Source organism: Marimonas lutisalis (assembly GCF_005434965.1).
GTDB classification, from domain to species: Bacteria; Pseudomonadota; Alphaproteobacteria; order Rhodobacterales; family Rhodobacteraceae; genus Marimonas_A; species Marimonas_A lutisalis.
Genome location: NZ_SKCI01000001.1, coordinates 753471 through 808885 on the forward strand (window position 1 = coordinate 753471; position 55415 = coordinate 808885).

Consider the following 55415-nt stretch of genomic DNA (forward strand, 5'->3'; position numbering starts at 1 on the left):
TTCTGATGTCCGCGGCCGCGATGGCTGCGACGGGTCCCGCGTTTGCGGCGGGCGCTGCCGATGGTGGTGTTCATGTCGAACTGGGCGATGACGGGCTGCACAAGCAGCCGTGGTTCATGGACAGTTTCCTGGAACTGGGCGACGATCTGCAGGCGGCGGCCGGGAATGGGCGGGGACTGATGATCCTGTGGGAGCAAAATGGCTGTCCCTATTGCCGGGAGCTGCATTACGTCAATTTCCAACGTCAGGAGATCGTCGACTACATCACCGCGCATTTCGACGTGATCCAGCTGGACATGTTCGGATCGCGCGAGGTGCTGGATTTCGACGGCGAGGCGTTGGAGGAGCGCGCATTGGCAGCCAAGTGGTCGGTGAACTTCACGCCGACGACGATGCTGTTTCACGCCGAGAACGCCGGCGCGGGAACGCTGAAGGAGGCCGAGACGTTCCGGATGCCGGGATACCTGAAGCCGTTCCACTATCTGAGTTCGCTGGAATACGTGGTGACGCAGGATTACCGCAACCAGACGTTCCAGCGGTACCTTCAGGACAAATTCGAGAAACTACGCGAACAGGGGATCGATCCGGATGTATGGTAAGTTCTGGGGCGCGGCGGCGCTTGGTCTGGCTTTGGCGAGTGCAGGGTGGGCCGAGGAGCAGGCCGAATTGATCGGCGATGTGAACGCGGGCGCAGAGGTGTTCGAGTATTGCATGGGCTGCCACGAGGTGGGCCAGGGCGCCGAGAACGGGATCGGACCGCATCTGAACGGTATTTTCGGGCGCACGGCGGGCACGATCGAGGGTTTCAAGTATTCCAAGGGGCTGATCCGCGAGGGGCGGCTGGGCATGACCTGGCAGCTGGAGAACCTGGATGCCTACCTTGAGAATCCCAAGGCGCTTGTCAGCGACACGCGGATGAGTTTCGACGGGCTGGAGGAGCCCAAGGAGCGTGCCGACGTGCTGGCCTATCTGCGCCAGTTCTCGGACAATCCGCAGAACATTCCCGAGGCGGCGCCCACCGCCCGCAAGCACGAGGTCGAGCTGCCGCCCGAGATCTTGGCGATCGTCGGCGACCCGGAATACGGCGAATACCTGAGCACGGAATGCACCACCTGCCATCAGACGGACGGCGAGTATGACGGGATTCCCGCGATCATCGCCTGGGCCGAGGACGATTTCGTGGTGGCGATGCATGCCTACAAACGCAAGATCCGCCCGCACCCGGTGATGCAGATGATGGCCGGGCGGTTGTCGGACGAAGAGATCGCGGCGCTGGCCGCGTATTTTGGCGGGCTGGAATGATCCGGACCGCCAGCCGCGTTCGTGAGTGAACGTGTTACTTTGGGAGGAGACCATATGAAACTGAACAGACGTGCGTTTATCGGCACCGGGGCCGCGGCGGCGGCCGCGCTTTCGGCGCCGCATGTGCGGGCAGCGAGCCACGGCAAGCCCAGGGTCGTCGTGATCGGCGGCGGGGCGGGGGGCGCCACCGCGGCGCGCTATATCGCCAAGGACAGCAAGGGCGAGATCGACGTGACCCTCATTGAGCCCACGCGGATGTATTACACCTGCTTCTTCTCGAACCTTTATATCGGCGGCTTCCGCGAGCTTTCGAGCATCGGTCACAGCTATGGCAAACTGGCCAGCGACTATGGCATCAACGTGGTGCATGACTGGGCCACTGGTGTCGACCGCGATGCCAAGACCGTGACGCTGGCCGGCGGCGCGGTGCTGCCCTATGACCGGCTGATCCTGAGCCCGGGCATCGATTTCGTCGATGGCGCCGTGCCCGGCTGGGACGTGACCGCCCAGAACAAGATGCCGCATGCCTACAAGGCCGGCAGCCAGAGCGAGCTTCTGAAAGCGCAGCTGGAAGCGATGCCGGAAGGCGGCACCTTCGCGATGATCGCGCCGCCCAACCCCTATCGCTGCCCGCCGGGGCCCTATGAGCGGGTCAGCATGGTGGCGCATCTTCTGAAAGCAAAGAACCCGACGGCGAAGATCCTGATCGTCGATCCGAAGCCGAAATTCTCGAAACAGGGCCTGTTCGAAGATGGCTGGAACCGCCATTACGGTGGTATGATCGAGCGGATCGGCCCGGATTTCGGCGGCGACAAGGTATCGGTCGATCCCGATGCGATGACGGTGACGATCGACGGCGCGGTCGAGAAGGTGGATGTGTGCAACGTCATCCCGGCGATGAAGGCGGGGCGCATCTGCGAGATCGCCGGCATTAACGAGGGCAACTGGGCGCCGGTTTCAGGGCATACGATGCAGAGCCGCGTGGACGAGAACATCCACGTGCTGGGCGATGCCACGAACCAGGGCGACATGCCGAAATCAGGCTTCTCGGCCAACAGCCAGGCCAAGGTGGCGGCGATGGCGGTGCGCGGTGCGCTGACCGGCTCGAAAGTGTTCCCGGCCAAGTTCTCGAACACCTGCTGGAGCCTGATCGACACCGATGACGGCGTGAAGGTGGGCGCGACCTATGAAGCGACTGACGAGAAGATCGCCAAGGTTGACGGGTTCATCAGCCAGGTGGGCGAGGATGCCGAGCTGCGCCAGCGGACCTACGAGGAATCGGTGGGCTGGTACGCCGGCATCACCAGCGACATGTTCGGCTGATCCGGATCGGGCGCCGGGGGGCCAGCACCCCGGACCCCCCGGGATATTTGCAGCAAGATGAAGATGGGGGCGGGGCGCGAGCCGCGCCCTTTTCGCCTTCGTGATGAGGTGTTTTGCCCGGGCGCCCTTGCAGCCCCCGAAACGCATGACTAAGACTCCGTTAGGACGTTTTCTTTAGAGATCGAAACGACAACAGCAGGCAGGACCAGATGAAAGATCCGCTCGACGTATACATGAACACGCTTGTCCCCATGGTGGTGGAACAGACCAGCCGCGGGGAGCGGGCCTATGACATCTTCTCGCGCCTGTTGAAGGAGCGGATCATTTTCCTCAATGGTCCGGTGCATGACGGCATGTCGAGCCTGATCGTGGCGCAGCTGCTGCACCTTGAGGCGGAGAACCCTTCGAAGGAAATCAGCATGTATATCAACAGCCCCGGTGGCGTGGTCACCTCGGGCCTGTCGATCTACGACACGATGCAATACATCAAGCCGAAGGTCAGCACGCTGGTGATCGGCCAGGCGGCGAGCATGGGCAGCCTGCTGCTGACGGCAGGCGAGGCGGGAATGCGCTTTTCTCTGCCGAACAGCCGGATCATGGTGCACCAGCCCAGTGGCGGCTATCAGGGGCAGGCGACGGATATCATGATCCATGCCGAGGAAACGCTGAAACTGAAGAAGCGCCTGAACGAGATATACGTCAAGCACACGGGCCGGAAGCTCAAGGAAGTGGAGGCCGCGCTGGAGCGCGACAACTTCATGAGCCCGGAAGAGGCCAAGGACTGGGGCCTGATAGACGAGATCGTCGAGAGCCGGGTGAAGGCGGAGGACGAATGAGCCCGGCCGCTGCGGCGGAAAAAGGGTGAATTTGACATTGTGACCGGCTGGTCTCTGGCCTAAGCTTGGGACCAAATGGGGGCGGCGGTCGGAAAACCGGCCGGAAAGAATGCAAGACGGCCTGAAAGGACCATCATGTCGAACAACTCTGGCGGCGGCGACAGCAAGAACACGCTTTACTGCAGCTTCTGCGGCAAGAGCCAGCATGAGGTGCGCAAACTGATTGCGGGGCCGACCGTGTTCATCTGCGATGAGTGCGTCGAGCTTTGCATGGACATCATCCGCGAGGAGACCAAATCCTCGGGGCTGAAATCCAGTGAGGGCGTGCCAACGCCGCAGGAAATCTGCGATGTGCTGGACGATTACGTGATCGGCCAGATGATGGCCAAGCGCGTGCTGTCGGTGGCGGTGCACAACCACTACAAGCGGCTCAACCATTCGCAGAAGTCGAGCGATATCGAGCTGGCGAAATCCAACATCCTGCTGATCGGCCCGACCGGCTGCGGCAAGACGCTGCTGGCACAGACGCTGGCGCGGATCCTGGATGTGCCCTTTACCATGGCGGACGCGACCACGCTGACCGAGGCGGGATACGTGGGCGAGGATGTGGAGAACATCATCCTTAAGCTGCTGCAATCGAGCGAATACAACGTCGACCGGGCGCAGCGCGGCATCGTCTATATCGACGAGGTCGACAAGATCACCCGCAAGAGCGAGAATCCCTCGATCACCCGCGACGTGTCGGGCGAGGGGGTGCAGCAGGCGCTGTTGAAGCTGATGGAAGGCACCGTGGCCAGCGTGCCGCCGCAGGGCGGTCGCAAGCATCCGCAGCAGGAATTCCTGCAGGTGGACACGACCAACATCCTGTTCATCTGCGGCGGCGCCTTTGCCGGTCTGGACCGGATCATCGCGCAGCGCGGCAAGGGCAGCGCGATGGGCTTTGGCGCGGATGTGCGCGACAAGGACGAGCGCGGCGTGGGCGAGGTGTTCAAGGACCTGGAGCCCGAGGACCTGCTGAAATTCGGCCTGATCCCGGAATTCGTCGGCCGCCTGCCGGTGATCGCGACGCTGGAAGACCTGGACGAGGATGCGCTGGTGACCATCCTGACCGAGCCGAAAAACGCGCTGGTCAAGCAATACCAGCGCCTCTTTGAGCTGGAAGATGCCAAGCTGACCTTTACCGACGACGCGTTGAGCGCGATTGCGAAGCGGGCGATCGAACGCAAGACCGGCGCGCGTGGCCTGCGCTCGATCCTGGAGGATGTGCTGCTGGACACGATGTTCGAACTGCCGGGCCTGGAGAACGTCGAAGAGGTGGTGGTGAACGAGGAAGCGGTGATCCATGCCGAGGCCAAGCCGCTGATCATCTATGCCGAGACCGCGGCCCAGGAGGGCGCGAGCGCGGGCTGAGCCGGCGCGACATCGGGGAATTGGAAAAGGCGGGCCGAAATGCCCGCCTTTTTCGTCAGGCACTGGACGTTTCCGGCCATTTGGTACATAGAAACGAAGACGAAATGCGGAGGCATCCATGGGCATTGTGAACACCCTCTTGCGCGCTGTGACCTGGTGGAACGGGGCGACGCTGAACACCCAGCTTTACACGTGGCGCAAGGGCGTGAAGGTGGGCGAGGATGCGCAGGGCAACCGGTTCTACCGGTCGCGCGACGGCAAGCGGCGCTGGGTGATCTACAACGGCGAAGCCGAGGCCAGCCGGGTGGATGCGGACTGGCATGGCTGGCTGCATCACACGTTCGACACGCCGCCATCGGAACAGCCGCTGCCGCACAAGTCATGGGAAAAGCCGCACCAGGAAAACCTGACCGGCACGATGCTGGCCTATGCGCCGCCGGGATCGATCCGGGCGGCCGAGCCGAAAGAGCGGCGCGATTACGAGGCCTGGCAGCCCGAGTAAGGCATAAGAGATGTCGGAAAACACCACCGAGGTTCTGGTCGGCGGCGCGGTTCTGGCCGCGGCGATCGGCTTTGTCGTCTACGCAGGCCAGATGACCGGTTTTGCGCAAGCGTCGGGCGGTTATCCGCTGACCGCGTCGTTCCGCTCGGTCGAGGGGGTGACGGTGGGCACCGATGTTCGTCTGGCGGGCGTCAAGGTGGGCACGGTGACCGACGTGGTGCTGAACCCGGAGACCTATCGCGCGGACACGACGATCTCGGTCGCCAGGGGCGTCGAGATTCCCGATGACAGCGCGGTTGTGGTGTCCTCGGAAGGGTTGCTGGGCGGTAATTTCGTTGAAATCTATCCCGGGGGCTCGCCCTTCTATTACACCGAGGGCGATGAAATCCTGGACACGCAAGGCGCGGTCTCGCTGATTTCGCTGTTGCTGAAATATGTCGGCAGCGGGGGCGAGGACGAGGCAGCAGCGCAATGAGGCGCCTGAGCGCGCTGGCATTGGCGCTGGGCCTGATCTGTGCAACTGCCGCTGGTGCCGAGGAGGTGAGCCGCGGCACGGGTGCGGTTCTGCGCATGCTGGACAAGCTGAGCGGCGATGTACGCGATATCGACCTGGCGAATGGCCAAAGTTTCGACCAGGAGCGGATACGCGTTTCGCTGGGCGAATGCCGGTATCCCACTGGCAACCCGTCGGGCGATGCCTATGCCTTTGTCACGGTGATCGAGGAGGGACGGGATGCCCCGGTCTTCATCGGCTGGATGATCGCGTCGTCCCCGGCGCTGAGCGCGATGGATCACCCGCGCTACGATGTCTGGGTGTTGCGCTGCAGGACCGAGTAAGGGTCTGTTTCCAAAGGAGTTCCGATGAAATCGCCCTCGCGTGCGAGGGCCTTTTCGAGGCGACGGTGATAAGCCACGCGCGAGATTTCGATGGCGCCGAGGCTGGCCAGGTGCGGGGTGATGAACTGCGTGTCGAACAGCAGGAACCCCGCGCGGCGCAGGTGATCGACGAGATGGGCCAGCGCGAGTTTCGAGCCGTCGGTGCGCAACGACACCATGCTTTCCCCGAAAAACGCGGCGCCCAGCGTGACGCCGAAGACGGCCCCAATGAGCCCGGCATCATCGCGGATTTCAAAGGAGTGGGCGCGGCCCATCGCGTTGAGCTGCATGTAGAGATCGAAGAGCGGCGCGTTGATCCAGGTTTCGTCGCGGTCGGCGCAGGCGCGCAGGGTGCCGGCGAAGTCGGCGTCGATGGCCGGAACATATCCGCCGCGGCGCATGCGCCGGGCCAGCGAACGCGAGATGTGGAACCCATCGAGCGGCAGGATGCCGCGGCGGCGTGGATCGACCCAGAACAGATCGTCCGTGTCGCGGCCTTCGGCCATCGGGAAGATGCCGATGGAATAGCCGTGCAGCAAGAGCGCGGGCGTGATCGTCATGTCCTGCACCGATGCGGCGGTGTGCCTCTGCCTGTGGGCAGCGGGCGCATTCAGCCCTCGTTCAGGTTCGTCTCCAGCCAGCGTTCGAGCCAGTGGATGTTATATTCGCCCGAGAGGACGTCGGGTTCGGCCAGCAGCGCGCGGAAGAGCGGCACGGTGGTGTCGATGCCGTCGACGATCAGCTCGCCCAGGGCGCGGTCGAGCCGCGCGAGCGCCTCGCGCCGGTCGCGGCCATGCACTATGAGCTTGCCGATGAGCGAGTCGTAATAGGGCGGGATCGAGTAGCCGTCGTAAAGCGCCGAATCCATCCGCACGCCCAGGCCGCCGGGCGCGTGATACTGGGTGATCTTGCCGGGGCAAGGCGCGAAGTTGGGCAGTTTCTCGGCGTTGATGCGCACCTCGATCGCGGCGCCGTTGATCGTCAGATCGTCCTGGGTGAAGGACATCGGCAGGCCTTCGGCCACGCGGATCTGTTCACGCACGAGATCGACGCCGAAAATCGCCTCGGTCACCGGGTGTTCGACCTGCAGGCGTGTGTTCATCTCGATGAAGTAGAACTCCCCATCCTCATACAGGAATTCGATCGTGCCGGCGCCGATATAGTTGATCGCGGCCACGGCATCGGCGCAGATCTTGCCGATACGGTCGCGTTCCTCGGGGCTGATCGCGGGGCCGGGGGCCTCTTCGAAGACCTTCTGGTGACGGCGCTGGAGCGAGCAATCCCGTTCGCCCAGGTGGACGGCGTTGCCCTTGCCATCGCCGAAGACCTGGATCTCGATATGGCGCGGTTTTTGCAGGTATTTCTCGATATAGACTTCGTCATTGCCGAAGTTCGATTTGCCCTCGGCGCGGGCGGTGAGGAAGGCCTTTTCCATCTCGGCGGCGCTGGCGGCTACCTTCATGCCCTTGCCGCCGCCACCGGCCGTGGCCTTGATGATGACGGGATAGCCGATCTCGTCGCCGATCCGTTTCGCGGTCTCCAGGTCGGGCACGCCACCCTCGGAGCCAGGCACGCAGGGCACGCCCAGGTTCTGCATGGTTTCCTTGGCGGTGATCTTGTCGCCCATGATGCGGATATGTTCGGCGGTCGGGCCGATGAAGGTGAGGCCGTGATCTTCGACCACCTGCACGAAATTGGCGTTTTCCGACAGGAAGCCATAGCCCGGGTGGATGGCCTGGGCGCCGGTGACTTCGCAGGCGGCGATGATCGCGGGGATCGAGAGATAGCTTTGCGGGCTGGGCGCGGGGCCAATGCAGACGGTTTCATCGGCCATGCGCACATGCATGGCATCGGCATCGGCGGTGGAATGCACCGCGACCGACTGGATACCCATTTCGCGCGCGGCACGGATCACCCGAAGCGCGATTTCCCCACGGTTGGCGACGAGGATTTTCTCGATCATTATCAGTGCCTTACTCGATGATCATCAGGAGCGAGCCGTACTCGACCGCATCGCCGTCATCGACAAGAATGCGTTTAACCGTACCGGAGTTCGGCGCGGGGATGTGGTTCATTGTTTTCATCGCCTCGACGATCAGGAGCGTGTCACCCTCGGCCACCTGTGAGCCAACGGAGACAAAGCTGGGCGCGCCGGGTTCGGCCTGAAGGTAGACGGTGCCGACCATGGGCGAGGTAACGGCGCCGGGATGGCTGGCCAGGTCTTCGCCTTCGGACGGGGCGGCGGCCGGGGCAGCCGCGGGGGCTGCGGCAGGCGCAGCGGCAACCGGGGCCGGCGCGGGCGCCGCGGCGACATGGGTCACCGTTTCGGTGCGGCGGCTGACGCGGACATTCAGGCTGTCGTTCTCGCCGTATTCGCGTTTCACGCTCAGTTCGGTCAGGTCGTTTTCATTGAGAAGTTCTGCAAGGGCCTGGATGAATGCCACGTCTGCTTCGTTGGAGTTGGGTTTCTTCGTCATTCGTTTCCTCGACCGGTTCGGGCCCACAGGGGGCGCGCATGGGTGCATCTATCGCCTTATAGGGCAAGCCTGCGGACGTGAAAAGCCGCCATCACGCGGCGTCTGTTTCCTGTTATCTGGGAAGATGCGGGGCGGATTACGAGGGGAAAAACGCGCTCAGAGCGGCATGCCCGAGAGTTTCGCCACCAGTTCGGCAAGTTTGCGCGCGCCGAATTTTTCCAGGAGCCGGGCGCGGTGGACCTCGATCGTGCGATAGCTGAGCCCGAGCTCGCGGCCGATTTCCTTGGATGTCAGGCCACGGCAGGTGAGGATCGCGACATCGCGTTCGCGCGGGGAAAGTGCCACGACCGGGCGTTCGTCGGACAGGTCGGCGAAGGACCAGATGCCACGGGCAAAGGGATCATCCGGGGTGAGCGAGCGCCCGCGCACCCGGCTCCAGAAAAGCGTGCCATCAAGCCGCCGCATGATGCGTTCGTCGGAATAGCGCCCGGTGTCGCGCATCGCGGCAAGGCCACGTGCGCCGATGGATTCGAATTCATCGCGCGAGGGGTAGAAATCGGCCATCGGGCGACCGGAGTGGTCGCCGGGGGCGCCGCCGAACATCTCGCCAAACATCAGGTTGCAGCGCCGGATAACGCGATTTTCCAACAGGGCGAGGCCGACGGGGGCGTGATCGAAAGCGATTTCGGCGTCGTTCATAGGAGTGTTTTGCCCGTGCCGCTGCGGCTTGCCAAGCCTGCGGCGCGTATTTCTACGCAATTGCAGACGCGCGCCCGTGGTGGTTTCATCCTGCGGGCATATGGGAGGCAGAGATGAACATAGCGCTTTATCTGCATCGGATCGCACAGGTGCGCGGGCAGGACCCGGCGCTGTTTCTCGGGCGCGAGATGGTGGCGGATTATGCCGGGTTCCGGGCACGGGCCGGGCAGGTGGCCACGTGGCTGGCCGGGCAGGAAATTGCGCCGGGGGATCGCGTTGCGATTTTCATGAAGAACCTACCCGACTACCTGATCGTGCAATACGGGATCTGGATGGCCGGCGCGGCGGCGGTGCCGATCAATGCCAAGCTGCACGGGCGCGAGGCGGCCTGGATCATCGAAGATTCGGGCACGAAACTGGTGTTCACCTCGCCCGGGCTGGGGGACGCGCTTGAGGAGGCCGGCGTTACGGCGCGGATCGTGGACGTGAGCGGCGCCGAGTTTGCGGGGATCGCGGATGCCGATCAGCTAGAGCAGCCGGTGGAGCGGGGCGACGATGACCTGGCGTGGCTCTTCTATACTTCGGGCACGACGGGGCGGCCCAAGGGGGTGATGATTACCCACCGGATGATCCGGGGTATGGCGCTGTGCTATTTCGTCGATGTCGATCAGGTGACGGCGGGGGATGCCGCGCTGTACGCCGCGCCGATGAGCCATGGCGCGGGGCTTTACAACATCATGCACGTGATGGTGGGGGCGCGGCATGTCTGCCCGGCCTCGGGCGGGTTCGACGAGGCCGAGATTTTCGAACTGGCCCGGCATTTCGGGCGGGTGCATATGTTCGCGGCGCCGACGATGGTGAAACGCATGACGGTGGCCGCCAAGGCCATGGGCGAGACCGGGGAAGGCCTGCGTACCATCGTTTACGGCGGCGGTCCGATGTACGTGGCCGATATCGTCGAGGCGGTGGAGCATTTCGGCGAGATATTCGTGCAGATCTATGGCCAGGGCGAGTGCCCGATGGCGATCACCGCACTGAGCCGGGCGGAGGTGAGCGACCGCAGCCACCCGCGCTGGCGCGCGCGGCTGGGATCCGTCGGGCGGGCGCAATCGGCGGTCGAGGTGCGGATCGGCGATGCCCAAGGCCGCCCCCTGCCACCGGGCGAGGCCGGCGAGATCATGGTGCGGGGCGACGTGGTGATGCCGGGTTATTGGCAGAACCCCGAGGCCACGGAAAAGACCATCGTCGATGGCTGGCTGATGACGGGTGACGTGGGCGTGATGGACGAAGACGGCTATGTGACGATGCATGACCGGTCGAAGGACATGATTATTTCGGGCGGCACCAACATCTATCCGCGCGAGGTGGAAGAGGTTTTGCTGGAGCACCCGGACGTGGCCGAGGTGAGCGTCGTGGGCCGGCCGCATCCCGAATGGGGCGAGGATGTCGTGGCCTTTGTGGTGATGGAGCAGGGCTGCGCGCTGGACGAGGGGGCACTGGATGCGCATTGCCTGGCCAACATCGCGCGGTTCAAGCGGCCCAAGGCCTATTTCGCGCTGCCGGAGCTGCCCAAGAACAACTACGGCAAGGTGCTGAAGACCGAGCTGCGCGAACGATTGAAGGAGATGGATAAATGACGGATTTGACGGGCAAGACAGCCTTCGTGACCGGATCGGTGCAGGGGATCGGGCTGGCCGTGGCCGAGGCGCTGGCCGGGGCCGGGGCGCGGGTGGCGGTACACGGGCTGGCAAGCGAGGCCGAAGGCGCCGCCGTGGCCCGGGCCCTGGAGGAGAAGGGCGCCACCGAGGCGAAGTTCTTTGCCGGTGACATGCGTGACCCGGATGCGATTGCCCAGCTGTGTGCGGCGGTCGAAACCTGGGGGCCGGTGGATATCCTGGTGAACAATGCAGGCATCCAGCATACCGCGGCGCTGGCCGACATGCCGCGCGAGACATGGGATGCGATCGTGGCGGTCAACCTGTCGGCGGCGTTTCACACCATGCAGGCGATCATGCCGGGCATGGCCGCGCGCGGCTTTGGCCGGGTGGTGAACATCGCCAGCGTGCACGGCATCGTCGCGTCAAAGAACAAGGCGCCCTATGTGGCGGCGAAATTCGGGCTCGTGGGGCTGAGCAGGGTGGCCGCGCTGGAATATGCCGATGCGGGCAGCAGGCAAAGCGGCGGGGTAACGGTGAACTGCATCGCGCCGGGCTGGACCGAAACGGCGATCATCGAGCCGCAGGTGGCCGAGCGGGCGGCGAAATTCGGCGGCGACCGCGACAGGGGCGTGGCCGACCTGCTGTCGGAAAAGCAGCCCAGCAAGCGCACGTCCGACCCGGCGGAAATCGGCGCGCTGGCGTTGTGGCTGTGCGCGCGGGTGGCCCACAACGTGACAGGCACGGTGATTCCGGTGGATGGCGGCTGGACCGCGCAGTAACGCGCGGGCCTAGCCGGTTTTTTCTTCCTTCTTCGCCTGCACGTCCGCCAGTTCCTGCTGCAGCCGAAGCTCATGCAGCAGGACGGCCGTCATCGGTGGCATCGGCGCCGACGATCTGGGCGGCGCGGCGCGGAGCAGTGATTTTTCGCCGGCCTGGGCCTGGAGGACGGCCTGCGTGGTTTCAACCGGCGCCGCCGCGGTGGCGGTTGCATGCGATTGAAGCGAGGCGACCTTGTCCATGCCCGACCGCGCGGCCGGGGCGGGCGGGTGGTTTGCGACGGCGCGTGCCGGAGCACCTGCGCCAACAGGATCGATTGGAGACATTCCCGAGCTCCTTTTGCGCGGAGCCCCCACCGGGACGACCTTTTCAAACGTGGGTTTCCAAAGGGTTAACCCGGCAGAAGGAACTGCGGAAGGTTTTAGCGATCGGGTAGGAGCGGCAATCGAAGCATATGGTTTCCGCAAGTTTTTTTCCCTGTACTGCGTCGGCAAATACGGGTTCAGAGATCTGCTGGATACGGCGGGTTTCGATGACGGGATGGTTCCGATGATGGATTTCCTTTTGTGAACTAGGCGGCGAAAAGGGCATTCCCATGACGGCATGAAAAACCCCGCGTCCAAAGACGCGGGGTTTCGCCTAACTGGCCTGGATCAGGCTATCAGGGGCAGGGCGCGGTGTAATAGGTGCCGTCACCATTGGAATAGGCGCATTGGCCGTTGGAGCTGTTCCGCGCGACCATCACGCCTGCAGCAGCACCGGCCAGCGTGGTCAGCACCGTCCATTCGTCGTTGGCATCCAGCGCCTTGGCCGTGATCAGCCCGATTGCGCCGCCGACGACGGCGCCGCCGACATCGCGTTTCTGCTGCTCGGTCATGGGCATGCAGGCGCTGAGTGCCAGGCTGCCGGCGATAGCCAGGGTGAGAATCGATTTGGACATATGAGCCTCCAGTTTGATGTGCCTTGAACTCTATTGGCACACGCCGCGATGGAATTGATCTTTATCATTTTTCTCCGCGGGTGGCGGATTTTTGCCGGTGCCGCCCATGGCTGCGTGGCAAAGCGCGGGGCGGGGGCAAAAGAAAAGGCCGGCGCGAAATCGCGCCGGCCCTTGGGTTTCAGGCCAGTTCCGGCCGTGATTTATTTGTTCATCCGGTTCTCGATCAATTCATCCACAACGCCGGGATCGGCGAGCGTCGAGGTGTCGCCGAGCGCGCCGTAGTCGTTCTCGGCGATCTTGCGCAGGATGCGGCGCATGATCTTGCCGGAACGGGTTTTCGGCAGGCCGGGGGCCCACTGGATGAAATCGGGCGAGGCGATGGGGCCGATTTCCTTGCGCACCCAGTTGCGCAGTTCGGTGCGCAGCTCTTCGGTGTATTCCTCGCCGTCCATCAGGGTGACATAGCAGTAGATGCCCTGACCCTTGATGTCGTGCGGGAAGCCGACAACGGCGGCTTCGGACACGGCGGGATGGGCAACGAGCGCGCTTTCCACCTCGGCTGTGCCCATCCGGTGGCCGGAGACGTTGATCACGTCATCGACGCGTCCGGTGATCCAGTAGTAGCCATCGGCATCGCGGCGGCAGCCGTCGCCCGAGAAGTAATAGCCCTTGTAGTCGGAGAAATAGGTGGCGACGAAACGGTCGTGATCGCCAAAGACCGTGCGCATCTGGCCGGGCCAGCTGTCTTTCATGCAAAGCACGCCTTCGGCTTCGGTCTCGGTGATTTCCTGGCCTGACTGGGGATCGAGCACCACCGGCTCAACCCCGAAGAAGGGCAGGGTGGCCGAGCCTGGTTTCGTCGGGATCGCGCCGGGAATGGGCGTGAGCAGGTGGCCACCGGTTTCGGTCTGCCACCAGGTGTCGACGATCGGACAGTTCCCCTTGCCGACGGTCTCGTCGTACCAGTTCCAGGCCTCGGGGTTGATGGGTTCGCCCACGGTGCCCAGCACCTTGAGCGAGGACAGGTCATGCTTGGTGACCGGATCGGTACCGTGCGCCATGAGGGCGCGGATGGCGGTGGGGGCGGTATAGAACTGATTCACCTTGTGCTTTTCGCACACGGCCCAGAACCGGCCCACGTCCGGGTAGGTTGGCACGCCTTCGAACATCAGCGTGGTGGCACCATTGGCCAGCGGGCCATAGACGATATAGCTGTGGCCGGTCACCCAGCCCACGTCGGCGGTGCACCAGTAGACATCGCCATCGTGGTAGTCGAAGACGATCTCGTGGGTCATGGCCGCCCAGAGCAGGTAGCCGCCGGTGGTGTGCAGTACGCCCTTGGGTTTGCCGGTGGAGCCAGAGGTGTAGAGGATGAAGAGCGGATCCTCGGCATTCATCACCTCGGGTTCACATTCCTGGCTGGCCTGAGCGTGCAGCGGGCCATAGGCGTGGTCGCGGCCCTCTTTCATGTGCACATCGCCGCCGGTGCGTTCGACCACCAGCGTCTGCACGTCGCCGCAGATTTCCATCGCCTTGTCGACATTGGCCTTCAGTGGCGTGTTGCGGCCACCGCGGGGCGCTTCGTCGGCGGTGACGACGAGCGAGGCGCCGCAATCCTCGATCCGGCTGGCCAGGGCCTCGGGCGAGAAGCCGGCGAAGACGATAGAGTGCACGGCACCGATGCGGTTGCAGGCGAGCATGGCATAGGCGGCTTCGGGGATCATCGGCATGTAGAGAACGACGCGGTCGCCCTTCTTGATGCCCAGTTGCTTGTAGACATTGGCGAGCTTGTTCACATGTTCGGACAGCTCGGCGTACGAGATGTGATGCGCGAGCTCGGGATCGTCGGATTCCCAGACGATCGCGGTCTGCTCGGCGCGTTCGGGCAGGTGGCGGTCGATGCAGTTGACCGAAACGTTCAGTTCACCGTCCTCGAACCATTTGATCGAGACGTCGGGATGGGCGAAGGTGACGTTCTTGATTTTGGTGGGCGCCTTGCTCCAGGTCAGGCGCTTGGCTTCGTTGGCCCAGAACCCTTCGGGATCGTTAATCGAGGCGTCATACATCTCTTTGTATTTCGCCGCGTCGACATGGGCGTTTTTCACGAAATCGGGGGCGGGCGGGTAGGTTTTCACTTCGGTCATGACAGGCCTTGTTTTCTGATCTTCAAGGAATTCAGGCACCCGCCCCCCTGCAAGCAGCAAAAGATGGAAGGCGGGCTGTCCGGCTCAGATGGCCAGATATTCTGCGCGCAGCTCTTCGTTTTCAAGCACCTCTTCGGCGGAGCCGTCGAAAACGATGCCGCCGGTATCGAGGATCACCGCGCGATCGGCCAGTTCCAGCGCGCGCACGGCGTTCTGTTCGACGATCACGGTGGTGATGCCCTGCTCCTTGATCACGCGCAGGGTTTTCTCGATCTCGTCGACGATCACGGGGGCAAGGCCCTCGTAGGGCTCATCAAGCAGGAGCACCTTGATGTCGCGCGCCAGCGCACGGGCGACGGCGAGCATCTGCTGTTCACCGCCCGAGAGCGTCACGCCTTCCTGCTTGCGCCGTTCGGCGAGGCGGGGAAACAGCTCGTACAGACGTTCGAGCGACCAGCCGATGGGCGGGGCGATCTGGGCGAGTTGCAGGTTTTCCTCGACCGTGAGGCCGGGGATGATGCAGCGATCTTCGGGCACGAGGCCAATGCCGGCCTGCGCGGCCTGGTGGCTGCTCATCTTGTGCAGCGGCTGGTGGTCGAGCCAGATTTCGCCGTGGTTGACCTGCGGATCGTCCATCCGTGCGATCGAGCGCAGCGTTGTGGTTTTGCCGGCGCCGTTGCGGCCCAGAAGGGCGAGGATCTCGCCTTCGTGGACGTTGAAGGAAATGCCCTGAACGATGTAGCTTTCGCCGTAGTAGGACTGCATTTCCCAGACAGACAGGAAGGCTGGCGCCGTCTCGGCCAGGTTCTTGCCCTTGGAAAAGTCGGGTTTGACGTTCATCTGAACCCCTCCTTACGCGGCTTCGCCGAGATACGCTTCGCGCACCTTCGGGTTGCCCTTGATGTTTTCGGGATCGTCCTCGACCAGCGGCGTGCCCTGAGCCAGAACGGTGATCCGGTCGGCGAGGCTGAACACCACGTGCATGTCGTGTTCGATGATCGCGATGGTGATGTCGCGCTCATCCTTGATCTGCTTCAAGAGGTCGATCGTGTTGTTGGTATCGGCCCGCGCCATACCGGCGGTGGGTTCGTCGAGAAGCAGCAGGCGGGGCTGCTGGCTGAGGCACATGCCGATCTCGAGGCGGCGCTTGTCGCCGCGCGACATCGAGGCGGAATGCATGTGCCGCTTGTCGGCCATGTTCATCTCCTCGAGCATCTGCTCCGCGGCTTCGACGATTTCCTTTTCGTTATGCATGTTTTCGATCGCATGCATGCGGAAGGCGCCGTCGCGTTTGGCGAAGATCGGGATCATCATGTTCTCCAGCACCGACAGGTCACCGAAGATCTCGGGCGTCTGGAACACACGGGAGATACCCATCTGGTTGATCTCGTGCGGGGTGCGGCCCAGCACCGACTGGCCGTCGAACATGACGCTGCCGGTGTCGGGGATCAGCTTGCCCACGAAACAGTTCAGAAGGGTGGATTTGCCGGCGCCGTTCGGCCCGATGATCGCGTGGCAGGTGTTTTCCGCCACGCTGAGGTTCACGTCACCCAGTGCCTGAAGGCCGCCGAAGCGTTTGTTGACGTTCTTGACTTCGAGAATGCCCATGGAAACGTCTCCTTATTCGGCGGGAGTGGATTGGGTGGCTTCGTCGGACTTGTCGTCCGATTTCTTGCCGCGGAACAGCCGCGCGATGCGTTGGCCGCCTTCGACGAGGCCACCGGGCAGGAAGATCACGACCAGCATGAAGAGGATGCCCAGCGTCAGGTGCCAGCCCTTGCCGATGAACGGGTGCAGGATGGTGACGACGAAGTCCTCGAGCCCATCCGGCATGAAGGCGAACCAGCCATGCAGGATGTTGTCGTTGATCTTCGAGAAGATGTTCTCGAAATACTTGATGAAGCCGGCGCCGAGAACCGGGCCGATCAGAGTGCCGGCACCACCGAGAATGGTCATCAGAACGACCTCTCCACTTGCGGTCCATTGCATCCGCTCGGCGCCTGCGAGCGGGTCCATCGAGGCCATCAGGCCACCGGCGAGGCCGGCATACATACCCGAGATGACGAACGCCGCGAGCGTGTAGGGACGCGGATTGAGACCCGTATAGCTCATCCGGGTCTGGTTCGATTTGATCGCACGCAACATCATGCCGAAGGGCGAGCGGAAGATCCGGATCGCGAGGTAGAAGCTGACCAGCATGATGATGGCGCAGAGGTAGTAACCCATGTTGAACTGGAAGGCCCAGGGTCCGACCGCCATTTCGTAGGTCGAGCGCATTTCGGCGCCGAAGAGGTTGGTCACGGGGATCGAGCCGTCGGCCGTGGCCGACTGGCCGAGGACGCGCGGATCTTCGAGCGTGAGCTGCAGGCCGGTTTCACCATTGGTGATGGGCGTCAGCACCGAGTAGGCGAGGTTGAAGCTCATCTGCGCGAAGGCGAGCGTGAGGATCGAGAAGTAGATCCCCGAGCGGCGCAGCGAGACATACCCGATCAGCACAGCGAAGAGCCCCGAGATGATGACGGCGAGGATGATCGCCGGGATCACGTTCATCGAGAGCAGCTTGAACATCCAGACCGCCGAGTAGGAGCCCACCCCGAGAAAGGCCGCGTGGCCGAAGGAGAGGTAGCCGGTGAGGCCGAAGAGGATGTTGAACCCGATGGCGAAGATGCCGAAGATCACGAAGCGCTGCATCAGGTCGGGGTAGCCCGCGTTGAACTGTGCCAGCCCGCTTTCGGTCGGGAAGGGGTTGAGGATGAAGGGCGCCAGAAGCGTGAGCGCCGCAACGATGATGAGTAGCGTGGTGTCTTTCTTGTTCAGTCCGAGCATGGCTTAGTCCTCCATCACGCCTTTTTTGCCCATCAGGCCACGCGGGCGGGTGAGCAGAATGATGATGGCAACGAGGTAGATGATGATCTGGTCGATGCCCGGGAGAAGGGATTTGATCTGGTTCATCGACGCGAAACTTTCGAGAATGCCGAGCAGGAAGCCGGCGGCAACCGCGCCGGGCAGCGAGCCCATGCCGCCGACGACGACCACCACGAAGCTGAGCACGAGGAAGTCCATGCCCATGTGGTAGTTCGGCGAGTTGATTGGCGCATACATCACCCCGGCAAGACCTGCCACGGCAGCGGCCAGCCCGAACATGATGGTGAAGCGTTTGTCGATGTTGATGCCGAGAAGCCCGACGGTTTCACGGTCGGCCATGCCGGCGCGCACGACCATCCCGAAGGTGGTGAACTGCAGGAAGGCAAAGACCGCGCCGATGACCACGGCGGCAAAGGCGAAGTAGACCATCCGCCAGTAGGGATAGATGATCACGTTGGGATCAAAGCCCAGCATGGCGCCGAAATCGAAGCTGCCCTTGAAGGCCGCGGGCGCCGGGGTGGGGATCGGGTTGGCGCCGTAGAACGCCTTGATGATTTCCTGAAGCACGATGGCCAGGCCGAAGGTCACGAGGATTTGGTCGGCATGGGGGCGCTTGTAGAAATGCTTGATCAGACCGCGCTCCATGACGAAGCCGATGATGATCATGATGGGGATCGAGAACAGGATCGCCAGCGGAACCGACCAGTCGATCAGCGCGCCGCCGACCTCAGGTCCGAACCAGCTTTCGAAGAGCGGCTTGGTTACGGGGACTTCCGAGCCCCAGGCCGTTTTCTGCACTTCGCCGGTGGCGACTTCCCAGGTCATGAACTTGGTGAGTGTCACTGCGCAGAAAGCGCCGATCATGAAGAGCGCGCCGTGCGCGAAGTTGACAACGCCGAGCGTGCCGAAGATGAGCGTAAGGCCCAGCGCGATCAGCGCATAGGCCGAGCCCTTGTCGAGCCCGTTCAGAATTTGAAGGATGATTGCGTCCATTTTCCCCACCTATGGATGGACGGACGGCGTGCGGGGAGCGGTGCACGCCATCCGAGGGTTGGGGGCAGGCCGGGGCGTCCCCGGCCTGCGCACGTTTTCAGGCTTAGGCGCCCGGGTTGCAGGTGCCGAGGTTGCCGCCTGCGAACATCGGGTGGTCGGGTGCATACTCGACCTGTGCCCGCGGGGTGACTTCTACCACCTCGAGAACGTCGAACTCGGAGGTCGGGTTCTCTTTCCCGCGCACGACCAGCACGTCCTTGAAGCACTGGTGGTCTTCGGCGCGGTAGAGGGTCGGGCCGTTGCCCAGGCCGTCGAATTCATAGCCTTCGAGGGCTTCGGCGACGCCGCAGGGGTTGAAGGTGCCGGCACGTTCGACCGCGTCTGCATAAAGCAGGGTCTGCACGTAGCAGGTGTGTGCGGCCTGGCTCGGCGGGAAGCCGTACTTGGTGCCGAACGACTTGACGAATGCCTGGGAGCCTTCGTCCTGCAGCGACCAGTGCCAGTTCGTCGAGCCAAGGATGCCCTTGACGTTTTCGCCGGCACCGCGGGCCATCAGGCGCGAGTAGAGCGGAACGACGATTTCGAACTGCTTGCCGTTGACGATCTTGTCGCGCAGGCCGAACTGAACCGCGTTGGTGAGCGAGTTCACCATGTTGCCGCCGTAGTGGTTGAGAACCAGAACGTCGGCGCCCGAGTTCAGAACAGGTGCGATGTAGGACGAGAAGTCGGTGGCGGCCAGCGGGGTCAGCACGTTGTTGACGGTTTCCCAGCCAAGCGCTTCGGTCGCAGCGGCGATCGATTCCTGCTGGGTCCAGCCCCAGGTGTAGTCGGCGGTCAGGTGATAGGCCTTGCGGTCGGTGCCGTAGGCGTTGGCCAGCACCGGCGCCAGCGCGGCGCCCGACATGTAACCGTTGAAGAAGTGACGGAAGCCGTTTGCCTTCTTGTCCTTGCCGGTGGTGTCGTTCGAGTGGGTCAGACCGGCCATGAAGATGACGCCTGCCTCCTGGCAGAGGCCCTGCACGGCGATGGCCACGCCCGAGGACGAGCCGCCCGAGATCATCACGGCGCCGTCTTTTTCGATCATCGACTTGGCCGAGGCGCGGGCTGCGTCCGATTTGGTCTGGGTGTCGCCCGTGACGTATTCGACTTTCTTGCCCAGGATGCCGTTGCCTTTCAGCGCTTTCGAGCTGAAGGTGTTCATCATGCCGCCGTCGCCGCCACCGTTCAGGTGTTCAACGGCCAGTTCGAATGCGCGCAGTTCGTCGGCGCCTTCGTCGGCATAGGGGCCGGTTTGCGGCACGTTGAAGCCCAGCGTCACCGAGCTGCCGGTCGGCTCGTTCGTGTAAGCGGCGGCCGAGCTTGCGGTGAAGATCGTCGGCAGTGCCACGCCGGCGCCTGCAACGGCACCCGTCTTGAGCACGCCGCGACGCGTGAGGTTGGATTTGGTCATGGAGTTCCTCCCGTTACGAATGAGATGGGGAGGACCTCCTCAAGCGCCTCCCCACGGGCACAGATGTGCAAATCCATTATCCCGCATCGCAAGAAAACTTCGCAACAATGGCTTGGGGAGTAACAATTTTTTTGTAAAATTATGAACAGTAGGTTATCGGTTTTTGTAAAAAAATTCACGTCACGGCGCAGAAACACCTTGAAAAGGCGGGGAAATCATCATGCCGAAAACATCTTTGACCGGCAGCCGGATACGCGAACGCCGGGTTCTGCAGGGCCTGAAGCAGTCTGAACTGGCCGGGCGGGTCGGTGTATCGCCATCCTACCTGAACCTGATTGAGCACAATCGCCGCAGAATCGGAGGCAAACTGCTGGTTGATATCGCGGCGGTTCTTGATGTCGAGCCGTCGCTGCTGGCCGAGGGGGCGGAGGCCGCCCTGATCGCGCGGCTGAGGCATGCAGCGGCCGAGGCCGGCGAGGAGGGCGCGGAGGTGGAGGCGGTTGAGGATTTCGCCGGTCGCTACCCGGGTTGGGCGCGGCTGGTGGCCGCGCAGCGGCAGCAGGTCGCCGGATTGCAGCGTTCGGTCGAAACGCTGACCGACCGTCTGACCCACGATCCGCACCTGGCGCAGACCCTGCACGAGGTGCTGGACACGGTTACCGCCATTCGTTCGACCGCTTCGATCCTGGCCGAGACGCGCGAGATCGAACCGGAATGGCGTGACCGGTTTCACCGTAACATCAACGAGGATGCCCAGCGTCTGGCGGAAGGTGCGCAGGCCCTGGTGGGGTTCCTCGACGGGGCGAGCGATGCCGGACGGTCTGTACGCTCGCCTCAGGAAGAGGTGGATACATTCCTGGAGAGCCGCCAGTTCCATTTCCCGGACCTGGAGGCGGGCAGCGCGCGACCGGAGGATATCATCGCTGCGGCCGACGACCTGGAATCGGCCAGCGCGGCGGCGCAGGCGTTGCGGATTCTGGAGCGATACCTGGATGACGCGGAAGCGTTGAGCCTTGAAACCCTGCGCGGCGCGGTGGAGCGGACCGGACCGGACCCGATGGCAATCGCGGCGCAGATTGGCATTGATCCGGGCCATGCGATGCGGAGGCTTGCCGCGTTGCCGGAACTGGAGGCCGGGCTGGTGATCTGCGATGCCTCGGGTACGCTGACCTTTCGCAAACCGGTCGAGGGGTTTGCGCTGCCGCGGTTCGCGGCGGCCTGTCCGCTTTGGCCGCTGTTCCGCGCGCTGAGCCGCCCCATGGTGCCGGTGATCGAGCGGGTCGGGCAGCTGGGGCGCGGGGCGGGGCAGACCGACGAGCAGGCCTTTACCGCCTACGCGGTGGCATTGCCGAAGGATGCGGCCGCCTGGGCAGCCGATCCGCTTTACGAGGGGCATATGCTGTTGTTGCCGTCATCGGGGCAGGCCGAGGAGTTGCGACAGGTCGGTGCGAGCTGTCGTATCTGCCCGCGTGCCGATTGCAGCGCGCGGCGTGAACCGTCGATCATGGCGGATGGGTTTTGACTTGGGCCGCGAGTTTGGCGATAAGAATGCAAGGGCTGCGAACAATAAGCAGCCCGTGGGGAGGAAAACCGAAGAATGGGCAAGTCTGTCCTGCTGATCGAGGATGAGCCGAACATCATCGAGGCCGTCAGTTTCATCCTGTCGCGCGACGGATGGAAGGTGGACACCCATTCCAATGGCCAGACCGCGCTGGCCGCGATCGCCGAAAAGTCGCCCGATGTCGTTATCCTGGATGTCATGCTGCCCGGAATCAGCGGGTATGACATCCTGCGCGCGCTGCGCGAGGCGCCGGAGACGCGCAACCTGCCGGTGCTGATGCTGACGGCGCGCGGGCAGACCAAGGACCGCGAGATGGCCGAAAAGGCCGGGGCCAACCGTTTCATGACCAAGCCGTTTTCGAATGCCGAGGTGCTGGAAGCCGTGCGGTCGCTGGTGAACGCGTGAGCGACCTGGACGGCAAGGCCGGCAGCAAGTCCGAGCGCACGCCCGGGCGCGCGCCGGTGTTCCTGGAGCGCTCGACCTATCGACGGCGCCGGCTGATCGACGGGCTGCGGATGTTGCCCGTGGTCGGCGCGCTACTGTGGGCGGTGCCGATGCTGTGGAGCGAAACGGCAGCGACGTCGACGGCGATTCTTTACATCTTTGGCATCTGGGCGGGGTTGGCCCTGATCGCCGCAGTCATGGCGCGCCATGTCGACGTTCAGGCCTATGATCCCGACCAGAACAGCAATCGCGACGTGTCGGAAACGGATATGTGATGGCGACGCTCAATATCCTGATTGCCGTCAGCCTTTCCTATGTGGCGCTTCTGTTCCTCGTCGCGTTCATCGCCGAGCGCCTGGCGGTGCGGGGGCAGGCGCGCTGGCTGCGTTCGCCCCTGGTTTATACGCTGTCGTTGTCGATCTATTGCACGGCGTGGACGTTTTATGGCGCGGTCGGGTATGCGGCGCGGTCGGGGCTGGAATACCTGACCATCTATATCGGGCCGACATTGGTGATGGTGGGCTGGTGGTGGGCGCTGCGCAAGATGGTGCGGGTGGGCCGGGCACAGCGCGTCACCTCGATCGCCGACCTGATTTCCAGCCGTTATGGCAAATCCACCATCCTGGCCGTGCTGGTGACGCTGATGGCCGTGGTGGGCACGACGCCCTATATCGCGCTGCAACTGCAATCGGTGACCTTGTCCTTTGCCGCCTTCGCGGGGTCGACCGAGGGTACCCCGCTGAGTGACAGCCGGTCGACCGCATTGTGGGTGGCAGTGGGCCTGGCGCTGTTCACGGTCTTGTTCGGCACCCGCAACCTTGATGCCAACGAGCGCCATCACGGGGTGGTCATGGCGATTGCGCTGGAGGCGGTGGTCAAGCTCTTTGCCCTGCTGGCCGTCGGGGTTTTCGTCGTCTGGGGGCTGAGCGGGGGTATCGGCCCGATGCTGGAGCAGATCGATGCCAGCGAGATCGGCACGTGGCAGATAGAAGGCGGGCGCTGGGCCGGGTTGATCTTCCTGTCGGCGGCGGCATTCCTGAGCCTGCCCCGGATGTTCCAGGTTTTGGTGGTCGAGAATGACAACGAGGATCACCTGAAGCTCGCCTCTTGGGCGTTCCCGACTTACCTGATGCTGATGAGCCTGTTCGTGGTGCCGATCGCGGTGGTCGGCCTGAACCGCCTGCCGCCCGAGGCCAACCCGGACCTTTTCGTGCTGACGGTGCCGCTGTCCGAAGGGCAGACGGGGCTGGCGATGCTGTCGTTCCTTGGGGGGTTCAGTTCGGCCACCTCGATGGTGATCGTGGCGGCGATTGCGCTGTCGACCATGGTATCGAACCATATCGTGATGCCGATCTGGCTGCGCGTGGCGCATGGCGGCGCGATGGTTTCCGGCGATGTGCGCAACCTTGTCCTTTTGTCGCGACGCCTGTCTATCGCGGCGGTGCTGCTGTTGGGATACCTCTATTACCGGTTTTCCGGTGGCGGTGCGGCGCTGGCGGCGATCGGGCTGGTGTCGTTTGCCGGGGTGGCGCAATTCCTGCCTGCCATGCTGGGCGGGCTGTTCTGGCGTGGCGCCACGCGGCTGGGAGCGCTGGCGGGACTGATGGTGGGCTTCGCGGTCTGGACCTGGAGCATGTTGCTGCCGAGCTTCGGCCCCGGTGCGATCCTGTCGGAGGCGGTTCTGGCACAGGGGCCGGCCGGGATTGCCTGGTTGCGGCCGCAGGCGCTTTTCGGGATTGCGGGACTTGATCCGCTGGTTCACGCGATCCTGTGGTCGATCTCGTTGAATACGCTGGCCTTTGTCATCCTGTCCCTTCTGAGTTTTCCATCGCCGCTGGAGCGGCTGCAGGGCGCCCAGTTCGTCAACGTATTCCAGCACTCGGCCAGCCCGCAGAGCTGGGCCGGCGGGGGTGCGCAGAGCGAAGATCTGTTGATCATGGCGCAGCGGATCCTGGGCCCGCGCGAAGCGCAGGCTCTGTTCCAGGCCGAGGCGCGGCGGCAGGGGCTTGCGGGATACCTGCCCGAACCGAGCCCGGATTTCCTGAACGCGCTGGAGCGGGAATTGTCCGGGTCGGTGGGTGCGGCGACGGCGCATGCCATGGTGGGCCAGATCGTGGGCGGCGCCAGCGTTTCGGTCGAGGACCTGATGGCCGTGGCGGATGAAACCGCGCAGATGATGGAGTATTCGAGCCAGCTGGAAGCCAAGTCGGCCGAGTTGACGCGCACGGCGCGCCAATTGCGCGAGGCCAACGAGAAGCTGACCGCGCTGAGCGTGCAAAAGGACGCCTTCCTGAGCCAGATCAGCCACGAGTTGCGAACGCCCATGACATCGATCCGGTCTTTTTCGGAGATCCTGCGCGATACCGAGGGGTTGAGCCAGCAGGACAAGGGCAAGTATTCGTCGATCATTCACGACGAGGCGGTGCGCCTGACCCGGCTGCTGGATGACCTTCTGGACCTGAGCGTTCTGGAGAATGGCCAGGTGAGCATGAATATCGAGCGCGGCATGCTCTTGGGTGTGCTGGATCATGCGGTGGCCGCGACGAGCGGCACCGAGCGATTGACGATCACGCGGGAAACCGAAGGCGAGCGCATTGCCCTGCGGACCGACCTGGACCGCCTGGCGCAGGTCTTTATCAACCTGATCGCCAACGCACAGAAATATTGCGATGCCGAAGCGCCCGAACTGCGCATCGCAGTGCGCGATGGCGCCCGCGAAATCGCGGTTGATTTCATCGACAACGGCAGTGGTATCCCGCGCGACAAGCAGGACGTGGTGTTTGAAAAATTCGCCCGCGTCAGCGACCAGAAGGCCGGCGGTGCCGGTCTGGGGCTCGCGATCTGCCGCGAGATCATGCTGAGGCTGGGCGGCAATGTCGCCTATCTGCCGGGCCAGGGCGGTGCGGCGTTTCGAGTGACCTTGCCGAAATCCGCCGGTAGCGTGATGTAAAACGCCCGCCGCTAAGGGGATCGTAACCAAATCCGACCTAGGATGCCCACATGGTGACCGCGTCCAGCGGCGGCGGAGGTTATGGACGAAACCAGTACACATAAGGTCTTGCGGCGGAAAGCCCGGACGGGACGCGAGGAACACGAGGCCCGGGTGATGAGCCCGGCGCGTGCCATGCGCCTGGCCCTGTCGCGGGCGGCCGAGGATCTGTTCGAACTGGCCCTGACGGTGTCGGGTGTTCAGATCATCCGGGCGGGTCAGGATGCCGTTCTGTCGAGTTTTGACGACACGCAGTTGCTGATGGTTCTGGACGGGCCGGATGGCGCCCTGGGCGCGGCGGCGATGGATGTGCAGATGCTGGCAGGGCTGATCGAGATGCAGACGATGGGCCAGGTTCTGCCGCGCCCGGCCGATCCCCGTGCCGCGACGCAGACCGATGCCGCGATGGCGGCCCCTTTGCTGGATGCGGCCCTCGCCGGTCTTCGCGAAAACCTGGAGGGGCAGGCCGCTGCCCTTTGGGCCGAAGGTTTCCGGTTCGGGGCGCGTATCGAAAGCGCCCGGATGCTTGGACTGTTGCTGGAAGCACCGGATTTCCACCTGTTCCGTCTGGCGTTGGATATAGGTCCGGGTGCGAAACAGGGGGAAATGGTGCTGGCCCTGCCGGTCAGGCCGCACGCACAGGAAAATGCCTCGGCGCAGACCCCGGGGACCGAGCAAGCCGACAAGGGAACGCATGCTGGAGCACTGCAACTGGGGCAGGGCGCCCTGATGGTCGCCGAAGCGCCGCTTGAAGCGGTTTTATGTCGGCTGCGCATGTCCTTGTCGGAGTTGGGCAAACTGACACCGGGGGAGGTGCTGAGCATTCCGCGCGATGCGCTTGCCAAGACCCGGCTGGAAGCCGGACGGGACCGGCCCTTGGGCGAATGCCGGTTGGGGCAGATCAACGGGTTTCGCGCGGTCCGCCTGACGACGCCGGCGCCCGATCCATCGGCAAAGGAATCCGCAGCGCCCGACGCGCCACAGGTTCTGCCCGATGAGGCCATGCCGGATGCGAAGGGCCAACGGATTGGCGGAGTGGCGGCTGGTGAGAACAGCAATGCGCCGGGCCTTCCCGCCCCGATGGCTGCAGCCGTGGCGGCAGATCCCGATACGGCAGATACGCCGCGCGAAATGGGGCCCATGGAAGAGTTGACCAACCTCGGAGATTTGTCAGACCTGCCAGAATTGTCGCTGGGAGATGGCGATGCGGTTTAAGCGGCTGTACGGGCCTTGAGCGGTGGAAGAGGCCGACCGCCGCAGGGTCCGATCAGCTGGCGGTGATCTTCTGGCCCAGGTAGGGGGCGAGCTGGGACACATTGTAACCTGCGCTCGCTGCCGTCGCGATGATCTCGTCTGCGGGCATGATCCCGGCCTGGCCCAGCGCCCATACAAAGGTCGAGCGTGTCCCGGAATTGCAATAGGCGAGCACCGGACCCGGCGCGGTGTCGACGATGTCGCGCTGGGCGCTGATCAGGTCTGCCGTCATGCCCTGATGGGTGACCGGAAGCACGTGAAAGGCCATGCCGGCGGCTTCGATTGCCGTACCGATCGCCTCGGCCTGCTGGTCGGGGGTGACTTCGGTATCGGGGCGATTGCAGATGACGGTGGTGAAGCCGGCATCGGCGATGGCCTGCGCATCGGCCACGGAAATCTGCGGCGACACGGAATAGCGGGGGGTCAGTGTGCGAATGTCCATGGCCGGGCTTCTAAGCAGCGCGCGGGCGCCTGTCCAGCGCCCGCGCCTTGAACCGAAAGGGCGAATTGCCGCGTCAGAGTTTGTTCACGGGCACCTTGAGGAACACGTCGCCCTGGGCGTCGGGTTCGGGCATGCGGCCGGCGCGCATGTTCACCTGCAGCGACGGGATGATGAGCTTGGGCATTGCAAGGGTCGCATCGCGTTGATCGCGCATTTTGACGAAATCATCCTTCGATTTGCCGGCACCCACGTGCACGTTCCTGGCCTTCTGTTCTCCGACGGTGGTTTCCCAGGCGTATTCCTCGCGGCCGGGTGCCTTGTAATCGTGGCCGACAAAGATGCGGGTCTCATCGGGCAGGGAAAGGATTTTCTGGACCGAGTCGTAGAGCATTTCCGACGAGCCGCCCGGGAAATCGCACCGCGCCGTGCCGAAATCGGGCATGAAGAGCGTATCGCCGACGAAGGCGGTGTCGCCGATCACGTAGGTCAGGCAGGCGGGCGTGTGTCCCGGTGTGTGCAGCACGTCGCCGCGCAACTGACCTATATGGAAGCTGTCGCCTTCGACGAAGAGCCGGTCGAACTGGGAGCCATCGCGTTGAAATTCGGTTCCTTCGTTGAAGACCTTGCCGAAGGTATCCTGTACGATCTTGATCCGGTCACCGATCCCGATCTTGCCGCCCAGGCGCTCCTGGATGTAGGGCGCGGCCGACAGGTGGTCGGCATGGACATGGGTTTCCAAGAGCCATTCCACGCTCAGGCCCTCCTGCCGGACCCATGCGATGATTTCATCGGCCGAGGCCGTATCGGTGCGGCCCGAGGCATAGTCGAAATCCAGCACGGAATCGATGATGGCACAGGACGTTCCATTGGGATCGCGCACGACATAGGAAATGGTGTTCGTGGCGTCGTCGAAGAAGGCTTTGACGTCGGGGGACATTGGGAACTCCTTGAATTTGCCTGTGTCAGTTGCTTAGGTACATCTCATATATTCGTTTTCGCATGTGTTTCAAGCCGCCTCCGGGCATGAAAACGCTTGACCTGTATCAATGCCTGGGCGCCCATTGCATGGGATGATCGGCAAAATTGGAAAAAGGAACGCAACCAAATGAGTTCGCACGAAAAATACCGCGAAAGACTTCTCAAACGTCTGGGTGAGCTGGATGAGCGTTTGCACGAAATCGAAGCGGAACTGGACGAAACCCCCTCGAAAGACTGGGAAGAGCAGGCGATCGAGCGCGAGGATGACGAAGTTCTCGAAAGCCTGGGGCTGGCCGGGCAGGAGGAGATCGTGCGCATCCGTGCCGCGCTGCAGCGCATGCGGGACGGAGAATACGGGTTCTGCACCAAATGCGGCGAGGAAATTTCCGAGGCGCGGCTGGACGTGGTTCCGGATACGCCGTTTTGCAAGACCTGCGCGGCGAGCCTCTGAGCAGGCTGCTATCGGGCGGGTGAACCCAATTTCAGGAGGCTGACATGTCAAGCACCGATTTCGTCAAAGCCCTCGAGACGCTGGAAAGCCGGATCGAGGCATTGCCGGACGACAAGCGCCACGAGCTGCAGCCGGAAATCCAGGCGCTGGTCGACAAGATGGCCGCCGAAGGCGAGCAGGTGCCCGACAGGTTGCGGGCACTGGATGAGCGGCAGGACGACGCTGCGATAGAAGCACAGTTCGACAATTTGCCGGTCTGATCCCGGGCCCGGATCAATCCGGGGCTTGCGCAGCGCAGCGCTTTGTCCAACACTCGACCCGGGCAAGGAACGGTTTTCCGGGGGTAAGGACAGGACGTGGCGCAGGGCCTCGCATATCGGGTCGAAGACGGGATCGCGGTTCTGAGCGTGGGCGAACTGCCTGTCCGGTTGAACGAGTCCGTTCGCAAGGAAATCGAGGCGGCACTGACAGCGGTTGAAGATGATCCCGCTGTTACCGCCATCGTGATCACGGGGCAGGGGCGCAGTTTTCCGGCGGGTCCGTCACTTTCCGAGATCAGCAGCGGCAATGCGGCGAAAGGGCTGGGCGCGCTGTGCCGCAGGATCGAGACTTTTCCGAAGCCGGTTGTCGCCGCGTTGCGCGGTGCGGTGCGTGATGGCGGGCTTGCCCTGGCGCTGGCGGCGCATCTGAGGGTCGCGGTGGCAGGCACGAAGCTGGGCGCGACGGAGATCGAACTGGGGCTTCTGCCCTATGCGGGCGTCACACAGCGCTTGCCCCGTCTTGTCGGGGCGGGGGTGGCGCTGGAGTTGATTGCCGGCGCGCGAATGATCCTGGCCGACAATGCGGCGCTGCGCCCGCTGTTTGCCGAGATCGTCAAAAAAAACGTGGTTGGAGCGGCGGCGCGCCACGCCAGGGAGTTTGCCCACGCGGCGCATCTGCCCCAGGCGCGAGAGGCGCCGGGCTTTGAGGATCCGCTGGCTTTTCAAGGGGTGATTGCGGACTGGAGAACCAGGGCCGACCTATCGCCCGAACTGCGCAGCGCCATCGACTGTGTCGAAGCCGCGCAGCTTCTGCCGATCGAGGTCGGTCTGAACTATGAGCAAGTTGCCTTTGGTGATCTGCGAAAGACCACGCGGGCCGACGCGTTGCTGCACATGGCGCGCGTCGAACGGCTGGTCCCGGTACCACGCGTCGCGGCACCGGAAAGCGTGGTGATTTTCGGCGAGGGTCGCATGGCACGGGGGTTGGCTATCGCCTGCCTTGAGGCCGAGATGAATGTGCATGTTGCCGAACGCGCGGCGGGCGGGGCGGAACGGCTGATCCGCGAAATCGGCGAGAGCTTTCGAGAAGCCGTTGACAGTGGCAGGCTGGATGGCCGGGCCGCGCAGGCACACCTGTCGCGGATTTCCGGGGGTGATGCGCTGGATTACATGAGCCGCGGCGAGATTGTCATCGAAGCGAGCGGGGTGCCGGTGGGCGCGCTTGACGAAGTGGCCGATCTTTTGATGGGCGCCACCACGGGCGATGTGCCGATCCTGCTGTCGAGCGGCGTGGCGCTGCATTCCGGGGACAAGTCCGAAGTTTTCGGCGGACGGATCATGGGCGCGGCCTTTCAGCCACCACCACAGAAGGCCCGTCTGGTCGAGTTCGTCGTCGGCCACGGGACCGAGACCCAAGCCAGGGAGCGGGTCGAAGCCCTGTTCCGGGCCTTGGGCAAGTATGTTTTGCATCTCAGGCCTGCAAACGGCGGCCTTATCCAGACTTTGGCGGCAACGCTTTTTGCCGCGGCCGAATGGTGCGTGGCCCGTGGCGCGGCGCCTTGGGACGTGGATGCCGCGCTTGGCTGGCGCTACGGGCCATTCGCGATGATCGACCGCGAAGGGGTGCGCGCGCAGCCGACGCGACTGGCGGCGATCGGCGGCATGGGGGCGGCCGGGTCTTTGAACGAAACCCTTTTGGCCGCCGGGCGCGATGGGCGCGCGGCAGGCAAGGGGTTCTTTCGGTACGACGATGGCGACGGGGCGCCGAAGCATGATCCGGCCCTGCACGACATCCTGGGACAATGGCGCGGACTGATCGACCGGCCGGTTCCGGGGGCCGAGGAAATCCGCCGCCGTATCCTGCTGGCGCTGGTATCGAAGGGGTTGGAGCTTCTGGAACAGGGGCGCGTGTCGCGCCCGGGCGAGATTGATCTGGCTGCCGCCCATGGATTGGGTATGCCGCGCGCCCTGGGTGGACCGATGAAAGCGGCCGAGACCATGGGGCTTTTGCGCGTGCGCAGGGCGCTGGCGGAATATGCGGCGGAGGACCCGGTTCTGTGGCGCAATGCGCCGCTGCTGGACGAGCATGTGAAATACGGGCGCGGATTTGGCGACTGACTAGCCCAGGGCGATCCCGATCACCACCATCATGAGACCGATCGCCGACACGAAAAGCGCGCCGAGATTGACCGGCACGAGGCGGGCCAGCCGCACGCGCAGCGCATCCTCTTCGAGGTTTTCACGCTTGGCAGCGGCGACTTGGAGGATGCACCACATAAGCCCCGCGATGCCTGCCAGTGTCACGGCGGCGCCGCCCCAGATCAGGATTTGCATGCCAACTCTCCCGCGTTGTGCGATGTTGCGCTGCGGCTATCGGATTGGCGGGCAAAGGGCAAGGCCCGCGCGCGATACCCCCTTGCGGGGGGCAGGCGGGCCGGGTAGTCAAAGGGCCCGAAACCGCAAGAGGCCCGAGCCATGAGTGACACCGCCAGCCCCGAAAGCAGCTATCGTGTAACCGCGGATGAGCTGCGCCAGTTTATCGAGCGTTTCGAGCGGCTGGAGGCCGAGAAAAAGGACATTGCCGACCAGCAGAAGGAGGTGATGGCCGAGGCCAAGGCGCGGGGCTATGACGTGAAGGTCATGCGGAAGGTGATCGCGCTGCGCAAGCGCGATGCCGACGACATTGCCGAGGAAGAGGCGGTTCTGGAGATGTACAAGGAAGCCCTTGGCATGCGCTGAGCCCGCGCGCCCGTTCAGGGCGCGATGAAGGTGACGCCCGGGATCCGTGAAATCTCGAACATGTCCTCGTCATAGGCTTCCGTCAGTTCGTCGACGAGTTCTTCGGTCCAGCCTGGCAGGTCGAGCTCTTCCTCGATCATGTCTTCGCGGGCGAATTTGTCGAGAAAGGCAACCATGACCCGGCGCTTCTGAATCTCGGTCATCACCGGATGCTTGGCGAGGTAATCGCGGAAGCGCTTCATCCCATCGCGGGTCATGATCTCGGCCAGAAGATCGAAACCGCCCTTGATCTTGGTGCCGGGGTTCAGGCCGGCCATCTCGCGGATGATCTGAGCCCAGATCAGCGGGCTGTCTTCGTTGCACCAGATGGTCAGCGGCACGTCGGGGTGATCGGTGCGGATGCGCCAGACAAGTTCGGACCAGCGCAATTGCCGGGGATCTGTGCCCCTGGTAAGTTCGATGAAATCCTCGACGGGCGCTTTTTCGTAGAGCGCGGGCAGGAAGGTCGCGGGGTTGCGAATGGCGAGAAAAAGCTCGATCTGATCGCCGCGGAACAGCGATTTCAACTGACCTACACGCACCGCGGCGTTGGGATAGAACACCCCGTTGTTGATCGCGAGCTTGGCTATGCAGAAGAGGTTTTCGTTGGACAGCAAGAGCCGGTCGGCCTGCTCACCATCGAGGATGGTATCGAGCAGGATGTCGCGGGCATCCGGGGCAGGCTCGGCATTGCTGAGCGCGACAAGCGTCTGGTGTAGCAGTTTCCTATAACGCCCGGGCGGCGGTACAAGCGAGCCGATATCGCTAAAGTCGCCCCGGTTCTTGAGCAGGCATTTGAGCACGCGATCATCATCGGTGCAGTGAACGCCCGCGTGAAACATCACCTGCATGCGTGGCCTCGTGCCTCTTGCGTGCCGGTTCGGACAAGTCGATGCATGACCTGTTGCAGCCGGCCGTTTCCCGCGCCATTTTTCCGCAGTATAAGGTCTTTTCTGGACCATGAAACCGAAATCGGGCAACAGGGCACGCATGAGCGCTGAGACTTTCACCCACGATGCGGCACGCCGCCGGCGCGGCTGGGCCGATCCCTGGTCGGCCGGGGCGATTGCCATTGCCGCGATCGTTCTGGCCCCGATCGTGTCGGTTCTGGGGCTGGCGCTCTTTCCCAGCGACAATATCTGGCCGCACCTGATCGCGACCACGTTGCCACGGTATATCGGCAACACGGCCCTGTTGATGGGGGCGGTGGGCCTGGTGACGGCGATGGTGGGCACCGGTGCGGCATGGATCATAGCGCGCTACCGTTTCCCTTTGTCGCGTTGGCTGGAGTGGTTGCTTTTGTTGCCGCTGGCGATCCCGGCCTATGTGGGGGCCTATGCGCTGGTCGACCTGCTGGAATATGCGGGGCCGGTGCAGACGGGGCTGCGGGCGGTGTTCGGCTGGCAAAGCGCGCGCGATTACTGGTTCCCCGAAATCCGCTCGATGGGCGCGGCAATCATCGTGCTGAGCGCCTCGCTCTACCCGTATGTCTACCTGCTGTCGCGCGCGGCATTCCGCGAACAGTCGGGAAGTTCCGAAGAGGTGGCGATGAGCCTGGGCGCCGGCGCCATGGCGCGGTTCTGGCGGGTTGGGTTGCCGCTCGCGCGCCCGGCCATCGCGGCGGGCGTCGCCATTGTGATGATGGAAACCGTGAACGATTTCGGAACGGTGGATTTCTTCGCGGTGCAGACGCTGACCACCGGGATATTCAGCGTCTGGCTGGAAAGCAACAATGCGGGTGGGGCGGCGCAGATTGCCAGCGTTGTGCTGGTCCTGGTGATCCTGCTGGTGACGCTGGAAAAACTGTCGCGCCGAAGGGTGCAGTTCTTCAATCTGTCCAGCCGTCATCGTCCGATTGAACGCAAGGAACTGGGCGGCGGTGCCGCGGTGCTGGCGCTGGTATTGTGCCTGATCCCCTTCGGCATGGGCTTCGTCCTGCCGGCGACGGTCATCCTGCGCCATGCGCTGGCGAACGTGACCGAATGGTCCGATCCGGCCCTGCTGCGGGCGCTTGGCAACACGCTGACGGTAGGAGGCCTTGCTGCTGTGACAACCGTTCTGGCGGGCGTCTTCCTTGTCTATGGCGTGCGGCTCTCCGGTCGCAGCCTGCCGCGGCTTTTGCTGCCGGTGACGACGATTGGCTATGCGGCACCGGGCGCGGTCCTGGCGGTGGGAATTCTCATCCCGCTGGCCACGGTGGACAATTGGATGGCCGATACATTCGAGCGCCTGACAGGCGTCGATATCGGGCTGGTGCTGACAGGCTCGGCCTTTGCGCTGGTGTTGGCATATGCGGTTCGGTTCTTCGCCATCGCACAGGGCGCGGCGGATGCGGCCATGGGACGGGTTTCGCCCAGCCTGCCGATGGCAGCACGGTCGTTGGGTCGCAGCCAGGGGCAGACGCTCGTCGAAGTCTACTACCCGCTGATCCGCGGCTCGATCGGTTCGGCCTTGCTGCTGGTCTTTGTGGACTGCGTGAAGGAGTTGCCCGCGACGCTTTTGCTGCGGCCCTTCAACTATGACACGCTGGCAACGCGCGTTCACAACGAGGCCAGCCTTGAAAACCTGGGCGACGCCGCCCCGGCAGCCGTTCTGATCATCGCCGTCGGGCTGGTCGCGGTCGGGTTGCTGGCACGCGCGAACCGCTGATCATTCCCCCTTGCGCGCGGGCGCGCCATTGCGTATTTCGACGCTCGTGCCCCTATAGCTCAGCTGGTAGAGCAACTGATTTGTAATCAGTAGGTCCGCGGTTCGAGTCCGTGTGGGGGCACCACAAAAAATCAATAAAAATCAAATGATTGGCGGATTTTTTCGCTAGGCAATCCTCTGGGACTTGGGGGTTTTTGTGCTTGGGGGAACACCGGGGGAACAATAATATTCGCAAGAAAACATGCCCTCGGCTTCGCCGCTCGATTCCCAAACGCCCGCACACACCACCACTCACGGACCCCGGCGCAATGTTTTGCCCAACAGTTTCCTCTGTTGCGTCAAACTTGCGCCGGGGGCTGCGTCTATAGCTGGAACGGTAAACAGCTTTTCAGACATGGCATGCTTAAGAGAATTGGACACACAATCTTCCGGCACGGAATTGGATTCTATATCGGCACTTTGGGCGCGATATTCCTGCTCGTCGTCTTGGGATAGATAGAGTTCCACCCGCCAGAATCGGCGCGTCAGACTTGCTCCACTTGCTGCGATCGTGGCACAATTAAAAACAGAGAACACACAGGAGAGTGAGTAGGATGCGTTTTCGGAATGGCTTTATTGTGTTGTTACTGTTGTCGTTGGTCTGGGGCGGCATCTCGAACGCACAAGAATATCATAGCGCATGTAACGATAGCCCTGATGTATATCGTCTAGATGTTTTGGAAGTGATTTCCGGAAGACTAACGCTCACCGAAGTGGCTATTGGAGCCAAGGATAAATCGGTCTGTGTGAACGGCTTGCCAGCAATGAAGAACGAAAATACCGATTCCGTAGATTTGTTTTTTGAATTTGGTTTGTTTCAATGCCACCAGACAGGCACTGAAGAACGAATTGCAGCTGCCAAACTTTCAGATTCTGCCTATAGGATAGTTGGACATTTTTCACGTTTGAGAGATAACGTAATCATTCTTGAAAACTGCCAATTTGAACCATTTTGATTTTCGCTTTCATTATGAACTCAGCGGATCACGATGAAAAAGAAACACGAAGGAAACCAGTGCGAGCGCATCAGGACAAGTAATGTGCGAGGGGTATCAGGACTGCTAATACTGAGGAAACTGGACAGGTAAGCAGGCGCACAATCATTCAGTTTGGGTTTAGAGCGGCCATCAGTCGCTTCTCACCCAACGGCGGCTAAACAGGTGTGCCCAACGCCCGCAGAACCAGTCTTTTCATTATAGCGTGTCGAACTGTTTGAAAGGGTTTTCCGCCTCGGGAATACTTGCCGCAACCTTGGACCGTGCCGCAGCCGTCAGGCCAAACTCGACTAGCAGCGCATGCGCGTGACGCATGGCCTCGGAACGCTGCACCACCTCTGGCCGGGCCTTCCACAAGCCGCTGTCGGATTGATAAGTGCGGCCCTGGTCCTCTATGGCCGCCGTCAATACCTCAACCTCCTCCAACCGCGAAGCCAGAAGGGCCAGTGCCAGCGCGTCAACGGGCGTTGCAAGGCCCATGCTGTCCAAGATCGCGGACAAGCCTGCAAACAACTCCGCAGCGCGCTCAGACAGCCATTCAGGCGGCTCTGCGCAGCCGGGCGGCACCGCAGGCGCGTTGCCCTTCACCCGGTCAGGCCGGAACGTGCCCTGAACGATCTTCATTTGGTTCGGAATTGGCTTCCTGCCCTTCATATCGAAACCTCTCGGATTTTGCCCTCAATTCTGGCCGTGCAAAAAAGTGACCCCCCCGCGCGGTCTTCGGACCCCCTTGGGAGCGATCTGCCATCCCCTCCCCATTGATGTGGGAGGTTGGACGCCGCGCGCCGGTCAAAGTCGCCGCGTCCTCTCGGCTCCTTAGGAGGAGGTCGCCGAGCTTGATCCCCGACTAGGGATTTTCTCCCTCTCCGCGCCGCCGGGGCCATTTGCTTGTGACGCCGCGCGCTTTACCCGAAGCACCGCGCCTTCTCGGGGTTTTGGGCCACTCGCCGAGTTGGCCGAGTGTTTCGGGCCGATAGGACGAAACCCAAGGCACACCCTGCCTCGTTGCCCCGGCACAGCTAACCGCGCCGGGGCCATTCGATTAACTTGCCGCGCACTTGATGAAGCGCAGCGCGTTTTCGTCGTAAACACAGCCGCCGAGACGCTCGCGAATGTAGAATTTCACGAGGCCAGGGGTGCTGATGTTATCATCGACCGTGGCCCGCAACCCGCCACGCATGGCAAGGATGTAGGCGCGCGACCAGTCACCAAAGGCAATCGGGTGTTCGTCGGTGCCGATGTCGGGCATGCCTTCCGCGATCACGACCGGGTGGCCCAGCAGCATTGCGGGCTGACCCTCGGCCAAGCTATCGCCCCACAACGGCCGGTCGTTCTGGTCTTTTACCTGGCGAATGACCGATGCCGTGGCGCTGTTCATGCACCACGTCCCGCGCGCCCGGTAGCTGGCTTTGAGGTCGTAATAGGTGTCGGTCAGCAGGTCGCCGATCGTAGACCCCAGATCGTTGGCCGCTCCGCTCGCGATATACTTGAAGGCGTCAGCGGTGCGGCTACCGTCTGCCCCGCTTTCCGGTGCGGTGTTGAGGAGGCCGGTCGGCTTGTCCGTGCCGTTGCCCGAGATGATCGCGGTCATTTCCGCGTCACCCAAGGCGCGGCCCGCTTCTTCGGTGAACCATTGCGCAATGTCGATCAAGCCATCCGCGACCAATTCCTCGGACGCACTGACATAGGCATAAGAGGTGCCGAAGGTCGGTGTCTTGCTCGCCAGCGTCGGCTCGGTCGTCGCGGTGCGGGTGCCGGTTTCGCCCACCCAGCCATTCGTTGCATCGCTTTCCGAAAGCGGGAATTTCACATCACCGGATTCGACATTGACCACGCGCACCAGTGAGCGGAACGGGTTTTCATCGCGTGCCCGTGCCAGGATCGGGGTTTGGATGATCTCAGGGACCACAAAGCCGCCAGCCGCGCCGGTCAAGCCAGATGCCGCGCGCGTTTCGGATTCAGCGTTGAGCAAGGCCTGGCGGGTGTGCTGGTCTTGCGGGGCGCGCAGCCAACTCGTGAACGCCTTGGTGTGCCGTTCTTCGCCTGCGTCTGCCACGCCGCGCTGCGTAACGTCGCCGCCAAACGGGCGGCGAGGGTCGGCGCTTTGGGCGTCCAACAGTTGGTCGCGCAGCTCGTCGGCCTCGTCCATCAGCTTGTCGAATTGGTCCTCAAGCGCGCGGGCTTCTTTTTCAGGGAGGCCGGGTTTGATTTTCCGACAGACAGCACGCGCTTCCGTTAGCTTTGCCGTGTGCTGTTTTTGAATTTGCTCGATTTTCATCTCATATCCTCAGTTCGCGGAGTGCGCGGCATGCGCCCCCTGTGTTTTTGCTCCGCAGTTCTTGATTTTGTTTTTTGCGCGAAGGTGGTGGCGAGCGGTGTTTCTTGTTTTTCTGAGCGCCGCCAAGCACAAAGAAGGTATCATTTTACCCCATTTATTTCAAGTGCAGCGCACCTCCCGGAGCGATCACGCCCGCCCGCTTTGGCCGTGTCGCGCTACCTCGTCCACGGCGGCTTGATGGCTCTCGGCATAGGCTTTCATTTTGTCCAGCGCGCGGCCCAGGCCGTCCGGACCGTGGAAGCCGTGCGCGACGCGAAACAGCTCGCAGCCTTGGACGAAAAGTGAGCTAGCGACGGAGCGAACGTCGCCGCCTTCCTCGACCGTCTGAGTGATCAGGTGTTCGATGGCTTCGGCCGTGCGCAGGTGGTCGGGATTGGTTTTGACGTTGTTGGTCATGTCAGTTTCCTTTGGTTTTGGTGGTTTGGTTACTGTGCGCCCAAAGCGATTGCAGGGTTTCAGGGGCCAGCCCCACGGCCGCCGCCGCCTCAGACAGTGCGGCGCGCTCGGCCTCGGTGCGCGTCTGGCCGCCGTCAAATTCGCGGATCGCGGCGCGTTCCTCGAAGTGATCGCGGGCTAAATGCGCTTTTCCTGAAAGGTCGCTAACCCTTCCTACTTTTCCTACTCGTCCTACTTTTCGCCACTCACGCCCGCCCTTGGTAGGAAGAGTAGGAGAAGTAGGAACGATCTGGCGTTTGCCTTCAAAACTCATGGCCGCACCACGCGCCACGCTTCGCGGCGGTGCGCGCCATCCACGACGGCCCCTGGCTCTTCGATCAGCCACTTATATTTTTCGAGAAGGCGAAGCGCATTGCGCGTCCGTTCTGTAATCTTGAAGGGGCCGCGATTGGCGGCAACTTTCACGGAAATGCAATCTTCCTCCCATGATCCGAGAAGCCATCGGCGCATCCGCTCGGCGTCCGCGATGTGAGGTGGAATAACCGCCGCGTTTTGCACCCGCGCGGCTTCTTCGAGATAGAAGCGCGCCAGGTCGATCCCGTTTGCCATTGCCTCGGCCGTCACCTCGGGGGCGTCAGGGTCGGCGTAGAGTGCCAGCACGGCCGCCAGCCGGGCGGCATGTTCGGCCGCCTTCGACGCGAAAGCGCGGCAATTCTCGAACCGCCTGCCGGGGGCTTGCGCCCATTCCGTTTCGCGGGCGAAGGCTTCGAGAAGGGCGCGGGCCTCGCGTGAGAGCGGCAGCACGGGCGGAGCCAGTTCATTCCGACGCCCCTCGGCAAGCGCCAGGTCGCGCCCCAGAAGCGCGGTGATCCGATCTGCGAAGCGGTCAAGTTCGGCCTCGGCGTTTGCATCCGGGGCCATGCGGTCACGGTAACCGATCCGGCTTTGAGGCTGACAGGTCAGAAAGCGCGCCAATAGCCCTTGGCCGTTTGCAAGGGGATCGGCCAGGAACGCCTCGGCCGCGCTTGGCTGGATCAGCAGGTGCGCCGAAAACCGCCGCCCCTCATGCGCCGCGATACCATCCCCGGCCCGCCAGCGGTCTAGTGTCGATCCGTCCCACATGGCCGCCAGCGTCGCCAGCGTCGCCAGCTTGTTTTCCGCCTTCATGGAGTGTCCCCCGAGAAGCAAGCCGCCTTCATCGGTCATGATGCCGAGAGAGGCGCGCAACTCGGGCAGGTTCTTTACGATCCCCTCCATCGTCGCGGCCCCGGTCACGATCTGGGGGCGCAAGGGCGGTTGCGGTTGCGGCCCCAATGCGGCCAGGTCGGCTCGTGTCGTGTCGGGGTTCTTATCGGCGCGCTTGAGTATCGCACCGCGCTGCCGCTCCCAGACTTCCTTCGCATCGCTCCATGAGGCGCGGGCGTCGTCGTAATCCTGGCGCAAGTCGCCCTCGAAGGTGCGCACACCGCGCATTGCCAGCCGGTCGGCCGTGCTTTTTCGCTCCCCGCTTTCGGCCACCGTGAGAAGAAACAGGGATACAGGCCGGGCACCGCCTAGCGTTTGCACGTCGCGAAGCCCTTGCACCGCCAGGGAGGCGGCCGCCAGCACCGATCCGGCGCATAGAGCAAGGGGGGCCTCGGTTGCGCGGGCTAGCGCGTCAGCCGGAACCATAAGCGGCCCTAACGCGGCGACTGGATAGAGGCTGGCCGCCGGGGCCTCGCGGATCAGAGGTTGAGGGCCTTCGGATTTGAACGGGATAGGTTCGGGGGCGTTCATGCTGCATCCCCTTTCATGGTTAGAATGTCATTCCAGTCGCGCCCATCGGGCGCGGGTAATAGCGAGACCTTCCAGCCTAGAGCGTCCGCGCGCTCTGCCAGGGCATGCGCGGCCTTGCGGCCTGCGTCGTCACCGTCAGGGGCAATGGTCAGTCGTCCTGACCTTTTCGGCAGGGTCAATCCGGCCATGCCGCTTGTCGAAAGCGCCGCCCATACCGTCGCGGGTTCGCTCAGAAGCCCCGAAAGCAGCGACAACGCGGTTTCGATGCCCTCGGCCACCACAAGGCGAAAAGCCCCGTCAGAGAGCCGCACAGCGCCGCCACGGGTCGGGCCAAGCATCGCCTTTCGCGTCTCAACCGGGGCAAGGTAGGTGCGATGCACCGCGAAGCCGTCAGCGTTGTCGATCCGAGCCACCATTGCCGGATAGCGTTTCGCGGTCGGCCCGTGCCAGCACTCAGGATGAAAGCGCAGCGTCGGCGGCAGGGGGCAGGTGATCCCCCGGCCGCGAAGATAAGCCTCGGCAGGGGTGCCTTCGATCTGGCGGGTTTCCTCCCAGCAATGCCGCGCTTGGCGTGCCCGGCGTTCAGCATCGGCTTGCGCCTCGGCCTTGCGCCGGGCGGCCGCAGCCGGATCGGGCGGGCGATAGTCGCCGGGCGTGACCCCGGCGGCCGTCAGTATGTCGCGAAAATCGCACTCGGCGCGCTTGCAATGGAGCAATAGGCGCCCATCGTCGCCATCGCCAAGGGTCAGTGCGTCTTGGTCGCGCCGGGCCTCGGGCTGGCAGACCGGACACGGGGCCACGCCGTAACTGCCGTGCCATTTGCCGCGAAGGGTAAGGGTCAGGTCTCGCGCGTTCATTCGCTCGCCCCCCCGATGCGGGCCAGCGGTTCTATGCTGCCCGATTTCAGGTCGTGGAAATGCGTGAAATGAATTGCTCGAAAGGCAAGTTTAATATATCTATTATCTTGCGGTTCATGACCGTTTCCTACCTTACTTCCCCCGGTCGCGCCCGCCAGCGCGCCGGGGTTTTCGCTTTTCTGGGTCATTGAGCAACCTCCACTTTGGAGGCTTCCTGCGCCTCAAGCTCGGAAAAGCTTCCAGCGGCGGCGTCCGAAGTCTCCCTGGAGGCTTCCCGGACTTCAAGCTCGGCGTCCGAAGTCTCCGGTTCGCTCGCTTCTTGCGCATCGAGCCAAGCCAATATGTCGGCTTCGCGCCAGTAGCGGCGGCGGGCGATATAAAACGGCTTCGGGAAGTTCATCGCCGGATCGTTCAGCCAGCGCCACAAGGTCATGTCGCTAACGTCGCCGCACAAGATGCGGACTGCATTGGCTGAAATACGTTTCCGATTTTCCATGTTGTTGCCTTTCGTTTAACAAACGCTGGCAAACAACTACGCCCCCGGGATTGGGACAGCGGCCTAGGTGTCCCGACTTTTATTGCGGTTCCATTGCTTTTTGATCGCCGCCGCGCTGCCCAAGCCTTCTTTTTCGCATATTTCCGCCGCGCTGCTCAGGGAAAGGTTCCGGCCGTCCATCAACCCGCGCAACCTTGCGAAGCGCGTTTTCCGCATTTCTTCATGCCGCGCATTCGTCGCATGGGCCGCGTTTTTGCTGCCACCCGCAACCTTTTCGCCGCGCGTCACTGAGGGAAGAAACACCCGCCGCATGGATAGCTGAGTGATAGCCCCCCCGAGCGTTACGGCATGCGAAAAAATCTGGTCAGGGTCACCGCTTTCGTATGCTCGCTCCGCCTCTACCAGAACCCTGTAAAAATCGGCCAGCAGATACTCTAGCGGTATGTCGCCATCACGCACCCCGACATTGTCGCTCGCTTCTAGTTGCTGCTTGATAGCTGCCCAGCCGATAGTTGTTGCGGTTCCGCCGGGGAATTTTTCAGACGGACGGCTGACCACTTGGCCGGGATGCGGAAAACCGCCGTCGATCAGGAATTGCTCTATCCAGCTTTTTAGCTGCGGTAATCTTTCGGCGGTCGGCCAACTCTGGTTAATCTGATCGACCAACGCCTTTATTGCGGCTTCGTCCTTGAGTTCCTCGACCGAAACCGAATGCATCGCGTCGGAGAAAATCTTAGGCATTGCTACGCTCCCCCGTAAGCCGGACCACGTTGCCGCTGCCGCCTTCCACAATGTCCATCACCAGCCGCGACCACGCGTCCAGCGCTCGCCGCTTTTCCTCGGTGAAATCGTAGTGATTATATCGCCGGTCCATGGGCGGAATGTCCGAGAGGTGGTTGGTGGCGCGAGAGCGAATTTCCAGACTTACACCAAGCGAGGCGAGGCCGGTCTTGACGGTGTGGCGCAGGTCATGCGGTCGCCAATGCGGGACTGTGACCGGCTCTCCGGCTTCTTCGCTTGCAATAGTGCTCATCCGAGAGGCGATACGCGCAGCTGGCTTGCTAGTTGATAGGGCCGGGGTGTCGCCTCTAGTTGTGAAGACGTAGGGGCCGAGGCGGGGTTGGGCGTCAATAATGTCCTTAGCGGCTTGGGGTAGGGGCACATCATGGCGCTCGTCGTTCTTCGTCGTCGAGAGCCGCCAGACTCCTTCCCCGTCAATGTCGCCCCATTGCATTCGGGCGACTTCTCCGCTTCGCTGGCCGGTCAGAAGAAGAATCTTAAACAACGCCCCCCAAGGGGCTGGCTCCATATCGCATGCGAGCCAAAAAAGGCGGATTTCGCCGTTGTTCAGAGGACGGTCGCGGGATTTCTCTTTCGCCGGGAGTTTTAGTCCGATTGCTGGTGATTGCTCGATTACGCCACGGTCTTCACACCAGCCAAAGAATTTGGAGAGATAGGCCTTCACCCGGTTGGCGGTGGTCGCGCGTCCATCATCGACGATGCTGTCGAGCAGAAGCACGATGTCACGGCGGCTTATGTCGGTTACGTCGCGGTCGCCCCAGACGGGAACGACATTAAACTGTAGTGATTGCATCACCGCGTTGCCGGTCTTCAGGGTCTTTAGGTGGCGCTTGTGGTATGTGTCGATTTGAGATCGCACGGTATTGTCGCTGGAGAGGCGCGAGGCCTTCGCCGCCTTCTGGTCCGCAGCGGGATCACCGCCATCTTGAGCGGCGCGCAGCGCATCGGCCGCTTTTTCGCGCGCTTCGGCCAGACCGACGAGGGGATAACGCCCGAGGGTCATGCGGCGGTGAACCCCGGCCGCCCGGTAACGCACCTGCCAGCTACGTTTTCCGGAGGTCTGCACAACCAAATAGAGGCCAGGCATGAGGGCGTCGGGTATCTCCTGGCGCTTCTCGGTTGGCTTGATCCTCTCAACGGATGCGGCGGTTAGCTTGGCCATTTGATTTCCTCTCAAATGTTCCCCTGGGGGAACGCTGGGGGAACAACAGGGGGTGTTTTGGCTTGTTCCCCTGTGTTAGTAACGTTCACTAACATAGGATCGAAACCCCTGTTAAACAAGGAGTTTTTTCGCACTAGACGTTTTGATTTGTGAGGTGTTGAGGTGTCAAGAAAACTGATTTGTAATCAGTAGGTCCGCGGTTCGAGTCCGTGTGGGGGCACCACAAAAACATTTAATAATCAAATATTTGCCGGAGTTTTTCGCTAGGCGAACCTCTGGGGCTTGGCCGCTTTCGCGCTCGGGGTAACATCTGGGGTAACAGAATTGGGCGGAAAACATGCCCTCGGCTTCGCGGCTCGATTCCCCAAAAGCCCTCACACACCACCACTCACGGACCCCGGCGTTGTCAGATAAGCGGACGTTCGGTTGATGCTGGGCAATGGCGGCGATGCGGGGACGAAACCACCAGTCAAAATTGACCCGCCGATCTGAACGACCGACGGGCCTATAATGCTGAAATTGTCCGCTCACGGACAATCTAGGATACTAATAAAATGTGTCATCCTCGTGACTATTTGGCGGGGGCATCAATGACTTTCTCGTGAAGCTTCGATCTACACTCGGCTGGGCGCTAGTGGCTCTTGGTGCAATGTTTTGCCCAACAGTTTCCCCTGTTGCGTCAAACTTGGGCCGTGGGCGGCGTCTATTGCTGGAACGGTAAACAGCTTTTCAGACATGGCATGCTTCAGAGATTCGCACATTCACTCGTCTTCTTTGCACCGGAAATCTATTTCGCCACTTTGGGTGCGATAATCCTGTTCGTCGTCCTAGGGTGACATTTCTGGTCTTTTGACAGTATCGCTTGTCGTGCGATTGTGAGGCCATGTTCCGAAGCTTGAATATTCTTAGCTTTTCTTTCTTGGCATTTATTGCTCATGCAGAGGATGTGTGTGTGCCAAGCCTCGAAGTATTGTGCATGCGTTCAACGGACGCCGCCCTCTACTATTTTGACGCAATAGAGCATGGCGGGGTGCCCGGCGAACTGCTAGCTGTTTGGCTAATAAAAGCGGAGTCCCGTTACGATCCGACACGAAATAACGCGGAGCGCAACTTGATAAGCAGGCTTGGCAAAGAAATAGAAAGGGGCGAGCGCACAAAGTTCGAAGCTATTGATGAGCTGTTCATGTCGTGTATGGAGCGATTGCGAAGCCAGTGAAATTGAAATTTGGAAATATTCAACTCTCCGACGGCTCTGCGGTGGCGGTTAACGCCCCAACTCAGAGTTATCAGGACGGCTTGTCGAACTGCGCGAAAGGATTTTCTGCCTCGGGAATACTTGCCGCAACCTTCGACCTAGCCGCAGCCGTCAAACCAAACTCCGTCAACAAGGCGTGCGCATGGCGCATGGCCTCAGAACGCTGGGCAACCTCTGTCCGGGCCTTCCACAAGCCGGTGTCGGATTGATACGTGCGGCCCTGGTCCTCGATGATAGCCGTTAATATCTCGACCTCCTCCAGCCGCGAAGCCAGCAAGGCCAGCGCCATCGCGTCAACGGGCTTCGCAAGGCCCATGCCGTCCAAGATTGCAGAGAGATGCGCATACAGCCCATCCGCAGGCACTCAGAAGCGCGTTTAGGGGGTGTCAGGTGCGCCCGTGTAGGGGCCTTATACCCGGAACCCAGAAGTAGAGTTCTCAGCGGGTCAGCTTTGGCGGTTCCGTAAGGACCGCGATACTAGCCTCACTGAGTGAGGCGCCGAAAATAACTGCCCCAATTATTCCGACGGCAACTAGCAAGGTCGTGAAAACGATCCCGTTCAGCATCATGCGCTGAAAAGACCGAATAATCCTCTTTCGCTCCAATTCGTCTGCGTAAACTGAATACATCTGCTCAACCTTCCGTTTCTTGGGAGTTTCCCGGAAAAACGTGGCAGATTTGTGGCGAGTTGAAGCAACGAATACCTGACTCGCTGAGACGGCGTGCAGGAGCCGCTTGGAGCAGTGTCGAGCGGCAAGGATCAAGAGCGCCTTGAAACGGCACAGAGCGGGCGAGTGGTGGCTACATTTTCAAGTGCGAATTGCCGCAAATTTTTCCCGGTCATGTCAAATTTCTGCCGCGCGGCCGATAACAATTAACGTTAAAAAAGGCTTTGGACCGCTCATGCGTAAGAGATTTGCAAAATCGTTCGTCAGTTTTGGACCGGAGATTTATATCGTCGTCCTTGTTTCGCTGTTCCTGCTGATCGTGGCCTGAATGCGGTGAAAGGTATGTAAACCCGGCGGCACTCTGGACAGTATCGGCTAGGCAATTCAGCTTAGAAAACGGTGCGAGGTTCGTCCGAGAACCCGTTGAAACTTGCGAGATGAAAACGCGGCTTTCGGGTGGTTCGAATATCTGTTAACACATTAATTTTTAGATATTGAACTGACGGTTCAAAAAATGACTCCCCACGCGTCGGTCTTGCAGCCCCCCAATTAGAAATCGAGACCACCCCTCCCCCTAAAAAGCGGACGCCGCGTGTCGGCCAAGGACAGCGCGTCTTCTCGAGGCCTCGGGCCACTCGCCGAGTTGGCCAAGTGCTTTGGCCAAAAGAAAAGAAACCCACATGCGCCGCCCAGTCTTATCGGCCTCGCCAGTTCGTGCTTTTGCTTTTCCTGAATGCCCTCAAAAACCAGTAAAGAGGTATCATTTTACCTCTCTCATTTCAAGTGAGGCGCACCTGGTCTTGTCAGATTAACTTGGCTTTAGGCGGCAGGGTGGTTTCGTAAAGACGCTCTATTGGCAATATTTTCTTATGAAGAGAAAGAGGGTGGCACTGCCGCCCTTTTTTCCCTCGCGCAAATAGTCTGCTCTGGGCTCAGAGTTGCCGTTCGCTGCGATCTGGTTGAATGACCGCGTTGCGGGACAATGCTGTCGTTCGACAAGTATCGGGAGACACTGTCCCAACCGCGTGATGGCTCCATCGTATGACAACAACATCGATACAACCTCGGCCAGCTATTCCTTATGCCATCGCAATTCTTGGGGTTCTTTTCGCATCAATCTGTTTTGGGCTGGTTCCTTACTTCAGCCGGGGACTGACTGAGCAGGGCGTTGCGCCTTATGCAGTCGCATTCTATCGCTACATCGTCGCGGCAATTGCGCTGTTTCCTGTTCTCATTATGCATCGAAAAGCATGGCGAGAGATCACTTGGGGCCTTTACGCCGGAGCGGTGATGGGACTTGGGTGGATCGGATATGTGACGGCATTGGAGAAACTACCTGCATCCACGGTGGGCGTGCTCTACATGACCTATCCGGTCTTCACTCTTGTGATAGCTTGGGTTTTGTTTTCGGATGCCCCAACGCGGCGCGCCTTGTTAGCCTCTGGTCTAATTGTGCTGGCGGCAATCATTGCCGGATCACCAGCTTCCGTCCCCATAGAGCACATACCTATGTTGCTGATGTCACTCGCAGCTCCGTTCGGTTTCGGTTTCGGAATTTGCGTGCTGGTGCACAGGCTGTCCCGGATCGCGCCACTCGCGCGCATCGCCTCGGTTTCCTTGGGGTCTATTCTGGGTCTTGCGCCGCTTATTCTTAGTTCTGAAGTTGCCGAGTTACTCCCAAGGGAACGGTCCGACTGGCTGTTGATAGTCGGAATTGGGTTGGTCACGGCGCTTGTCCCGCAACTCATATACACGGTTTGTTCGCCTGTGATTGGCGCCTCTCAGACTGCGGTTGTCGGCAGCGTAGAATTACCCACCATGTTTGTTGTTGGACTTCTTACTTTTGGCGAGGCGATCACTGCAACCCAGGCTATCGCTTGTGCTCTGGTGCTGGGCGCGATTGCCATTACAAGAAGCCGAAAAACGCGCACTGTTTCGACAGTCCTCACCAATATTCCAAAACGGTAAACTTGGGCTCGAAGCCGCCGTTCACTGCGCTCTCCCCGAGCGACTGCTCTGCGGACAAAGTGAACTTCCGCTGCTGTTGGGCTAATGGCTGCTTTGACGCTCATGGACAGAGAGCATCTCAAAACGCATTGTGAACCAGACGCGACATGCCCAACGAGGCTAAGCGACCTTTGGAAAAACTATATTTGGATTTAGCCGCATGGAAAGAAGCAAAAAAGTACCTCTTAGCGAAGACGACTGTTCGGCTATGCTTGCCGCAGCACGGGAAGCTGTCACTTACCGGGCAGATCTGAAATCATCATCAGTAAAGCCGGAGTTGAGGCCAGCCGATTTCGCTTCGAATTTTAGTACATCGCTTCCCGACAAAGGAGTGTCAGCGTCTTCGGTTATTGAAGACTTGATAGAGGTTGCAAGCAAGGGGCTGCAGGGTCATGCGTCTCCTCGGTTCTTTGGTTACGTGTGTGGCGGGTCAATGCCCGTTGGCGCAGCTGCAGATTTTCTTGTGACCGCGTGGGGGCAAAACGCAGCCTCCTCATGGGAAAGCCCATCTGCTGCCGTCATTGAACAGACTGTTTGCCAGTGGTGTCTGGAGTTACTTGGTCTACCTTTGGACAGTGGCGTCGGCATTGTCTCGGGGGCGACGGTGGCAAATACGCAAGGCATAATCGCCGCGCGGGATACGTTGCTAAAGCGGCAGGGCTGGGACGTTTTTGAGAATGGTCTTTTCGGAGCGCCGGACATCACTGTCATGATCGGTGAAGACGCCCATTCTGCTCCGATGGCTGGCATACGCTATGCGGGCCTCGGATTGGGCAGTGCGAAACGCCTTGCGACAGATGAACAGGGCCGTATCCTCATCGAGGCGCTTCGTGCTGAACTAGAAGCTTGCAAGAACCCGCCTTTGGTTATTCTCCAAGCAGGTCAGATAAATACCGGTGCTTTCGATCCATTTGCTGAGGCAATTCCGATCATCCATGACGCTGGTGGTTGGGTGCATGTTGATGGTGCTTTTGGCCTCTGGGCTCATGCTGTGCCTAGCTTGAGGGATCGCTTGGCGGGTGTCGATAGTGCCGACAGTTGGGCGGTCGATTTACACAAATGGCTAAACGCGCCATATGATGCTGGGCTTTGCATCGTGCGCGATCGCAACGCGCTCGTCTCTGCAATGAGCGCTCGAGGCGCATATTTGCCTGAGCTCGGTGAAACTTGGGAGCCGAGCGATTCTACACTTGAACTCAGCCGACGCGCGAGGGGTGTCCCAAGCTACGCGATCATACGGCATTTAGGGGCCGATGGGATTCGCGAGATGATCACGCACCATTGCGTTCTAGCAACGTACTTGGCGGATCGCTTGAGCAATGAGCCGGGCATTGAAATCATGAATGACGTCGTGCTCAACCAAGTCGCCATTGCCTGCGAAACGGACGAAAAGACCAATAGGGTTTTGGAGCGTGTACAACAAAAGGGGCGCGTCTATCCAAGTCATGGGGTTTGGAAAGGAAGGCAGATCATCCGTGTTTCAGTCATTAATCATGCAACGGATCAAGGGGACATCGACCTACTTGTAGACGAAATTCTTGATGCAAATAGACGTGAGTAAAGGTTTCTGTTCTTGGAGTTGCATGCTTGGAGGCCTGGCGCGGATCGTTAAAACTATGGCTGCAGTCCTTCTTGACGCCTTTTGAAAACAAGATCAAAGCCGCCATTCGTTCTAGGCGCAGCATTTGTGACTCTGGGCTCAGAGCTGCCTTTCGCTGCGCGTGGGCCAAACGACCGCTGTGCGGCCGAAGCGGTCATTTGCTTTTCGGACATTGTTTGTCGCTAGGGATCATCGGTTCAGGCCGGCCAAGAAATGATTGATCGTCTCAGCGGCTTCGTTGGGTTGCTCGCACATCCACCAGTGGCCGGCGCCTTCAAGAACGGCAACTTGGGCACCAGCCCGTTCGGCTGAGCGGCGTATCAGTTTCTCCCCGCCGCAGTAGTGGTCTTCGGTCGGGATCAATGCCAGGCTTGGTCGAACAGCAGCCTTCGCCAGTTGCTTACCGGCATCGCGCATCACGGGTTGTGCTGCAGAACGGTAGAGCGTGAGGATTGCCCGACCCATATCAGGGTCTCGCGCGGAAAGGGTTTTCCGTGCGATTGTCGGTGTCATACCAAGACTTTCGTAGCGCTCTACAGCGTCGTCAATTGGCGCATCCATCATTTGTTGGACCGCCTGTTCTCCGATTTCAGGTGTCTGCCAAACCTGAGCAAGCTCATGCCAGACATACTCGGGGTCAAACAGCCCCAGGATGTCAGTGATCCAGGATCGAATGAGATCTGGGCGTTCCATTGCAACACCCATCACGTGACCACCACCCCAGTCGTGACCTAAGAGATCGACCGGATGTCCGATCTTCTGAAGTTCCGAAACGAGCCACTCTCTGTATGCGCCCATGGAGCAATCGAAGGCTTCCGGAATTGGTGCTCCAAAGCCGGGTGGCGAAAGCCGTAGCACATCTTTCTCATCAAGATGAGGAGCGAACTCATCCCAGATCGCTTTGGTCTCCGGGTTGCCGTGGACAAGGACGATCGTCATTTTAAGCCTTCCACCATTCTAGTGTCGTCTGGCGCGAGAGGACTGCGGCTTTACCAGATCACGCTGCATAGTCGTTTGACGGAACCGTTTCAGGACATTTCAAGGACCGGGTCTGTGCCATCCCAAGTACCCTTGCTCGAAATGATACGGGCTCGGCTGAAAGAGCTTCGGTCGAAATGCCCGACGTCGCGATGGTAGTCCATTTGCGTTCGATGATGGCCAGGTTTGTAAGCGGCTGCTAACATTGCCTTGTCGTCTTTCCAGAGCGAAACCGTCATCCCATCGTGTCCATCCACTGGAACACCGCTGTAGACAGCCCTTCGCAGATTGCCTGGGAGAGTGGCGTAGTACGCCTGTACGTTGTCCACTTCCTTGAGGAATTTTCCGATGCGAGGCACGTCATCAGGTCCGGGATTGTCATATCCCGCCGAGGTGAAGACCACCAGCGGGCCGCCGGGATCTGACGCGGAAACTGCAATGGTAGCATTGCTTCTTACGTCCCCGCGCCAATTGACCTCACCACGGTGCGCGAAGGGCAACACCAAAGCGTGATATGTTTCGACAGCATCCCCAAGAAAGGGGAGATGTTTGTCCGGGTTTTGAAAAACTTCTTCGGCATCACTTCGTGTAGCGTAGAGGCCGAAACCGCCCCATTCGTCGGACACGCTTGTCCTCGCGCCATTTTCTCCCGGCGGTGATGCTGGATAGAACCGCCAGGCCTCGGCCTTTTGGGGGCCTGGCAAAGGCTTTCCGTTACCATCAATCGGGTTCGCAAACCGGATGCGCTGAAACACGATCCAGTCGTGGCTTTCATCTGACATTGGCGGTCCCTCGATGATGCTTCCAAGTTTGAAAGGTAACACAAAATCTTAATAATTCATAACGACTGGGCCTAAAGGTGAGCTCTGAACACCCACTAGGTACGCGGGCGTCGTCCTCTTTCGCCTGCGGCACGGTGGGAGTCCCGACACACGGCAGCCATGGCCTTGATCTGTTCGACCCTCAGTGTCGTGCCTCCGATGCCCCACTAGCCGCTGAGGATTTTGACCATGGTCGGTTGATTGGGCGCAGCAGAGCAGCTTCTCCGAAGCAGACATTGAACGGTCATGTCAGAGGAACTTGGATTGAGGCGGGGAGGGGGCTTGCGTAGCTTCCGGCCATGACCAAGCGCTCTCTTCTCAAGTATTTCAAAACCGGCCCGGCGATCATCCGTCTGGCCGTGATGCTATATGTTCGGTTCCCGCTTTCACTTCGCAATGTCGAGGACCTGCTGCACGAGCGCGGCATCGACGTGAGCCATGAAACCATCCGGTTCGGTCGTTGCAGGATCGCCATGGGCGCTCGCCGACTAGCGAGATCCGCCCGTCACATGCACGGCTGGCGTCCGGTCGCTGTGCCATTTTCCGTCTAGCGCGCGTTCTATCTGGGCGGCGAGTTGTAGTAGAAGGCCGTCCCTCGCTTGGCCGGCCTGGGCATGAATGCCAAGCGGCAGGCCGTTCTCCTGCTTTGCCATCGGCAGCGAAATACCGGGGATTCCAGCAAGATTCGATAGCGGCGTGTAGGCGAAGAACTGCCACAGGTTGGCGAACCAGTCGTGAACTGACGAGTTGTCGCTGATCGTCAGGTATTCGGTGGTGCCGATCTTCGGGGTCGGCCGGGCCACGACCGGGGTCAGAATGATGTCCCAGTCTTCGAAAAAGGCACCGAACGCACGGGCGACGGAATTGAACACCGCCTGCATCTTGTAGCGGTCGTGATAGCTCATGTCGCGGCCAGCCTCCCAGATCCGGATGTTGATCGGTTCGATCAGATCGGCGGGCGGATGAGACAGGGACCGTGCCTCGAGATAGCCTTGTATGACTTGTGCGAAATTACTGATGTAGCACATGGTTTGCGCCGCGAAGGCTGAGCGAAAGTCGATTGGGGGCAACGTCCACTCGACGACATGACCGAGAGCTTCGAGAAAACGGCCGGCGCGCTCGAGTTCGCTGATGAAATGCGGGGGGGCACTGTAATCCCCCCATTCATGCGAGAGCGCGATGCGGAGGCGCGGTGGATCGGAGCGGATGCGATCCACATAGGTTCTGTCAGCCTTCCAGTACGGCATGAATTCTCCAGGAGCGCCGCCTCGGCACGCATCGACGAAGGCGGCAGTATCACGCACCGTTCGGCTGAGGCAGCCCTGGGTCGAGACCAGACCGGTCAGGTCCGACAGGCCCGGCGCAATCGAGAACACCCCGCGCGAGGCCTTCAGGCCAATGAGGCCGTTCAGCCCCGCAGGGATGCGGATAGACCCGCCGCCATCGGTGCCATGCGATAGCGGCAGCACCCCCGCTGCAATCGAGGCCGCGGTTCCGGCCGACGAGCCGCAGGTTGTAAAATCGGTGTCCCACGGGTTACGTGTGACATAAACGGCCGGGTTCTCGGCCGAACTGCAGACACCGAATTCCGGCGTAGTCGTCCGCCCGACGATGTTGAGCCCGGCGCCGCGTACCCGGCCCGTAAGATAAGCGTCCACCTGCGGCCGGTTGCCCTGCATGAAGAGCGATCCCATCTCCTGCAGGCGCCCTTTCACCGTGGGCCCCAGATCCTTCATCAGGAATGGCACTCCAGCGAAGGGGCCATCCATATTCGTCCTGTTCGATGCGGGATCGTCGATCGCATCCGAAAACAGTTCAACAACGGCTGAGATCGAAGGATCGACCAACTCCACGGCCGCGGCCATCTGTTGGCCAATCTCGCTGGCAGTAACGTCACCTTTGCGGATCAGATCGGCAAGGCTGACGGCATCCTGTGCGGCCCAGTCGTCCCAACTCATTGGCATTGTCATCTATGCACTCACTTTCAATTGCGCTCCGATGGTGTTCAGTAAAGACCCGCCGCGACCGGAGATGTCGACGTTTCGTATTGATCGCGTTGTCGCCAATGGTGACACGAAATCCCCCTCCAAAAAAACCTCGGTTTCAATTCGCTGGTCATGTCAGAGGAACTTGGCTTGAGGCGGAGATGGTGGTTGCGTAGTCTCCGGCCATGACAAAATGCCACCAATTCAAGTACTTCAAAACCAGACCCGAGTTCATCCGACTGGCCGTGATGCTGTACGTCCGGTTCCCGCTGTCGCTCAGAAATGTCGAGGACCTGCTGCACGAGCGAGGCCACAAAGTGAGCCATGAAACCATCCGGTTCTGGTGGAACCGGTTTGGACACATGTTTGCGTCGGAGATCCGTCGAAAACGGGTTCAACACTGTCATTCTTAAAGGCCCATCAGAGTGATGGGCCTTGTTCGTTCAACGCTGCCAATCGGGCGGGCGTCCGATCATCCGCGTGATTTCTTCGACCACCTGATCGACCGGTAGATCAAACCAGTCGCCACGCATGTGGGCGGCGGGATGCGTATCCCGCATCCACTTTTCCAGCGCCAAGCCGGCAGCCTTGTCCGCTACCTCCCATGTGGCGTGATCTTGCAGGGGGTCGACACTGTCCGCATTCCGGGCACGCCGCTGGTCAAGGTTGATCGTGTAGCTGATCTTGGCTGCTCCGGGCTCGCTGGGATCGGCGGCAACGTAGAACGTGCGGGCCTGCTGGGTATCCAACGCGCGACCGGGGGCGATGTCGTCAAACAGCGCATGCAGCGCGCTGACCGTGCCTTTCTTTTGCTTTGGCACCTGACCAGTTTCCAGCGCGATTGCCAGCGCATCGCGCAGGTCGGTTACACGACCGGCGGTTAACCGCAAAAGCGGCGTGCCGTCCGTGTCATCGGTCACAGACACTTTGATCGCCGCCATATATATCAATGCCTCCGTGCACCGGGACGGTAGTTCCATACGGGCTTGAACCGCTCGTGCAACGCGGCCTCCTCAAACTTGCGGCCGCAGATTTCTACACCGTGCCGTTCGATCAAGTCCGACTCCTTAAGCCAAGCTACATACGAAAATTGCTGGTCGTCGGCGCGACCTCGGTGACACGGCGCGCAGAGACCCAACGGAAGGCGAGACGGCGCCTGGGTCAAATCACTCTTCAAACGCAAACCGACCAGGCTCGTGACCGTCGCGGTCGCCAACAAGACCGCGCGAATTGTCTGGGCACTGCTTGTGAAGGAAGAGGGTTACAGGGCTGCACCAGCCACCTGAAAGAATGAGGACAACGCGGCAGCCAAGGCGCCGCATCGAGATGCAAGGGCAGAACAGAGTGATGATGATCGAACGGGACCGCTGCCTGGACGCCCCTAGGTGCTGTCAGGGCGTCTCAGCTAGAACGTCTGATTGAGACCCGACATGCTGACTTCATCAGGGCGTGCGATCAGATGTGCCGCGCGCAGGCCGGGCACATGACTGCAACTCGCAAGAATCCCAACAAGCTCAATTCAACCCTTGCCCAAACGGAGCCGTCCACGCACGAAAGCACCTGCGGAAAAAGAGCCGTTTAGAGTTGAAAGAAATTTTCAAAATTCTGTGCGTTTCAGCCTGCTCCATCCCCTTGGCAAGGAAAAAATTGCAAGAAATCAAAGATAAATTTCTTGAGCGACTCATGATGAGTTTCTAGCCTGAAAGCATATTTTTCTGATGACAATGGCTGCCGATAACTATTTTTCTGTTTTTACTAGAATGTCGAAATTGTGAATATTTTAAAGATATATCAGTGACCTAGAGGGGTAACGATAGAGGCCATTGCCATCCAAGTCTTAGGGAGACTTACGATGGCACTACCGTTTGAACCCGGCTCGCAGCGCCGCCAGAAGCGGTCTGTTTCAAGTTGGAGCCAAGCCTTTTCCTGGTTCTCTGACGCCCGGGCGAACACCTTTCGACGAACAAAACGCAGGTCGCCTTCGGGGGGCGTGCCGGGGCTCAAGATGGAGGCCATCGAACCCCGATTCCTTTTGTCTGCAGACCCTGCACCATTCCTCGTGGATATGGACGCTCAGACTGGTGCGGACTACCTTCTGCGCTACGACGCGCTGACGCAATCGATCAATGTGTACGACAGCCAAGCCAATTCCCTAATCGCGCACCGGTTCGTTCAAGAGATTTCTTACGTCCGCGTCACTGGCACGGCGCAGGATGACACCCTCGAGATCGACTTCAGCGACGGATTCGTGTCACCGGTCGACATTGCCTTCGACGGCGGCGACGGCTCGGACAGCGTGACGATTTCCGGCGCGTCCCTCGACACGGTTTCCCTGACCGTCACGGGCGACGGCGAAGGCACGCTGGGGATGACGGACGGCGCGCAGGTGGTGAACCTGTCTCTCACCGGCACCGAGGCGGTGAACGACCAGAACAGCGCGACCGACCGGCTGTATTCGGATGCCACGACGCAGGGGCAGAACCTGCGCATCCAAGACAACAGCGGCATTGCCAGCGACGGTGTTGGCACGATCACCGGCGACGGAATGGTCGCCTACACCTTCGAGGCGCCCACCGGCGCGATCACCGTGGACGCGGGCGAAGGCGACGACGAAATCACGCTGGAGGCCATCGACGCCGGTCTTGCCGGGCGTGTGCTTCTAAGCGGCGGGGCAGGGACAGACGCTGTCACCGGCCCGCCGAGCGATACGCTCTGGAATGTTACCGGCGCGAACGCCGGGGATGTCGCGGGCGTGTCCTTCGTTTCTGTCGAAAACCTCCGGGGATCGGCTGACAACGAGGACACTTTCGTCGTCACCGAAGGTGGGAGTCTGTCCGGAATCCTAGATGGCGGCGATGGCGGCTTTGATTCCCTTGTCTTCGATGGCGGCACGTTTGAGACCGTGGATTACGTTGCCTACGATCTGCATTCGGGCACCGTGACCCGGGATGGGGTCGTGCTGGAATATGCGGGGCTTGAGCCGATCACAGACAACATGGATGCGACCGATCGGGTTATCGACCTTTCGGCCAAATCTGACACTGCGCAAATCACGCAGGACGGCAGCGGGCTGCACGTAACGTCTCAATTGCCATTCGGCGGTGTCGACATTCCCGAAGGGCTGCCCCTTGTCCTGACCTTCGAATCATTCACCCTGACCAGTCTGCCCAGCAACTCACTGAC

At 61.4% G+C, this 55415-nt stretch carries 57 protein-coding genes, 2 tRNA genes and 4 pseudogenes (2 of these 63 cut by a window edge); 32 read left to right on the forward strand and 31 right to left on the reverse strand.

The features are described 5' to 3' along the window. The 8 genes from E0501_RS03690 to E0501_RS03725 form a co-directional block, all read left to right on the forward strand. Positions 1-599 carry the 3' portion of a thioredoxin family protein gene (locus E0501_RS03690; protein WP_137699984.1) on the forward strand. The gene continues 19 nt to the left of window position 1, outside the view, so only the last 599 of its 618 coding nucleotides appear in the window; its start codon lies off the left edge, out of view; its stop codon occupies positions 597-599. Further along, positions 589-1302 carry a c-type cytochrome gene (locus E0501_RS03695; RefSeq protein WP_137699985.1) on the forward strand — a complete coding sequence of 238 codons (714 nt, stop codon included), beginning with the start codon at positions 589-591 and terminating at the stop codon, positions 1300-1302. Before E0501_RS03690 ends, E0501_RS03695 begins: the two co-directional genes overlap by 11 nt. A 54-nt stretch (positions 1303-1356) precedes the next feature. Further along, positions 1357-2625 (forward strand): NAD(P)/FAD-dependent oxidoreductase, encoded by a 1269-nt coding sequence (locus E0501_RS03700; protein ID WP_137699986.1) that lies wholly within the window; start codon positions 1357-1359, stop codon positions 2623-2625. A gap of 209 nt (positions 2626-2834) precedes the next feature. Then, on the forward strand, positions 2835-3461 hold the full coding sequence (locus tag E0501_RS03705; RefSeq protein ID WP_137699987.1) for an ATP-dependent Clp protease proteolytic subunit: 627 nt from the start codon (positions 2835-2837) through the stop codon (positions 3459-3461). A gap of 135 nt (positions 3462-3596) precedes the next feature. After that, positions 3597-4871, forward strand: a complete 1275-nt coding sequence (gene clpX, locus E0501_RS03710; RefSeq protein WP_137699988.1) for an ATP-dependent Clp protease ATP-binding subunit ClpX — start codon at positions 3597-3599, stop codon at positions 4869-4871. Positions 4872-4989: 118 nt separating this feature from the next. Further along, positions 4990-5373 carry an NADH:ubiquinone oxidoreductase subunit NDUFA12 gene (locus E0501_RS03715; RefSeq protein WP_137699989.1) on the forward strand — a complete coding sequence of 128 codons (384 nt, stop codon included), beginning with the start codon at positions 4990-4992 and terminating at the stop codon, positions 5371-5373. 10 nt (positions 5374-5383) lie between these two features. Further along, positions 5384-5848: an outer membrane lipid asymmetry maintenance protein MlaD gene (gene mlaD, locus E0501_RS03720; protein ID WP_137699990.1), complete on the forward strand. Its 465-nt coding sequence runs from the start codon at positions 5384-5386 to the stop codon at positions 5846-5848. Further along, complete coding sequence (locus E0501_RS03725) at positions 5845-6210, forward strand: DUF2155 domain-containing protein (protein WP_137699991.1); 366 nt, start codon at positions 5845-5847, stop codon at positions 6208-6210. Before mlaD ends, E0501_RS03725 begins: the two co-directional genes overlap by 4 nt. Here E0501_RS03725 and aat read toward each other — a convergent pair. The 4 genes from aat to E0501_RS03745 all read right to left on the reverse strand — a co-directional run bounded on the left by aat (position 6174) and on the right by E0501_RS03745 (position 9425). Then, entirely contained in the window at positions 6174-6809 is a 636-nt protein-coding gene (gene aat / locus E0501_RS03730) for a leucyl/phenylalanyl-tRNA--protein transferase (protein WP_137699992.1), read from the reverse strand. The genes E0501_RS03725 and aat overlap by 37 nt on opposite strands. 50 nt (positions 6810-6859) lie before the next feature. Continuing rightward, positions 6860-8212 carry an acetyl-CoA carboxylase biotin carboxylase subunit gene (gene accC, locus E0501_RS03735; protein ID WP_137699993.1) on the reverse strand — a complete coding sequence of 451 codons (1353 nt, stop codon included), beginning with the start codon at positions 8210-8212 and terminating at the stop codon, positions 6860-6862. 10 nt (positions 8213-8222) lie between these two features. Then, positions 8223-8726: an acetyl-CoA carboxylase biotin carboxyl carrier protein gene (gene accB, locus E0501_RS03740; RefSeq protein WP_137699994.1), complete on the reverse strand. Its 504-nt coding sequence runs from the start codon at positions 8724-8726 to the stop codon at positions 8223-8225. A 156-nt stretch (positions 8727-8882) separates the two neighbouring features. Continuing rightward, on the reverse strand, positions 8883-9425 hold the full coding sequence (locus tag E0501_RS03745) for a helix-turn-helix domain-containing protein (protein ID WP_137699995.1): 543 nt from the start codon (positions 9423-9425) through the stop codon (positions 8883-8885). A 113-nt stretch (positions 9426-9538) separates the two neighbouring features. On the opposite strand from E0501_RS03745, the gene E0501_RS03750 reads away from it, so the two are divergent. Then, positions 9539-11062, forward strand: a complete 1524-nt coding sequence (locus E0501_RS03750) for a class I adenylate-forming enzyme family protein (protein WP_137699996.1) — start codon at positions 9539-9541, stop codon at positions 11060-11062. Next, positions 11059-11862 carry a 3-hydroxybutyrate dehydrogenase gene (locus E0501_RS03755; RefSeq protein ID WP_137699997.1) on the forward strand — a complete coding sequence of 268 codons (804 nt, stop codon included), beginning with the start codon at positions 11059-11061 and terminating at the stop codon, positions 11860-11862. The genes E0501_RS03750 and E0501_RS03755 overlap by 4 nt, the downstream gene beginning before the upstream one ends. 9 nt (positions 11863-11871) lie before the next feature. On the opposite strand, the gene E0501_RS03760 is transcribed toward E0501_RS03755, so the two are convergent. Continuing rightward, complete coding sequence (locus tag E0501_RS03760; RefSeq protein WP_137699998.1) at positions 11872-12102, reverse strand: hypothetical protein; 231 nt, start codon at positions 12100-12102, stop codon at positions 11872-11874. Here E0501_RS03760 and E0501_RS03765 point away from each other — a divergent pair. Continuing rightward, entirely contained in the window at positions 12101-12430 is a 330-nt protein-coding gene (locus tag E0501_RS03765) for a hypothetical protein (RefSeq protein WP_137699999.1), read from the forward strand. The two genes, E0501_RS03760 and E0501_RS03765, sit on opposite strands and share 2 nt — an antisense overlap. 91 nt (positions 12431-12521) lie before the next feature. Here E0501_RS03765 and E0501_RS03770 read toward each other — a convergent pair whose 3' ends face one another. The 7 genes from E0501_RS03770 to E0501_RS03800 form a co-directional block, all read right to left on the reverse strand. After that, entirely contained in the window at positions 12522-12800 is a 279-nt protein-coding gene (locus E0501_RS03770) for a glucose-6-phosphate isomerase (RefSeq protein WP_137700000.1), read from the reverse strand. Positions 12801-13000: 200 nt separating this feature from the next. Beyond that, positions 13001-14944 carry an acetate--CoA ligase gene (gene acs, locus E0501_RS03775; protein WP_137700001.1) on the reverse strand — a complete coding sequence of 648 codons (1944 nt, stop codon included), beginning with the start codon at positions 14942-14944 and terminating at the stop codon, positions 13001-13003. An 84-nt stretch (positions 14945-15028) separates the two neighbouring features. After that, on the reverse strand, positions 15029-15784 hold the full coding sequence (locus E0501_RS03780; protein ID WP_137700002.1) for an ABC transporter ATP-binding protein: 756 nt from the start codon (positions 15782-15784) through the stop codon (positions 15029-15031). Positions 15785-15796: 12 nt separating this feature from the next. Further along, positions 15797-16552 (reverse strand): ABC transporter ATP-binding protein, encoded by a 756-nt coding sequence (locus E0501_RS03785; RefSeq protein ID WP_137700003.1) that lies wholly within the window; start codon positions 16550-16552, stop codon positions 15797-15799. Positions 16553-16564: 12 nt separating this feature from the next. Beyond that, positions 16565-17770, reverse strand: a complete 1206-nt coding sequence (locus tag E0501_RS03790) for a branched-chain amino acid ABC transporter permease (RefSeq protein WP_137700004.1) — start codon at positions 17768-17770, stop codon at positions 16565-16567. Between the two features lie 3 nt (positions 17771-17773). Further along, positions 17774-18802 (reverse strand): branched-chain amino acid ABC transporter permease, encoded by a 1029-nt coding sequence (locus E0501_RS03795; RefSeq protein ID WP_137700005.1) that lies wholly within the window; start codon positions 18800-18802, stop codon positions 17774-17776. A 103-nt stretch (positions 18803-18905) separates the two neighbouring features. Then, positions 18906-20252, reverse strand: coding sequence for a substrate-binding protein (locus E0501_RS03800; protein WP_137700006.1), 1347 nt, complete (start codon positions 20250-20252; stop codon positions 18906-18908). A gap of 220 nt (positions 20253-20472) precedes the next feature. Here E0501_RS03800 and E0501_RS03805 point away from each other — a divergent pair, with 220 nt between their 5' ends. The 5 genes from E0501_RS03805 to E0501_RS03825 all read left to right on the forward strand — a co-directional run bounded on the left by E0501_RS03805 (position 20473) and on the right by E0501_RS03825 (position 26461). Continuing rightward, positions 20473-21774: a helix-turn-helix transcriptional regulator gene (locus E0501_RS03805; protein WP_137700007.1), complete on the forward strand. Its 1302-nt coding sequence runs from the start codon at positions 20473-20475 to the stop codon at positions 21772-21774. A gap of 75 nt (positions 21775-21849) precedes the next feature. Next, positions 21850-22218: a response regulator transcription factor gene (locus tag E0501_RS03810; RefSeq protein ID WP_137700008.1), complete on the forward strand. Its 369-nt coding sequence runs from the start codon at positions 21850-21852 to the stop codon at positions 22216-22218. After that, complete coding sequence (locus E0501_RS03815) at positions 22215-22532, forward strand: hypothetical protein (protein WP_235857737.1); 318 nt, start codon at positions 22215-22217, stop codon at positions 22530-22532. Before E0501_RS03810 ends, E0501_RS03815 begins: the two co-directional genes overlap by 4 nt. After that, a complete protein-coding gene (locus tag E0501_RS03820) occupies positions 22532-25207 on the forward strand; it encodes an ATP-binding protein (RefSeq protein WP_137700009.1) in 2676 nt (891 codons plus the stop codon). Before E0501_RS03815 ends, E0501_RS03820 begins: the two co-directional genes overlap by 1 nt. Before the next feature lie 156 nt (positions 25208-25363). Further along, positions 25364-26461, forward strand: coding sequence for a FliM/FliN family flagellar motor switch protein (locus tag E0501_RS03825; protein ID WP_161594544.1), 1098 nt, complete (start codon positions 25364-25366; stop codon positions 26459-26461). A gap of 52 nt (positions 26462-26513) precedes the next feature. On the opposite strand, the gene E0501_RS03830 is transcribed toward E0501_RS03825, so the two are convergent. Together E0501_RS03830 and E0501_RS03835 are read right to left on the reverse strand one after the other, a co-directional pair. Continuing rightward, on the reverse strand, positions 26514-26942 hold the full coding sequence (locus tag E0501_RS03830; RefSeq protein ID WP_137700011.1) for a TIGR01244 family sulfur transferase: 429 nt from the start codon (positions 26940-26942) through the stop codon (positions 26514-26516). A gap of 73 nt (positions 26943-27015) precedes the next feature. Next, positions 27016-27879, reverse strand: a complete 864-nt coding sequence (locus tag E0501_RS03835) for an MBL fold metallo-hydrolase (protein ID WP_137700012.1) — start codon at positions 27877-27879, stop codon at positions 27016-27018. 168 nt (positions 27880-28047) lie between these two features. Here E0501_RS03835 and E0501_RS03840 point away from each other — a divergent pair, with 168 nt between their 5' ends. From E0501_RS03840 to E0501_RS03850, 3 genes are all read left to right on the forward strand, one after another. Beyond that, positions 28048-28371, forward strand: a complete 324-nt coding sequence (locus tag E0501_RS03840; RefSeq protein ID WP_137700013.1) for a TraR/DksA family transcriptional regulator — start codon at positions 28048-28050, stop codon at positions 28369-28371. A 44-nt stretch (positions 28372-28415) separates the two neighbouring features. Beyond that, entirely contained in the window at positions 28416-28631 is a 216-nt protein-coding gene (locus E0501_RS03845; protein WP_137700014.1) for a DUF342 domain-containing protein, read from the forward strand. A gap of 96 nt (positions 28632-28727) precedes the next feature. Next, the gene (locus E0501_RS03850) at positions 28728-30749 is read left to right on the forward strand and encodes an enoyl-CoA hydratase-related protein (RefSeq protein WP_137700015.1); all 2022 of its coding nucleotides are present in this window, start codon (positions 28728-28730) and stop codon (positions 30747-30749) included. Here the strand turns inward: E0501_RS03850 and E0501_RS03855 are convergent, their stop codons facing one another. After that, on the reverse strand, positions 30750-30965 hold the full coding sequence (locus tag E0501_RS03855; protein WP_137700016.1) for a hypothetical protein: 216 nt from the start codon (positions 30963-30965) through the stop codon (positions 30750-30752). A gap of 141 nt (positions 30966-31106) precedes the next feature. On the opposite strand from E0501_RS03855, the gene E0501_RS03860 reads away from it, so the two are divergent. Further along, positions 31107-31370: a DUF2312 domain-containing protein gene (locus tag E0501_RS03860; protein ID WP_137700017.1), complete on the forward strand. Its 264-nt coding sequence runs from the start codon at positions 31107-31109 to the stop codon at positions 31368-31370. A 14-nt stretch (positions 31371-31384) separates the two neighbouring features. Here the strand turns inward: E0501_RS03860 and E0501_RS03865 are convergent, their stop codons facing one another. After that, complete coding sequence (locus E0501_RS03865) at positions 31385-32260, reverse strand: hypothetical protein (protein WP_137700018.1); 876 nt, start codon at positions 32258-32260, stop codon at positions 31385-31387. 139 nt (positions 32261-32399) lie between these two features. Here E0501_RS03865 and E0501_RS03870 point away from each other — a divergent pair, with 139 nt between their 5' ends. The 3 genes from E0501_RS03870 to E0501_RS03880 all read left to right on the forward strand — a co-directional run bounded on the left by E0501_RS03870 (position 32400) and on the right by E0501_RS03880 (position 35053). Then, a complete protein-coding gene (locus E0501_RS03870) occupies positions 32400-34058 on the forward strand; it encodes an ABC transporter permease (protein ID WP_137700019.1) in 1659 nt (552 codons plus the stop codon). A 48-nt stretch (positions 34059-34106) separates the two neighbouring features. Further along, a tRNA-Thr gene (locus E0501_RS03875) sits at positions 34107-34182 on the forward strand. Between the two features lie 469 nt (positions 34183-34651). Continuing rightward, positions 34652-35053, forward strand: coding sequence for a hypothetical protein (locus E0501_RS03880; protein WP_137700020.1), 402 nt, complete (start codon positions 34652-34654; stop codon positions 35051-35053). 237 nt (positions 35054-35290) lie between these two features. Here E0501_RS03880 and E0501_RS03885 read toward each other — a convergent pair whose 3' ends face one another. The 10 genes from E0501_RS03885 to E0501_RS03930 form a co-directional block, all read right to left on the reverse strand. After that, positions 35291-35716 carry a phage terminase small subunit P27 family gene (locus tag E0501_RS03885; RefSeq protein ID WP_161594545.1) on the reverse strand — a complete coding sequence of 142 codons (426 nt, stop codon included), beginning with the start codon at positions 35714-35716 and terminating at the stop codon, positions 35291-35293. 418 nt (positions 35717-36134) lie between these two features. After that, positions 36135-37370: a phage major capsid protein gene (locus E0501_RS03890; RefSeq protein WP_137700022.1), complete on the reverse strand. Its 1236-nt coding sequence runs from the start codon at positions 37368-37370 to the stop codon at positions 36135-36137. 186 nt (positions 37371-37556) lie between these two features. Beyond that, positions 37557-37826, reverse strand: a complete 270-nt coding sequence (locus tag E0501_RS03895; protein WP_137700023.1) for a hypothetical protein — start codon at positions 37824-37826, stop codon at positions 37557-37559. A 1-nt stretch (position 37827) separates the two neighbouring features. After that, the gene (locus tag E0501_RS21315) at positions 37828-38139 is read right to left on the reverse strand and encodes a hypothetical protein (protein ID WP_205123441.1); all 312 of its coding nucleotides are present in this window, start codon (positions 38137-38139) and stop codon (positions 37828-37830) included. Next, positions 38136-39602, reverse strand: coding sequence for a YfjI family protein (locus tag E0501_RS03905; protein WP_137700024.1), 1467 nt, complete (start codon positions 39600-39602; stop codon positions 38136-38138). Before E0501_RS03905 ends, E0501_RS21315 begins: the two co-directional genes overlap by 4 nt. After that, positions 39599-40459, reverse strand: a complete 861-nt coding sequence (locus E0501_RS03910) for a DUF7146 domain-containing protein (protein WP_137700025.1) — start codon at positions 40457-40459, stop codon at positions 39599-39601. The genes E0501_RS03905 and E0501_RS03910 overlap by 4 nt, the downstream gene beginning before the upstream one ends. Further along, entirely contained in the window at positions 40456-40647 is a 192-nt protein-coding gene (locus E0501_RS03915) for a hypothetical protein (RefSeq protein ID WP_137700026.1), read from the reverse strand. The genes E0501_RS03910 and E0501_RS03915 overlap by 4 nt, the downstream gene beginning before the upstream one ends. Then, positions 40644-40955: a helix-turn-helix transcriptional regulator gene (locus E0501_RS21450; protein WP_235857738.1), complete on the reverse strand. Its 312-nt coding sequence runs from the start codon at positions 40953-40955 to the stop codon at positions 40644-40646. The genes E0501_RS03915 and E0501_RS21450 overlap by 4 nt, the downstream gene beginning before the upstream one ends. A gap of 63 nt (positions 40956-41018) precedes the next feature. Then, positions 41019-41696: a hypothetical protein gene (locus tag E0501_RS03925; protein WP_137700027.1), complete on the reverse strand. Its 678-nt coding sequence runs from the start codon at positions 41694-41696 to the stop codon at positions 41019-41021. Beyond that, entirely contained in the window at positions 41689-42918 is a 1230-nt protein-coding gene (locus E0501_RS03930; protein WP_137700028.1) for a tyrosine-type recombinase/integrase, read from the reverse strand. Before E0501_RS03930 ends, E0501_RS03925 begins: the two co-directional genes overlap by 8 nt. A 154-nt stretch (positions 42919-43072) precedes the next feature. Here E0501_RS03930 and E0501_RS21050 point away from each other — a divergent pair. Continuing rightward, positions 43073-43141 (forward strand) — tRNA-Thr (locus E0501_RS21050). Between the two features lie 660 nt (positions 43142-43801). Beyond that, positions 43802-44134, forward strand: a complete 333-nt coding sequence (locus E0501_RS03935) for a hypothetical protein (RefSeq protein ID WP_137700029.1) — start codon at positions 43802-43804, stop codon at positions 44132-44134. Between the two features lie 70 nt (positions 44135-44204). Here the strand turns inward: E0501_RS03935 and E0501_RS03940 are convergent, their stop codons facing one another. Then, a complete protein-coding gene (locus E0501_RS03940) occupies positions 44205-44537 on the reverse strand; it encodes a P27 family phage terminase small subunit (RefSeq protein WP_268888875.1) in 333 nt (110 codons plus the stop codon). Between the two features lie 1345 nt (positions 44538-45882). On the opposite strand from E0501_RS03940, the gene E0501_RS03945 reads away from it, so the two are divergent. After that, on the forward strand, positions 45883-46809 hold the full coding sequence (locus tag E0501_RS03945; RefSeq protein ID WP_137700031.1) for a DMT family transporter: 927 nt from the start codon (positions 45883-45885) through the stop codon (positions 46807-46809). A gap of 199 nt (positions 46810-47008) precedes the next feature. Continuing rightward, positions 47009-48409: a pyridoxal phosphate-dependent decarboxylase family protein gene (locus tag E0501_RS03950; RefSeq protein WP_137700032.1), complete on the forward strand. Its 1401-nt coding sequence runs from the start codon at positions 47009-47011 to the stop codon at positions 48407-48409. Between the two features lie 228 nt (positions 48410-48637). On the opposite strand, the gene E0501_RS03955 is transcribed toward E0501_RS03950, so the two are convergent. Both E0501_RS03955 and E0501_RS03960 read right to left on the reverse strand, forming a co-directional pair. Continuing rightward, positions 48638-49387 (reverse strand): alpha/beta fold hydrolase, encoded by a 750-nt coding sequence (locus tag E0501_RS03955; protein ID WP_193555871.1) that lies wholly within the window; start codon positions 49385-49387, stop codon positions 48638-48640. 89 nt (positions 49388-49476) lie between these two features. Further along, the gene (locus tag E0501_RS03960; protein ID WP_137700033.1) at positions 49477-50208 is read right to left on the reverse strand and encodes a hypothetical protein; all 732 of its coding nucleotides are present in this window, start codon (positions 50206-50208) and stop codon (positions 49477-49479) included. Between the two features lie 338 nt (positions 50209-50546). Here E0501_RS03960 and E0501_RS03965 point away from each other — a divergent pair. Beyond that, positions 50547-50699: pseudogene (locus tag E0501_RS03965) on the forward strand (IS6 family transposase); the annotation flags it as partial. A gap of 36 nt (positions 50700-50735) precedes the next feature. On the opposite strand, the gene E0501_RS03970 reads toward E0501_RS03965, so the two are convergent. Further along, entirely contained in the window at positions 50736-52205 is a 1470-nt protein-coding gene (locus E0501_RS03970) for an amidase (RefSeq protein WP_205123442.1), read from the reverse strand. A gap of 212 nt (positions 52206-52417) precedes the next feature. Between E0501_RS03970 and E0501_RS21455 the strand changes: the two are divergent. Further along, positions 52418-52630: pseudogene (locus E0501_RS21455) on the forward strand (IS6 family transposase); the annotation flags it as partial. Between the two features lie 45 nt (positions 52631-52675). Here the strand turns inward: E0501_RS21455 and E0501_RS03980 are convergent. After that, positions 52676-53173 carry a GIY-YIG nuclease family protein gene (locus E0501_RS03980; RefSeq protein ID WP_137700035.1) on the reverse strand — a complete coding sequence of 166 codons (498 nt, stop codon included), beginning with the start codon at positions 53171-53173 and terminating at the stop codon, positions 52676-52678. A 137-nt stretch (positions 53174-53310) separates the two neighbouring features. Here E0501_RS03980 and E0501_RS21460 point away from each other — a divergent pair. The 3 genes and pseudogenes from E0501_RS21460 to E0501_RS03985 form a co-directional block, all read left to right on the forward strand. Continuing rightward, a pseudogene (locus tag E0501_RS21460) lies at positions 53311-53518 on the forward strand (IS110 family transposase); the annotation flags it as partial. 719 nt (positions 53519-54237) lie between these two features. Beyond that, positions 54238-54294 (forward strand): annotated as a pseudogene (locus tag E0501_RS21800) (LEPR-XLL domain-containing protein); the annotation flags it as partial. 3 nt (positions 54295-54297) lie between these two features. Further along, positions 54298-55415, forward strand: partial view of a hypothetical protein gene (locus E0501_RS03985; RefSeq protein WP_235857739.1) — the 5' portion only. It continues 37639 nt past the right edge of the window; the window shows 1118 of its 38757 coding nt (coding positions 1-1118); its start codon is at positions 54298-54300; the stop codon falls past the right edge of the window.

Coding starts and splice junctions, on each gene's coding strand:
- accC (WP_137699993.1), bottom strand. CDS start 8,212: ATGATCGAGAAAATCCTCGTCGCCAACCGTGGGGAAATCGCGCTTCGG.
- accB (WP_137699994.1), bottom strand. CDS start 8,726: ATGACGAAGAAACCCAACTCCAACGAAGCAGACGTGGCATTCATCCAG.
- E0501_RS03820 (WP_137700009.1), top strand. CDS start 22,532: ATGGCGACGCTCAATATCCTGATTGCCGTCAGCCTTTCCTATGTGGCG.
- E0501_RS03950 (WP_137700032.1), top strand. CDS start 47,009: ATGGAAAGAAGCAAAAAAGTACCTCTTAGCGAAGACGACTGTTCGGCT.
- E0501_RS03885 (WP_161594545.1), bottom strand. CDS start 35,716: ATGAAGATCGTTCAGGGCACGTTCCGGCCTGACCGGGTGAAGGGCAAC.
- aat (WP_137699992.1), bottom strand. CDS start 6,809: ATGACGATCACGCCCGCGCTCTTGCTGCACGGCTATTCCATCGGCATC.
- E0501_RS03880 (WP_137700020.1), top strand. CDS start 34,652: ATGCGTTTTCGGAATGGCTTTATTGTGTTGTTACTGTTGTCGTTGGTC.
- E0501_RS03935 (WP_137700029.1), top strand. CDS start 43,802: ATGTTCCGAAGCTTGAATATTCTTAGCTTTTCTTTCTTGGCATTTATT.
- E0501_RS03795 (WP_137700005.1), bottom strand. CDS start 18,802: ATGGACGCAATCATCCTTCAAATTCTGAACGGGCTCGACAAGGGCTCG.
- E0501_RS03715 (WP_137699989.1), top strand. CDS start 4,990: ATGGGCATTGTGAACACCCTCTTGCGCGCTGTGACCTGGTGGAACGGG.
- E0501_RS03930 (WP_137700028.1), bottom strand. CDS start 42,918: ATGGCCAAGCTAACCGCCGCATCCGTTGAGAGGATCAAGCCAACCGAG.
- E0501_RS03765 (WP_137699999.1), top strand. CDS start 12,101: ATGCCCGACCGCGCGGCCGGGGCGGGCGGGTGGTTTGCGACGGCGCGT.
- E0501_RS03855 (WP_137700016.1), bottom strand. CDS start 30,965: ATGCAAATCCTGATCTGGGGCGGCGCCGCCGTGACACTGGCAGGCATC.
- E0501_RS03925 (WP_137700027.1), bottom strand. CDS start 41,696: ATGCCTAAGATTTTCTCCGACGCGATGCATTCGGTTTCGGTCGAGGAA.
- E0501_RS03840 (WP_137700013.1), top strand. CDS start 28,048: ATGAGTTCGCACGAAAAATACCGCGAAAGACTTCTCAAACGTCTGGGT.
- E0501_RS03825 (WP_161594544.1), top strand. CDS start 25,364: ATGAGCCCGGCGCGTGCCATGCGCCTGGCCCTGTCGCGGGCGGCCGAG.
- E0501_RS03725 (WP_137699991.1), top strand. CDS start 5,845: ATGAGGCGCCTGAGCGCGCTGGCATTGGCGCTGGGCCTGATCTGTGCA.
- E0501_RS03845 (WP_137700014.1), top strand. CDS start 28,416: ATGTCAAGCACCGATTTCGTCAAAGCCCTCGAGACGCTGGAAAGCCGG.
- E0501_RS03980 (WP_137700035.1), bottom strand. CDS start 53,173: ATGGCGGCGATCAAAGTGTCTGTGACCGATGACACGGACGGCACGCCG.
- E0501_RS03705 (WP_137699987.1), top strand. CDS start 2,835: ATGAAAGATCCGCTCGACGTATACATGAACACGCTTGTCCCCATGGTG.
- E0501_RS03955 (WP_193555871.1), bottom strand. CDS start 49,387: ATGACGATCGTCCTTGTCCACGGCAACCCGGAGACCAAAGCGATCTGG.
- acs (WP_137700001.1), bottom strand. CDS start 14,944: ATGACCGAAGTGAAAACCTACCCGCCCGCCCCCGATTTCGTGAAAAAC.
- E0501_RS03755 (WP_137699997.1), top strand. CDS start 11,059: ATGACGGATTTGACGGGCAAGACAGCCTTCGTGACCGGATCGGTGCAG.
- E0501_RS03960 (WP_137700033.1), bottom strand. CDS start 50,208: ATGTCAGATGAAAGCCACGACTGGATCGTGTTTCAGCGCATCCGGTTT.
- E0501_RS03915 (WP_137700026.1), bottom strand. CDS start 40,647: ATGACCCAGAAAAGCGAAAACCCCGGCGCGCTGGCGGGCGCGACCGGG.
- E0501_RS03790 (WP_137700004.1), bottom strand. CDS start 17,770: ATGCTCGGACTGAACAAGAAAGACACCACGCTACTCATCATCGTTGCG.
- E0501_RS03870 (WP_137700019.1), top strand. CDS start 32,400: ATGAGCGCTGAGACTTTCACCCACGATGCGGCACGCCGCCGGCGCGGC.
- E0501_RS03810 (WP_137700008.1), top strand. CDS start 21,850: ATGGGCAAGTCTGTCCTGCTGATCGAGGATGAGCCGAACATCATCGAG.
- E0501_RS03945 (WP_137700031.1), top strand. CDS start 45,883: ATGACAACAACATCGATACAACCTCGGCCAGCTATTCCTTATGCCATC.
- E0501_RS03700 (WP_137699986.1), top strand. CDS start 1,357: ATGAAACTGAACAGACGTGCGTTTATCGGCACCGGGGCCGCGGCGGCG.
- E0501_RS03770 (WP_137700000.1), bottom strand. CDS start 12,800: ATGTCCAAATCGATTCTCACCCTGGCTATCGCCGGCAGCCTGGCACTC.
- E0501_RS03750 (WP_137699996.1), top strand. CDS start 9,539: ATGAACATAGCGCTTTATCTGCATCGGATCGCACAGGTGCGCGGGCAG.
- E0501_RS03695 (WP_137699985.1), top strand. CDS start 589: ATGTATGGTAAGTTCTGGGGCGCGGCGGCGCTTGGTCTGGCTTTGGCG.
- E0501_RS03745 (WP_137699995.1), bottom strand. CDS start 9,425: ATGAACGACGCCGAAATCGCTTTCGATCACGCCCCCGTCGGCCTCGCC.
- E0501_RS03805 (WP_137700007.1), top strand. CDS start 20,473: ATGCCGAAAACATCTTTGACCGGCAGCCGGATACGCGAACGCCGGGTT.
- E0501_RS03890 (WP_137700022.1), bottom strand. CDS start 37,370: ATGAAAATCGAGCAAATTCAAAAACAGCACACGGCAAAGCTAACGGAA.
- E0501_RS03905 (WP_137700024.1), bottom strand. CDS start 39,602: ATGAACGCCCCCGAACCTATCCCGTTCAAATCCGAAGGCCCTCAACCT.
- E0501_RS03895 (WP_137700023.1), bottom strand. CDS start 37,826: ATGACCAACAACGTCAAAACCAATCCCGACCACCTGCGCACGGCCGAA.
- E0501_RS03970 (WP_205123442.1), bottom strand. CDS start 52,205: ATGAGTTGGGACGACTGGGCCGCACAGGATGCCGTCAGCCTTGCCGAT.
- E0501_RS03835 (WP_137700012.1), bottom strand. CDS start 27,879: ATGTCCCCCGACGTCAAAGCCTTCTTCGACGACGCCACGAACACCATT.
- E0501_RS21450 (WP_235857738.1), bottom strand. CDS start 40,955: ATGGAAAATCGGAAACGTATTTCAGCCAATGCAGTCCGCATCTTGTGC.
- E0501_RS03780 (WP_137700002.1), bottom strand. CDS start 15,784: ATGAACGTCAAACCCGACTTTTCCAAGGGCAAGAACCTGGCCGAGACG.
- E0501_RS03760 (WP_137699998.1), bottom strand. CDS start 12,102: ATGGACAAGGTCGCCTCGCTTCAATCGCATGCAACCGCCACCGCGGCG.
- clpX (WP_137699988.1), top strand. CDS start 3,597: ATGTCGAACAACTCTGGCGGCGGCGACAGCAAGAACACGCTTTACTGC.
- E0501_RS03830 (WP_137700011.1), bottom strand. CDS start 26,942: ATGGACATTCGCACACTGACCCCCCGCTATTCCGTGTCGCCGCAGATT.
- E0501_RS03800 (WP_137700006.1), bottom strand. CDS start 20,252: ATGACCAAATCCAACCTCACGCGTCGCGGCGTGCTCAAGACGGGTGCC.
- E0501_RS03865 (WP_137700018.1), bottom strand. CDS start 32,260: ATGCAGGTGATGTTTCACGCGGGCGTTCACTGCACCGATGATGATCGC.
- E0501_RS21315 (WP_205123441.1), bottom strand. CDS start 38,139: ATGAGTTTTGAAGGCAAACGCCAGATCGTTCCTACTTCTCCTACTCTT.
- mlaD (WP_137699990.1), top strand. CDS start 5,384: ATGTCGGAAAACACCACCGAGGTTCTGGTCGGCGGCGCGGTTCTGGCC.
- E0501_RS03860 (WP_137700017.1), top strand. CDS start 31,107: ATGAGTGACACCGCCAGCCCCGAAAGCAGCTATCGTGTAACCGCGGAT.
- E0501_RS03785 (WP_137700003.1), bottom strand. CDS start 16,552: ATGGGCATTCTCGAAGTCAAGAACGTCAACAAACGCTTCGGCGGCCTT.
- E0501_RS03910 (WP_137700025.1), bottom strand. CDS start 40,459: ATGAACGCGCGAGACCTGACCCTTACCCTTCGCGGCAAATGGCACGGC.